The 55,710-nt window shown below is 61.9% G+C and carries 57 protein-coding genes and 1 tRNA gene; 30 read left to right on the top strand and 28 right to left on the bottom strand.

Going from position 1 to position 55,710, the window contains the following annotated elements:
* The first annotated feature begins 160 nt into the window (after positions 1-160).
* A complete protein-coding gene (locus I554_RS0122280; RefSeq protein WP_024574325.1) occupies positions 161-586 on the top strand; it encodes a phasin in 426 nt (141 codons plus the stop codon).
* A 191-nt stretch (positions 587-777) separates the two neighbouring features.
* Positions 778-854, top strand: a tRNA-His gene (locus I554_RS0122275).
* Positions 855-881: 27 nt separating this feature from the next.
* Here I554_RS0122275 and I554_RS0122270 read toward each other — a convergent pair.
* Positions 882-3,293 (bottom strand): EAL domain-containing protein, encoded by a 2,412-nt coding sequence (locus I554_RS0122270; protein WP_024574326.1) that lies wholly within the window; start codon positions 3,291-3,293, stop codon positions 882-884.
* A gap of 263 nt (positions 3,294-3,556) precedes the next feature.
* Entirely contained in the window at positions 3,557-3,832 is a 276-nt protein-coding gene (locus I554_RS0122265) for a metal-sensitive transcriptional regulator (RefSeq protein ID WP_024574327.1), read from the bottom strand.
* Between the two features lie 169 nt (positions 3,833-4,001).
* On the opposite strand from I554_RS0122265, the gene I554_RS0122260 reads away from it, so the two are divergent.
* Entirely contained in the window at positions 4,002-6,329 is a 2,328-nt protein-coding gene (locus tag I554_RS0122260; RefSeq protein WP_275450899.1) for a heavy metal translocating P-type ATPase, read from the top strand.
* A gap of 290 nt (positions 6,330-6,619) precedes the next feature.
* Here the strand turns inward: I554_RS0122260 and I554_RS0122255 are convergent, their stop codons facing one another.
* On the bottom strand, positions 6,620-7,543 hold the full coding sequence (locus I554_RS0122255; protein WP_006022122.1) for a LysR family transcriptional regulator: 924 nt from the start codon (positions 7,541-7,543) through the stop codon (positions 6,620-6,622).
* A gap of 2 nt (positions 7,544-7,545) precedes the next feature.
* Positions 7,546-8,511 carry a thioredoxin-disulfide reductase gene (trxB, locus tag I554_RS0122250; RefSeq protein WP_024574329.1) on the bottom strand — a complete coding sequence of 322 codons (966 nt, stop codon included), beginning with the start codon at positions 8,509-8,511 and terminating at the stop codon, positions 7,546-7,548.
* A gap of 270 nt (positions 8,512-8,781) precedes the next feature.
* Between trxB and I554_RS0122245 the strand changes: the two genes are divergently transcribed.
* Positions 8,782-9,264 carry an Lrp/AsnC family transcriptional regulator gene (locus tag I554_RS0122245; protein WP_024574330.1) on the top strand — a complete coding sequence of 161 codons (483 nt, stop codon included), beginning with the start codon at positions 8,782-8,784 and terminating at the stop codon, positions 9,262-9,264.
* A 145-nt stretch (positions 9,265-9,409) separates the two neighbouring features.
* Positions 9,410-10,168, top strand: coding sequence for a sulfite exporter TauE/SafE family protein (locus I554_RS0122240; protein ID WP_024574331.1), 759 nt, complete (start codon positions 9,410-9,412; stop codon positions 10,166-10,168).
* Positions 10,169-10,197: 29 nt separating this feature from the next.
* On the opposite strand, the gene I554_RS0122235 is transcribed toward I554_RS0122240, so the two are convergent.
* From I554_RS0122235 to I554_RS0122215, 5 genes are all read right to left on the bottom strand, one after another.
* The gene (locus I554_RS0122235) at positions 10,198-10,596 is read right to left on the bottom strand and encodes a DoxX family protein (RefSeq protein ID WP_024574332.1); all 399 of its coding nucleotides are present in this window, start codon (positions 10,594-10,596) and stop codon (positions 10,198-10,200) included.
* Between the two features lie 159 nt (positions 10,597-10,755).
* A complete protein-coding gene (locus tag I554_RS0122230; RefSeq protein ID WP_024574333.1) occupies positions 10,756-11,037 on the bottom strand; it encodes a hypothetical protein in 282 nt (93 codons plus the stop codon).
* 155 nt (positions 11,038-11,192) lie between these two features.
* Positions 11,193-11,669 (bottom strand): transcription elongation factor GreA, encoded by a 477-nt coding sequence (gene greA, locus I554_RS0122225; protein WP_024574334.1) that lies wholly within the window; start codon positions 11,667-11,669, stop codon positions 11,193-11,195.
* A gap of 174 nt (positions 11,670-11,843) precedes the next feature.
* Positions 11,844-15,308, bottom strand: a complete 3,465-nt coding sequence (gene carB, locus I554_RS0122220) for a carbamoyl-phosphate synthase large subunit (RefSeq protein WP_024574335.1) — start codon at positions 15,306-15,308, stop codon at positions 11,844-11,846.
* Between the two features lie 138 nt (positions 15,309-15,446).
* Positions 15,447-16,619 carry an MFS transporter gene (locus tag I554_RS0122215; RefSeq protein WP_024574336.1) on the bottom strand — a complete coding sequence of 391 codons (1,173 nt, stop codon included), beginning with the start codon at positions 16,617-16,619 and terminating at the stop codon, positions 15,447-15,449.
* Between the two features lie 116 nt (positions 16,620-16,735).
* On the opposite strand from I554_RS0122215, the gene I554_RS0122210 reads away from it, so the two are divergent.
* Positions 16,736-17,137 (top strand): helix-turn-helix transcriptional regulator, encoded by a 402-nt coding sequence (locus tag I554_RS0122210; RefSeq protein WP_024574337.1) that lies wholly within the window; start codon positions 16,736-16,738, stop codon positions 17,135-17,137.
* Between the two features lie 9 nt (positions 17,138-17,146).
* Here I554_RS0122210 and I554_RS0122205 read toward each other — a convergent pair whose 3' ends face one another.
* A complete protein-coding gene (locus I554_RS0122205) occupies positions 17,147-17,839 on the bottom strand; it encodes a methyltransferase domain-containing protein (protein ID WP_024574338.1) in 693 nt (230 codons plus the stop codon).
* Positions 17,840-18,048: 209 nt separating this feature from the next.
* On the opposite strand from I554_RS0122205, the gene I554_RS0122200 reads away from it, so the two are divergent.
* Positions 18,049-18,573, top strand: a complete 525-nt coding sequence (locus I554_RS0122200; RefSeq protein ID WP_024574339.1) for a DNA starvation/stationary phase protection protein — start codon at positions 18,049-18,051, stop codon at positions 18,571-18,573.
* Between the two features lie 125 nt (positions 18,574-18,698).
* The gene (locus tag I554_RS0122195; RefSeq protein ID WP_024574340.1) at positions 18,699-20,246 is read left to right on the top strand and encodes a sodium:proton antiporter; all 1,548 of its coding nucleotides are present in this window, start codon (positions 18,699-18,701) and stop codon (positions 20,244-20,246) included.
* 19 nt (positions 20,247-20,265) lie between these two features.
* On the opposite strand, the gene carA is transcribed toward I554_RS0122195, so the two are convergent.
* On the bottom strand, positions 20,266-21,456 hold the full coding sequence (gene carA / locus I554_RS0122190; protein WP_024574341.1) for a glutamine-hydrolyzing carbamoyl-phosphate synthase small subunit: 1,191 nt from the start codon (positions 21,454-21,456) through the stop codon (positions 20,266-20,268).
* Positions 21,457-21,620: 164 nt separating this feature from the next.
* On the opposite strand from carA, the gene I554_RS0122185 reads away from it, so the two are divergent.
* From I554_RS0122185 to I554_RS0122170, 4 genes are all read left to right on the top strand, one after another.
* Positions 21,621-23,213, top strand: coding sequence for an AMP-binding protein (locus tag I554_RS0122185; RefSeq protein WP_024574342.1), 1,593 nt, complete (start codon positions 21,621-21,623; stop codon positions 23,211-23,213).
* A gap of 142 nt (positions 23,214-23,355) precedes the next feature.
* Positions 23,356-24,057, top strand: a complete 702-nt coding sequence (locus tag I554_RS0122180; protein WP_024574343.1) for an alpha/beta fold hydrolase — start codon at positions 23,356-23,358, stop codon at positions 24,055-24,057.
* Positions 24,058-24,129: 72 nt separating this feature from the next.
* The gene (locus I554_RS0122175) at positions 24,130-24,585 is read left to right on the top strand and encodes a GatB/YqeY domain-containing protein (RefSeq protein ID WP_024574344.1); all 456 of its coding nucleotides are present in this window, start codon (positions 24,130-24,132) and stop codon (positions 24,583-24,585) included.
* A gap of 174 nt (positions 24,586-24,759) precedes the next feature.
* The gene (locus tag I554_RS0122170; RefSeq protein ID WP_024574345.1) at positions 24,760-26,370 is read left to right on the top strand and encodes an acyl-CoA synthetase; all 1,611 of its coding nucleotides are present in this window, start codon (positions 24,760-24,762) and stop codon (positions 26,368-26,370) included.
* An 87-nt stretch (positions 26,371-26,457) separates the two neighbouring features.
* Here I554_RS0122170 and I554_RS0122165 read toward each other — a convergent pair whose 3' ends face one another.
* From I554_RS0122165 to I554_RS0122155, 3 genes are read right to left on the bottom strand one after another with little or no spacing between them, the layout of a single operon-like run.
* On the bottom strand, positions 26,458-26,976 hold the full coding sequence (locus I554_RS0122165) for an SRPBCC family protein (protein WP_024574346.1): 519 nt from the start codon (positions 26,974-26,976) through the stop codon (positions 26,458-26,460).
* Positions 26,976-27,437, bottom strand: coding sequence for an SRPBCC family protein (locus tag I554_RS0122160; RefSeq protein WP_024574347.1), 462 nt, complete (start codon positions 27,435-27,437; stop codon positions 26,976-26,978). The genes I554_RS0122165 and I554_RS0122160 overlap by 1 nt, the downstream gene beginning before the upstream one ends.
* The gene (locus I554_RS0122155) at positions 27,430-27,744 is read right to left on the bottom strand and encodes a helix-turn-helix domain-containing protein (RefSeq protein WP_024574348.1); all 315 of its coding nucleotides are present in this window, start codon (positions 27,742-27,744) and stop codon (positions 27,430-27,432) included. The genes I554_RS0122160 and I554_RS0122155 overlap by 8 nt, the downstream gene beginning before the upstream one ends.
* Before the next feature lie 129 nt (positions 27,745-27,873).
* Here I554_RS0122155 and I554_RS0122150 point away from each other — a divergent pair, with 129 nt between their 5' ends.
* Positions 27,874-28,488, top strand: a complete 615-nt coding sequence (locus tag I554_RS0122150; RefSeq protein WP_006022103.1) for a LysE family translocator — start codon at positions 27,874-27,876, stop codon at positions 28,486-28,488.
* Positions 28,489-28,490: 2 nt separating this feature from the next.
* Positions 28,491-29,468 (top strand): DUF3592 domain-containing protein, encoded by a 978-nt coding sequence (locus I554_RS0122145; RefSeq protein WP_024574349.1) that lies wholly within the window; start codon positions 28,491-28,493, stop codon positions 29,466-29,468.
* A gap of 4 nt (positions 29,469-29,472) precedes the next feature.
* On the opposite strand, the gene I554_RS0122140 is transcribed toward I554_RS0122145, so the two are convergent.
* On the bottom strand, positions 29,473-30,285 hold the full coding sequence (locus I554_RS0122140) for an N-formylglutamate amidohydrolase (RefSeq protein WP_024574350.1): 813 nt from the start codon (positions 30,283-30,285) through the stop codon (positions 29,473-29,475).
* A 68-nt stretch (positions 30,286-30,353) separates the two neighbouring features.
* On the opposite strand from I554_RS0122140, the gene I554_RS0122135 reads away from it, so the two are divergent.
* From I554_RS0122135 to I554_RS0122125, 3 genes are read left to right on the top strand one after another with little or no spacing between them, the layout of a single operon-like run.
* Positions 30,354-31,298 carry a transglutaminase family protein gene (locus I554_RS0122135; protein WP_081710846.1) on the top strand — a complete coding sequence of 315 codons (945 nt, stop codon included), beginning with the start codon at positions 30,354-30,356 and terminating at the stop codon, positions 31,296-31,298.
* A complete protein-coding gene (locus I554_RS0122130; RefSeq protein WP_024574352.1) occupies positions 31,292-32,116 on the top strand; it encodes a transglutaminase family protein in 825 nt (274 codons plus the stop codon). The genes I554_RS0122135 and I554_RS0122130 overlap by 7 nt, the downstream gene beginning before the upstream one ends.
* Positions 32,117-32,147: 31 nt before the next feature.
* Positions 32,148-32,546, top strand: a complete 399-nt coding sequence (locus tag I554_RS0122125) for a gamma-glutamylcyclotransferase family protein (RefSeq protein ID WP_024574353.1) — start codon at positions 32,148-32,150, stop codon at positions 32,544-32,546.
* A gap of 2 nt (positions 32,547-32,548) precedes the next feature.
* Here I554_RS0122125 and I554_RS0122120 read toward each other — a convergent pair whose 3' ends face one another.
* Positions 32,549-33,172: a cysteine hydrolase family protein gene (locus I554_RS0122120; protein ID WP_024574354.1), complete on the bottom strand. Its 624-nt coding sequence runs from the start codon at positions 33,170-33,172 to the stop codon at positions 32,549-32,551.
* Between the two features lie 139 nt (positions 33,173-33,311).
* Here I554_RS0122120 and dnaG point away from each other — a divergent pair, with 139 nt between their 5' ends.
* The 6 genes from dnaG to mbfA all read left to right on the top strand — a co-directional run bounded on the left by dnaG (position 33,312) and on the right by mbfA (position 41,699).
* Positions 33,312-35,348, top strand: a complete 2,037-nt coding sequence (gene dnaG, locus I554_RS0122115) for a DNA primase (RefSeq protein WP_024574355.1) — start codon at positions 33,312-33,314, stop codon at positions 35,346-35,348.
* Between the two features lie 242 nt (positions 35,349-35,590).
* Complete coding sequence (gene rpoD / locus I554_RS0122110; protein ID WP_024574356.1) at positions 35,591-37,738, top strand: RNA polymerase sigma factor RpoD; 2,148 nt, start codon at positions 35,591-35,593, stop codon at positions 37,736-37,738.
* A 189-nt stretch (positions 37,739-37,927) separates the two neighbouring features.
* Positions 37,928-38,491 carry a type 1 glutamine amidotransferase domain-containing protein gene (locus I554_RS0122105; protein WP_024574357.1) on the top strand — a complete coding sequence of 188 codons (564 nt, stop codon included), beginning with the start codon at positions 37,928-37,930 and terminating at the stop codon, positions 38,489-38,491.
* Between the two features lie 233 nt (positions 38,492-38,724).
* The gene (locus I554_RS0122095; protein WP_024574358.1) at positions 38,725-39,825 is read left to right on the top strand and encodes a three-Cys-motif partner protein TcmP; all 1,101 of its coding nucleotides are present in this window, start codon (positions 38,725-38,727) and stop codon (positions 39,823-39,825) included.
* A 10-nt stretch (positions 39,826-39,835) separates the two neighbouring features.
* A complete protein-coding gene (locus tag I554_RS26590) occupies positions 39,836-40,609 on the top strand; it encodes a phage Gp37/Gp68 family protein (RefSeq protein ID WP_081710845.1) in 774 nt (257 codons plus the stop codon).
* Between the two features lie 112 nt (positions 40,610-40,721).
* On the top strand, positions 40,722-41,699 hold the full coding sequence (gene mbfA / locus I554_RS0122090; protein ID WP_024574359.1) for an iron exporter MbfA: 978 nt from the start codon (positions 40,722-40,724) through the stop codon (positions 41,697-41,699).
* A 170-nt stretch (positions 41,700-41,869) separates the two neighbouring features.
* Here mbfA and I554_RS0122085 read toward each other — a convergent pair whose 3' ends face one another.
* Positions 41,870-42,724: an SDR family NAD(P)-dependent oxidoreductase gene (locus I554_RS0122085; protein WP_024574360.1), complete on the bottom strand. Its 855-nt coding sequence runs from the start codon at positions 42,722-42,724 to the stop codon at positions 41,870-41,872.
* Between the two features lie 181 nt (positions 42,725-42,905).
* Between I554_RS0122085 and I554_RS0122080 the strand changes: the two genes are divergently transcribed.
* Positions 42,906-43,817 carry a 5'-methylthioadenosine/S-adenosylhomocysteine nucleosidase gene (locus tag I554_RS0122080; RefSeq protein WP_024574361.1) on the top strand — a complete coding sequence of 304 codons (912 nt, stop codon included), beginning with the start codon at positions 42,906-42,908 and terminating at the stop codon, positions 43,815-43,817.
* Between the two features lie 109 nt (positions 43,818-43,926).
* Positions 43,927-44,733, top strand: a complete 807-nt coding sequence (locus I554_RS0122075) for a lytic murein transglycosylase (protein WP_024574362.1) — start codon at positions 43,927-43,929, stop codon at positions 44,731-44,733.
* A 10-nt stretch (positions 44,734-44,743) separates the two neighbouring features.
* Here I554_RS0122075 and I554_RS0122070 read toward each other — a convergent pair whose 3' ends face one another.
* From I554_RS0122070 to I554_RS0122055, 4 genes are all read right to left on the bottom strand, one after another.
* Positions 44,744-45,199 carry a DUF6647 family protein gene (locus tag I554_RS0122070; RefSeq protein WP_024574363.1) on the bottom strand — a complete coding sequence of 152 codons (456 nt, stop codon included), beginning with the start codon at positions 45,197-45,199 and terminating at the stop codon, positions 44,744-44,746.
* 179 nt (positions 45,200-45,378) lie between these two features.
* Complete coding sequence (locus tag I554_RS0122065) at positions 45,379-45,852, bottom strand: SRPBCC family protein (RefSeq protein WP_024574364.1); 474 nt, start codon at positions 45,850-45,852, stop codon at positions 45,379-45,381.
* Entirely contained in the window at positions 45,849-46,193 is a 345-nt protein-coding gene (locus I554_RS0122060) for a metalloregulator ArsR/SmtB family transcription factor (protein WP_024574365.1), read from the bottom strand. The genes I554_RS0122065 and I554_RS0122060 overlap by 4 nt, the downstream gene beginning before the upstream one ends.
* 132 nt (positions 46,194-46,325) lie before the next feature.
* Positions 46,326-46,595, bottom strand: a complete 270-nt coding sequence (locus I554_RS0122055) for a DUF2798 domain-containing protein (protein WP_024574366.1) — start codon at positions 46,593-46,595, stop codon at positions 46,326-46,328.
* Positions 46,596-47,472: 877 nt separating this feature from the next.
* Here I554_RS0122055 and I554_RS0122045 point away from each other — a divergent pair.
* On the top strand, positions 47,473-48,687 hold the full coding sequence (locus tag I554_RS0122045; protein ID WP_024574367.1) for a GGDEF domain-containing protein: 1,215 nt from the start codon (positions 47,473-47,475) through the stop codon (positions 48,685-48,687).
* Positions 48,688-49,060: 373 nt separating this feature from the next.
* Entirely contained in the window at positions 49,061-49,651 is a 591-nt protein-coding gene (locus I554_RS0122035) for a class I SAM-dependent methyltransferase (protein WP_024574368.1), read from the top strand.
* 10 nt (positions 49,652-49,661) lie between these two features.
* On the opposite strand, the gene I554_RS0122030 is transcribed toward I554_RS0122035, so the two are convergent.
* From I554_RS0122030 to I554_RS0122020, 3 genes are all read right to left on the bottom strand, one after another.
* Complete coding sequence (locus tag I554_RS0122030; protein WP_024574369.1) at positions 49,662-49,880, bottom strand: hypothetical protein; 219 nt, start codon at positions 49,878-49,880, stop codon at positions 49,662-49,664.
* 204 nt (positions 49,881-50,084) lie between these two features.
* On the bottom strand, positions 50,085-50,429 hold the full coding sequence (locus I554_RS0122025) for a hypothetical protein (RefSeq protein WP_024574370.1): 345 nt from the start codon (positions 50,427-50,429) through the stop codon (positions 50,085-50,087).
* 194 nt (positions 50,430-50,623) lie between these two features.
* Entirely contained in the window at positions 50,624-50,935 is a 312-nt protein-coding gene (locus I554_RS0122020; protein WP_024574371.1) for a hypothetical protein, read from the bottom strand.
* A 315-nt stretch (positions 50,936-51,250) separates the two neighbouring features.
* Here I554_RS0122020 and I554_RS0122010 point away from each other — a divergent pair, with 315 nt between their 5' ends.
* Both I554_RS0122010 and I554_RS0122005 read left to right on the top strand, forming a co-directional pair.
* Positions 51,251-51,478 carry a hypothetical protein gene (locus tag I554_RS0122010; protein ID WP_024574372.1) on the top strand — a complete coding sequence of 76 codons (228 nt, stop codon included), beginning with the start codon at positions 51,251-51,253 and terminating at the stop codon, positions 51,476-51,478.
* Positions 51,479-51,688: 210 nt separating this feature from the next.
* The gene (locus I554_RS0122005; RefSeq protein ID WP_024574373.1) at positions 51,689-52,372 is read left to right on the top strand and encodes a hypothetical protein; all 684 of its coding nucleotides are present in this window, start codon (positions 51,689-51,691) and stop codon (positions 52,370-52,372) included.
* Positions 52,373-52,387: 15 nt separating this feature from the next.
* On the opposite strand, the gene I554_RS25795 is transcribed toward I554_RS0122005, so the two are convergent.
* The gene (locus I554_RS25795; protein WP_024574374.1) at positions 52,388-52,729 is read right to left on the bottom strand and encodes a PilZ domain-containing protein; all 342 of its coding nucleotides are present in this window, start codon (positions 52,727-52,729) and stop codon (positions 52,388-52,390) included.
* Positions 52,726-53,025 carry a hypothetical protein gene (locus I554_RS0121995; RefSeq protein WP_024574375.1) on the bottom strand — a complete coding sequence of 100 codons (300 nt, stop codon included), beginning with the start codon at positions 53,023-53,025 and terminating at the stop codon, positions 52,726-52,728. The genes I554_RS25795 and I554_RS0121995 overlap by 4 nt, the downstream gene beginning before the upstream one ends.
* A 210-nt stretch (positions 53,026-53,235) precedes the next feature.
* Between I554_RS0121995 and I554_RS0121990 the strand changes: the two genes are divergently transcribed.
* Positions 53,236-54,228, top strand: a complete 993-nt coding sequence (locus I554_RS0121990; RefSeq protein ID WP_024574376.1) for an AraC family transcriptional regulator — start codon at positions 53,236-53,238, stop codon at positions 54,226-54,228.
* A 242-nt stretch (positions 54,229-54,470) separates the two neighbouring features.
* Here the strand turns inward: I554_RS0121990 and I554_RS26585 are convergent, their stop codons facing one another.
* On the bottom strand, positions 54,471-54,929 hold the full coding sequence (locus tag I554_RS26585) for an ASCH domain-containing protein (protein ID WP_081710844.1): 459 nt from the start codon (positions 54,927-54,929) through the stop codon (positions 54,471-54,473).
* Entirely contained in the window at positions 54,926-55,501 is a 576-nt protein-coding gene (locus I554_RS27405) for a hypothetical protein (protein ID WP_152527634.1), read from the bottom strand. Before I554_RS27405 ends, I554_RS26585 begins: the two co-directional genes overlap by 4 nt.
* Positions 55,502-55,710: the final 209 nt, after the last annotated feature.

The following is a 55,710-nucleotide window of genomic DNA, read 5'->3' as shown; positions in this document are numbered from 1 at the left end:
ATCCGGCGCTCGCGCCGGATCAGGCATGCGCCAGCCTTGTTGCAATGCACAAAATCCCCCGTATAGTGCCGAATAGAAACGGACCGCCGCCAGCCTTGACGGGCCCGCGGCCGGTTGCGCCGTTCCGGCGGCTTCACTTCCAGACACAAGGACTGCCTTTATGAGCGCGAACGATCCATTCGCTGTTGTCCCCTTCAAGGTTCCCGAGCAGTTTCGCGCCTTCGCCGAGATGGGCGTTTTCCAGGCCCGTGATGGCTACCAGAAGCTCAAGGACGCAGCCGTTTCCAACAATGGGGCACTCGAGGCGCTGGTTGAGCAGTCCACCAGGAGCGCCGGCGATTTCACCTCTAAGGTGATCGGAATGGCGCAGACCAACACCGAAGCCGCGTTCGCCTTCACCCAGAGCCTGATGGGCGTGAAATCGCTGCCGGAAGCCCTCGAACTGATGAATGCTCACGCCCGCAAGCAGTTCGAGGTTCTCACCGCACAGTCCCAGGACCTTGCGGCCCTGACCCAGAAAGCGGCGGCTGCGGCTGTCGAGCCGATCGCCGCCGGTGCGGCAAAGGCTTTCAAGACCGGCGTCTGATCGCGGAATCTGTTACCGGCAGGGCCTGCGCCACTGAACCGTTTCCGTCGCCGCGGTCACCAATAACGGGCTGTTGGCGACGTGATTTCGGCAGGTCAAAGCGTCTTGCCAAAGCGCGGCGTTGCACCTAGTTTCCCGCGAAATCGCCGCCCTCGGCGGGGCAGCCGACTGGCCGCCGTCCGATTGAAAATGCAGTTGTAGCTCAGCTGGTTAGAGCGCCGGATTGTGGATCCGGAGGTCGGTGGTTCGATCCCACCCAACTGTACCACTTCCAAAGCCCCGAAAATCCGAAGTCTCAGGCCGACTGCGCCAGCAGGACGCGGATTTCCTCGCCTGTTGCAGGCCCGCTTCCGGGATGGGTGAGGGTTGCGAAGGTTCCGATCGCGGCGGGCCGCCCAACGAGATAGCCCTGAACCTCGTTGCACAATTCCGATTGCAGGAACGCCAGCTCCGCCGGTGTTTCGACGCCTTCCGCCAGCACCGGCAGACCGAGACCGCGGCCGAGGCCGAGCACGGCGCGCACGATGGTCGCGGCCTGCTCGTTGGTGTTGACCGACTTGATGAACGAACCGTCGATCTTGATCTTGTCGAACGGGAATGCGCGCAGGTTGGAGAGCGATGAATATCCGGTGCCGAAATCGTCCATCGCGATATGCACGCCCAGCGCCTTGATCCGCCGCAGTGTGGTGAGCGCGCGGTTGAGATCGCGCACCAGCGCGGTCTCGGTGATTTCGAGTTCGAGCCGGCCGGGCGCGAGGCCGGTTTCCAGCAGCACCTCATGCACGAGCTGCACGAAGTTCTCGTTGTAGATCTGAACCGCCGAGACGTTGACGGCAATGGTGAGAGGCTGCGGCCAGCTCGCGGCCTGTTTGCACGCTTCGCGCAGGACCCATTCGCCGATGCCAAGAATCGCGCCAGTTTCCTCTGCGATCGGAATGAATACGGCCGGCGAAATCGAACCGCGGGTCTTGTGATTCCAGCGTAACAGGGCTTCGAAGCCGACCACGGTCCTGCTCTGGATGTCTTCCTGCGGCTGATAGACCAGAGTGAACTCCCCGCGCGACACCGCCTGCCGCAGATCGTGCTCCAGCACACGGCGGTCGTGAACTTCCGCGCCCATTTTCGCTTCGAAGAAGCGGTAGGTGGCACGGCCTTCCATCTTGGCGCGGTAGAGCGCCGTGTCGGCGTGGGTGAGCAGCGTCTCACGGTTGTCCGCATCGTCCGGGCAGATTGCGATGCCGATGCTGCACGAGGTCATGTTCTCGCTGTCGGATTTATCACCGTCGGATCGCAGTGCCTCGATAATGCGCTCGGCCAGCCGTCCGGCCGTGGCGGGGCTGGACAGTCCGGGGACAAGGACCGCGAATTCGTCGCCGCCGAGGCGCGCGACCATGCATGTCTTGTCGAGGATCGCGTTAACCCGTGAGGCGACGGTCTGAAGCACCTTGTCGCCGGCCGCGTGTCCGAACAGATCGTTGACCTCCTTGAACCTGTCGAGGTCGAAGCAGAGCACGGCGCACTTCTGTCCGCCTGCGAGGGTCGCGGCGATTTCATGGTCGAGCCGCGCATGGAAGGTGCCGCGGTTGGGCAGCGAGGTCAGCGCATCGTGATGCGCGAGATAGCGGATATGCTGCTCAGCCTTCTTGCGCGCCTGCAGGTTGCGCACGGCGATGACGTGATGCGCATGCCCGGCGAAGTCGATCGGACGCAGGATCAGTTCGACCGGAATCATCGATCCGTCGGCGTGACGAAGATCGGCCTCCACCGGCTGGTTAGGGGCGGCGAACAGTTTCGCACGCGCGCCGGCATCCGGAATGTACGATTGCAGGTTCGTACCGATGAGCTTGTCCGACGTTGAGCCGACAAGCTGCGCGAAACTGGTGTTGACGGTCACAGCGATATCGCCGTCGCAGACCAGCAGGCCTTCGACCGCGGCATTGGCGAGACCGCGCATGCGCTCGGCTTCAAGCACCGAGCGGCGCTGATCGCGGATGTCCAGCGCGAGGCCGGCCAACGCGAGGATGATGATGGTAAAGCTTGCGACCGCGACGCTGAAGGCGAGCCATGCAGCCGGCAAGGCCTGCTGCGACACCTTGATGGTTGGGTCCGGCATGATCGATGCGGCGCCCATGGCGGTGAAATGATGACTGCAGATCGCAAGGGTCAGGAGCAGCGCGCCGGTGGCTTTCCATCGCTCCGATTGACCATGGAGACCCGCCGGCAGCGCTGCCGCGCCGATCACGGCTCCCAGAAGAATCGAGACCACCACCAGCGTTGGATCCCAGAGGATCGTCCCTTCGATCTCGAACGCTGCCATGCCGAGATAATGCATGGTGGCGATGCCGCCACCGACCACGGCGCCGCCGAGCCACGGTCCCAGCCGCCATTTGGGCTGCATCGACATCGCGAGGCCAACGCCCGTTAGCACGATCGCGGCGATCAGCGACAGTGCTGTCAGGGAGATGTTGTAGCCGTTCGGAATTCCGGGCGAGAACGCCAGCATCGCAATGAAATGCGTGGACCAGATGCCGAAGCCGGTCGAAATGGCGGAGACCGCAAGCCAGACCTTGCGCATGTAACCGGTCGACAGGCGCGCATGTCTGAGCAGATTGATGGCCGCGAGCGACGCGATGGCGCAAATCACAGCCGCGAGCCCCACAAGCCGCAGATCATGGGCGGTGGCGATGCAGTTGTAGACTTTCAACATGGGACAACCTGGAACGCGAGAACACGCAAGCGTCGGCAGGTACGGGGAATTGCGTAAGAAGAGGTAAACTCGCCGGCGCAGGTTTGACGGATGTGGTTGCGCGGGGTGCTATCGGCTATCGTTACGATGTGTACGCACAGCGAACAATCGCGAGAAACCCTGTGCCGCAATCACTTTTCGCATGCGGTCGAAGTATCCCGCAGGAAACCGGGGACTAACGCGCAATAAACCATGTGACGATGAGAAGATGTTTCTCTCGCCGATCAGCGGTCCGCGCGGCTCACCACATCCATCAGTTCGGCGATCTTGCGCCGCTGGTCCGCCTTGTCGCCAGACGTAATCGCATGCTCCACGCAATGGGCGACATGATCGCGCAGGACCTCTTCCTCGACCCGCCGCAGCGCTGCACGGGCGGCTGCGATCTGCGTGACGATGTCGATGCAATAGCGATCATCTTCGACCATTCCCGCGAGACCGCGAACCTGGCCTTCGATCCGTTTCAGCCTTTTCAGGCATGATGACTTGATTTCCTTGCGCATGCCATACTATATACCCCCATAGGGTATATGTTGCAAGTGGAGAATTGGAATCGTGGCGTCATCGGATCATCAGAGCAACGGCAAGGGCAGTTGCTGCGGCGGACATGGCAATCAAGGTTCCGGCGGTCACAGCCACGACAAGCACGCTCACGCGCACCACCATTCCCATGTGGCGGGCCACGGCCACGTTGATGAAGATCAAGCGGGTCAGGCGATCGATCCGGTCTGCGGTATGACCGTCACCATGGCGACCGCGAAGCATCGACTTGCGTACAAGGGGCAGGACCATTTCTTCTGCTCGGCGGGCTGCCGGACCAGGTTCGAAGCCGACCCGGAAAAATATCTCGCGCCGAAATCGTCACAGCCTGAAGAGAAGCTGCCCGAAGGCACCATCTACACCTGTCCGATGCATCCCGATGTGCGACAGGTCGGGCCGGGGAGTTGTCCGATCTGCGGCATGGCGCTCGAGCCCGAAACCGTTTCGCTGGATGATGCGCCCGATCCCGAATTGATCGACATGACGCGCCGCTTCTGGATCGGTCTCGCGCTGACGCTGCCGGTGTTCGTCATCGACATGGCGGCGCATCTCGGCGGCATCCACCTGCTGCCGCTGCAAACCTCGAACTGGCTGTCGTTCGCGCTGGCGACGCCGGTGGTGCTGTGGGCCGGCTGGCCGTTCTTCGAGCGCGGCTGGCAGTCGATCAGGACTCGCAATCTCAACATGTTCACGCTGATCGCGATGGGCACAGGCGTCGCTTACATTTATAGCGTGGTCGCGACGCTGGCGCCGCAGGTGTTTCCGGACGCATTCCGCGATCACCACGGCGCGGTTGCGGTGTACTTCGAAGCGGCCGCCGTCATCACCGTTCTCGTTCTGCTGGGTCAGGTGCTCGAACTGCGCGCCCGGGCGCGCACGTCAGGCGCGATCCGCGCATTGCTCGGACTTGCGCCGAAGACGGCGCGGCGCATCTCGCAGACCGGCGACGAGGACATCGATATCGACGCCATCGCGGTGGGTGATCTGCTCCGGGTGCGGCCGGGCGAAAAAGTCCCGGTCGACGGCACCGTCACCGAGGGATCGTCGCTGGTCGATGAGTCCCTCGTCACCGGCGAGTCGATGCCGGTGAAAAAGGCGATCGGCGCGCAGGTGATCGGCGGCACCGTCAACCAGAGCGGCGGCCTTGTGGTCCGCGCCGACAAGATCGGCCGCGACACCATGCTGGCGCGCATTGTCGATCTGGTGGCGCGGGCGCAGCGCTCGCGTGCGCCGGTCCAGCGGCTCGCCGATCAGGTCGCAGGCTGGTTCGTGCCGGTGGTGATCGCGGCGGCGTTCGCGGCGTTCGCGGCATGGGCGGTGTTCGGTCCCGAGCCCCGATTCACCTATGCGCTGGTTGCCGCGGTGACGGTCCTCATCATCGCGTGTCCCTGCGCGCTTGGTCTTGCGACTCCGATGTCGATTATGGTCGGCGTCGGCCGCGGCGCGCGGTCCGGCATTCTCATCCGCGACGCCGAGGCGCTGGAGCGGATGGAGAAGGTCGACACCCTGGTGATCGACAAGACCGGCACGCTAACCGAAGGCAAGCCGAAGGTGGTCGCGGTGATTCCCGCGAATGGAATTACGCGCGGCGAACTGCTGCGGCTGGCCGCCAGTGTCGAGCGCGCTAGCGAGCATCCGCTGGCCTTCGCGATCCTGAAGGCCGCGAAGGAGGAAGGTCTCGCGCTTTCCGATGTGCAGGGTTTCGACTCGCCTGTGGGCAAGGGCGCGACCGGTACTGTCGATGGCCGCCGCATTGTGATCGGCAATGCCGTGATCATGCAGCAGTCGAGCGTCGACACGAAGGCACTGGAGAAGGACGCACGCGACCAGCGCGAGCGCGGTGCGACCGCAATCTATGTCGCTGTCGATGGCCGCGCTGCGGGCGTCATCGCCATTGCCGATCCGGTCAAGCCGAGCGCGCCTGAGGCGCTCAAGCAACTGCGCGCCAGCGGTCTGCGCATTGTCATGCTGACCGGCGACAATGTGACGACGGCGCAGGCGGTGGCGAAGGCGCTCGGCATCAGCGACGTGGAGGCTGACGTTCTGCCCGAGCGCAAGGGCGATGTGGTAACGCGTCAGCGCCGCGAGGGCCGCGTGGTGGCGATGGCCGGTGACGGCATCAACGACGCTCCCGCGCTTGCCGCGGCCGATGTCGGCATCGCCATGGGCAGCGGCACCGATGTGGCGATCGAAAGCGCGGGCATCACGCTGCTGCGCGGCGATCTGATGGGGCTGGTGGAAGCCCGGCAACTGTCGCGGGCGACGATGCGCAATATCCGCCAGAACCTGGCGTTTGCCTTCCTGTACAACGCAGCCGGCATTCCGGTCGCGGCGGGTGTGCTTTATCCGGTGTTCGGGATTCTGCTGTCGCCGATGATCGGCGCTGCGGCCATGGCGCTGTCGTCGGTCAGCGTGATCGGCAATGCGCTGCGGCTGGCGCGCATGAAGCTTCAATCATAAGAGGCTTCATTCGAAGTTGTTCGGGTCACGCGCGATAGCAAGGGAACATGCGCATGAAAAAAGGCCGGGCTAAAAAGCCCGGCCTGTTTAGTTTTTGGCCACGTGAGGCCGACACAATCACCTTCCAAGAGGGATAACTGAGCGCGCGTTCCGCTGGAGGAGGGGGACAGTGTGCAGAACGCTCATTCAGTGTGGGGAGAGTATGGTCCGCGATTTCCCATGCGGACAACTCCGATCCCGGTATGTCAGTCATGCTCAGGATGCGGGCTCAAACGTCCGTTTGAACAGCATCAGGACGGCCAGCGCTGCGCCTTACTCACGATAAAATCACGGAAAACCTGCACGCGCGCCACGGACTTCAATTCTTCGGGATAGACAAAATACGTATCCAATTGAATCGAGTCGGCCTCGCTGAACAGCTGCACGAGGCGGTTGTTGTCCTCGACCAGATAGTCCGGCAGCGCCGCGATTCCGAGGCCCTGCTGGCAGGCGCGCACCAGCCCGAGGATGTTGTTGACCTTGAACACCGGCTCGCGCGGCCCGGACCCGTTGGTGTTGGCCTCGATCAGCCAGTTCCGGTTTTGCAGGTGCTGCGGCACGTTCTGGTCGCTGAGGACGATGATCCGGTGTGCGTCCAGTTCGTCCAGCGTGCGCGGGGTGCCGTGGCGCTTGACGTATTCCGGCGAGCAATAGGCATGGAAGCCCATCGAGAACAGCTTGCGCTGAATGAGATCCGGCTGGGTCGGCTTGCGGGTGCGGATCGCCACATCGGCCTCGCGCATCGACAGGTCGAGTTCCTCGTCGGTGACGATCAGCGAAATGCGGATGTCCGGATAGAGCGCGGTGAACTCGCCGAGCCGCGGGATCAGCCAGTTGATGCCGACGCCCGGTGTGGTGGTCACCTTGAGGTCGCCGCTCGGCCGCTCGCGGCTGTCGGTGAGCTTCGCGCGCGCGGCCTGCAACTGCATGAACACGTCATGCGCAGTGCGGAACAGCAAGTCGCCCTGTTCGGTGAGAATCAGTCCGCGCGCATGGCGATGAAACAGCGAGACTGCCAGTTCCTGCTCCAGCGCGCTGACCTGGCGCGACACGGCCGACTGCGACAGCCCGAGCTGTTCGCCCGCATGCGTGAAGCTTCCCGCTTCCGCTGCCGCGTGAAAGACCTTGAGCTTGTCCCAATCCATATCGCTTAATCCGTCGCGTGTTCGTGGCATGGTCACTCCGCCGCTGCGCGTTCGGTGGCGCTGTGCGCCAGGAAGCGTTCCGCTTCCAGCGCCGCCATACAGCCGAGGCCCGCAGCCGTCACGGCCTGGCGATAGGTTTCATCCGCGACGTCGCCCGCGGCGAAGACGCCGGGCACCGAGGTCGCGGTGGAATGCGGTGCGATCTCGATATAGCCGGATGGCTTCAGTTTGAGCTGGCCGGCGACGAGCTCGGTCGCCGGAGCATGGCCGATGGCGACGAAGACGCCGTCGGCGGCGTGTTCGGTCACCGCGCCGCTCTTGATGTTTTTCAGCACGACGTGGGTCACCTTGGAGGGATTGTCCTGGCCGCGGATATCCGCGACTTCGCTGTCCCAGATCACCTTGATCTTCGGGTGCTTGAACAGGCGGTCCTGCAAAATGCGCTCCGCGCGCAGGCTGTTGCGGCGGTGAACCAGCGTGACCTGCGAGGCGAAGTTGGTCAGGAACAGCGCTTCCTCGACGGCGGTGTTGCCGCCGCCGACCACGAACACTTCCTTGTTGCGGTAGAAGAAGCCGTCGCAGGTGGCGCAGGCCGAGACGCCGAAGCCCTTGAACTTCTCCTCGAAAGGCAGTCCGAGCCAGCGCGCTTGCGCGCCGGTGGCGAGGATCACCGTATCAGCCAGATAGACGTCGCCGCTGTCGGTGGAGATGCGGAACGGACGCTGGCCCAGTTCGAGCTTGTTGACATGGTCGGTGACGATCTTGGTGCCGACATGTGCCGCCTGCTTCTCCATCTGCTCCATCAGCCAGGGGCCCTGGATGACGTCGGCAAATCCCGGATAGTTCTCGACGTCGGTGGTGATGGTGAGCTGGCCGCCGGGCTGAATGCCCTGGATCAGCACGGGCTCGAGCATGGCGCGTGCGGCGTAAATCGCGGCAGTATAACCCGCCGGTCCCGAACCGATGATGACAACCTTGGCATGAATGGGAGCGGCCATAACCTGACCCTTAGGAGCTTGTTGCATGGATTGACCAGCGAAGAGGCGGGAAATGCCCGCAAAGGCATCGCTGCGCTGTTAAAAGTGCATGTTCCGAATGTAGGCCATCCTACGAGCTATGCAAGATATGCAACCCCTATCATGAAATTTTCCCCAGCTAGCCATGAGATAGCATATTGCGCGAAATAAAATTGCGCGAAGCCGTGCTGCTGGCTAGAACAGGTCTGGAAAAGGGCCGGAAATATCCGGTCCCCAGGGGGTTAGGTGTCCGTGTCAAAGAGCCTCGACGAAATCGACCTGAAAATACTCAATGAGATTCAGGCTGATGGCCGAATCACCAATGTCGAACTGGCCAAACGGGTCGGCATTTCGCCGCCGCCCTGCCTGCGCCGGGTCCGCACCCTGGAGGAGGAGGGCTATATCCGCGGCTACCGCGGACTGCTGGACCCGCCGTCCCTCGGCTTCGACGTCACGGTGTTTGCCTCGGTGCACCTGTCGAGCCAGGCCGACGCGGATCTGCGCGCGTTCGAGGAATTCGTCCGCCATGAGCCGCTGGTGCGCGAATGCTGGATGCTGTCGGGCGAGATCGACTTTATTCTCAAATGCGTCGCGCCGGACATGGCGACCTTCCAGAACTTCGTCTCGCATCTCACCGCCGCGCCCCATGTGCGCAATGTGCGGACCTCGCTGGTGCTGCATAATTCCAAGAATGCGCCGGACGTTCCGCTCGAACTGAAAGTCCCGCAAGGCTGACGCTGCTCGCGGCTTCAGTTTCGATGTCGTCCTGGCGAAGGCCGGGACGACATAGAGGCCATACGAGACCCAGCATTCTCGCGGGCAAAGGTTTCATCTAAAAGCCGCGTGCCGGGCGCTTGCCCAATTGCGTGATGGGACTGACGTGACTTTATTCCAGATCATTGTGCTGGCGCTGGCTGGTTTCGCCGCCGGCACCATCAATGCTGTCGCCGGTGGCGGCACGTTCGTTACATTTGCCGCCCTCGTGGCCTGCGGATTGCCGACGCTCGATGCCAACGCCACCAGCGCGGTGGCCCTGACGCCCAGCAATCTGTCCAGCGTCGCGGCCTATCGCTCCGAAGTCCGCAGCCATTTCCGCGAGATGATTCCATTCGCGATCATCGGACTGATCGGCGGAGCCGCAGGTGCGCTGTTGCTGATCTGGATTGGCGATGGCGGTTTCCGCCCGCTGGTGCCGTGGCTGCTGTTGCTGGCCACTTTGCTGTTCGCCCTCAGCAGCCAGATCCGCAACTTCGTCGAGCCGTGGTCGCGCGGACAGCATGCGGGCGCACGAATTGCCGCCTATGTGCTGATGATGGTGGTGGCGGTCTATGGCGGATTTTTCGGCGCAGGCACCGGCATCATGATGCTGGCGGCACTGGCCATTCTCGAAAGCGGAAATTTCCACAAGGCGAACGCGACCAAGCTTCTTGTCGCGTTCCTGATACAGATCATGTCGGCGGCGCTGCTGATCGCCGGTGGTCTTGTACACTGGCCGCAGGCGCTGGTGACGATCGGCGCATCGGTGTTCGGCGGATATTACGGCGTTGTGGTCGCGCGCCGCGTTCCGGAAAAAATAATCCGCGCCGCGGTGGTGGCCATCGGCGCGGTTTTGACTGTCGTGTTCTTTCTCAGGACATGACCGGAACCATGTCCTGACGGCTTGGGCGATCAGGCCTTGCCGCGTGAGGCGTCGACGCTCCATGGGCCTGCACCGGCGCTCGCCAGATAGAGACAGACGAAGCAGAGCGTGATAGCCGCGGTGCCGCCGTTGATCACAGGATAGAAATTCTTCGGAAAGTGACCGATGAAATATGCGAAGGCCATCTCGCCTGCGAGAATGAAAGCTACCAGCCGGCTAAACAACCCGATGATCAGCAAACCGCCAAGAATCAGTTCGAGCGATCCTGCAGCGCCGTATAATGAGAAGAGTTCGACCTTGGCGAATGGCGAGTCCGGTGGAAACTTGAGAATCTTTGCGACGCCATACTGAAACAGCATAAGGCCGATGATGATGCGCAGCACGCTGAGCAGTTGCGGTCGGTACGGTTCGAGAAATCTGAAGTCCATGGAAGTCCCCCTGTTTAATTCCACACACTTTAGTTATCGCGCCATCCGGCCAAGTGAAAGATGGAGCAGGCCCGACTCAATGACGATTTCGTGGGGCGATCTGGAATAATTCGCAAAGCGCAGTGTTGTGCGTGTGCCCTGGTTTCCGGCTGGAAACCGCTACTTCTTGTCCGGCTCGCTCTGCGGAATGTCAGCGCCGATACAGCGGATGGCCTTGGGCTGACAGGCAAAACCGATATTGGAGCAGGCCGGTCCCTTGCCGTCGGCGCCGCGCGTGCAACTCACGCACTCGTCGGTCCAGCGCGTGCAGTGCGGCTGGTTGACGTAGACCGACAGTTCCTTCGGCTTGCCCGGGGGCGGAATCTCAAGCTCGGCGGCACGCGCGCCGGTGGCAGCCAGTATTGCTGCAATAGCGAGGCTTGAGGTGTAAAATCGTTTCATTCCGCTCGCACCATGTCGTCCCCGCGAAGGCGGGGACCCAGCCTGCTATTCAAGGGGACCGATGTTCTTCGCATTCCGCGAGATTTGGAATCACAAAAGCAAATGGCCGGGAAGTCCCGGCCATTTCCTGAATTGCGCAGTTGCGAGCGTCCCGCTTACTTCCAGTCCACCTTGGTGATCTCGTAAGCCTTCGCGCCGCCGGGAGCGACGACCTCGACGGACGTGCCCTTCTTCTTGCCGATCAGCGCGCGCGCGAGTGGCGACGTGATCGAGATGCGGCCCTTCTTGGCGTCGGCTTCGGTCTCGCCGACGATCTGCCAGACGGCCTTCTTCTCGGTGTCTTCGTCGATCAGGGTCACCGTCGCGCCGAACTTGATGGTGTCGCCGGACAGCTTCGAGACATCGATGATGTCGGCGCGCGCGAGCTTGTCCTCGAGTTCCGCGATGCGGCCCTCGTTATGCGACTGCGCTTCCTTCGCGGCATGATACTCGGCGTTCTCGGACAGGTCGCCATGCGAACGCGCTTCGGCGATCTGCTCGACAATGCGCGGGCGATCCACCGACTGGCGCTGCTTCAGTTCAACTTCCAGGGCGGCGTATCCGCCCTGTGTCATCGGTACCTTCTCAACCATTTCGCCGTCCTTGTATCTCGCGCGTCGGAACTGGCCGGGCGCGCGAAACATGTGATGTGATCCCTTTGGCGCCTTGGGCCGCCGGGCAACGAATGAGAACATGAACGCAGCGAGACGGTTCCCGCCGCTGGTCCCACTTTATACTACGCCGGCCAAGCCGACCGGCTACCAATTTCACAAATCGGGGAAGTAACCCTGCAGGGTGCGGACCTCGAGATCCCCGCCCAGATAGGCCCGGATACCCTGCGCCGCCGCCAGTGCACCCGAAAGAGTGGTGTAATATGGCACTTTATGCAAGAGGGCAGCACGTCGCAACGAGCGGCTGTCGGCCAGCGCCTGCGGCCCCTCGGTGGTATTGAAAACGAGTTGCACCTCGCCATTGGTAATTGCGTCAACAATGTGCGGGCGGCCTTCCAGCACCTTGTTGATCTTTTCCGCCGGTACCCCGTTCTCCACGAGGAAACGCTGGGTGCCCGAGGTTGCGATCACCTTGAAGCCGAGCGAGCTCAGCATTTTCACTGCATCGAGGATGCGCGCCTTGTCGATTTCGCGCACCGACACGAACACGGTTCCCTTGCGCGGCACGCGCGTGCCGCCCCCGAGCTGGCTCTTGGCGAAGGCGACGGCGAACGACGTGTCGATGCCCATGATCTCGCCGGTCGATTTCATTTCCGGCCCGAGCACGGTGTCGACGCCGGGGAAGCGCGCGAACGGGAACACCGATTCCTTGACGCCGACATGGTTGAGCTTGCGCGGCTTCAGCTTGAAGTCGGCGAGTTTCTCGCCGGCCATGATGCGGGCTGCGATCTTGGCGACCGGAATGCCGACCACCTTGGCGACGAACGGCACGGTGCGGGACGCACGCGGATTCACTTCGAGCACGTAGATCTCGCCGTCCTTGATGGCGTACTGGACGTTCATCAGGCCGACGACATCGAGGCCGAGCGCGAGCTCGCGGGTCTGGCGTTCGAGTTCGGCGATCATCGCGGCGTCGAGCGAATGCGGCGGCAGTGAGCAGGCCGAGTCGCCGGAGTGAATGCCGGCTTCCTCGATATGCTCCATGATGCCGACGACGAACGTATCCTTGCCGTCGCACAGGCAGTCGACGTCGACTTCGGTCGCATCGGACAGATAGCGGTCGAACAGCAGCGGGTTCTTGCCGAGCACCGTGTTGATCTGGCCGGTCTTGTCGTTGGGATAGCGCGCCTTGACGTCGGCGGGCACCAGCTCCGGCAGGGTGCCGAGCAGGTAATCGCCGAGCTGGAACTCTTCGCGGATGATCTGCATGGCGCGGCCGCCGAGCACATAGGACGGACGCACGACCAGCGGCAGACCGAGATCGGCGGCCACGAGGCGCGCCTGCTCGACCGAATAGGCGATGCCGTTCTTCGGCTGCTTGAGACGCAGCTTGTCCAGCACGCGCTTGAAGCGGTCGCGGTCTTCGGCGAGATCGATGGCGTCGGGCGAAGTGCCGAGAATCGGCACATCGGCGGCTTGCAGCGCATGCGCGAGCTTCAGCGGGGTCTGGCCGCCGAACTGCACGATCACGCCGTGCAGCGTGCCGTTGCTGCGTTCGGTGTCGATGATCTCCAGCACGTCCTCGGCGGTCAGCGGCTCGAAGTAGAGCCGGTCCGCGGTGTCGTAGTCGGTGGACACCGTTTCCGGATTGCAGTTGACCATGATGGTCTCGTAACCGGCGTCATGCAGCGCGAAGCAGGCGTGACAGCAGCAGTAGTCGAACTCGATTCCCTGACCGATTCTGTTCGGTCCGCCGCCGAGAATGATGACCTTGTTCTTGTCCGACGGCGCGCTTTCGTCCGCGGCGGTGCCGGCAAACGGCGCCTCATAGGTCGAATACATGTAGGCGGTCGGGGATGCGAATTCGGCGGCGCATGTGTCGATGCGTTTGAACACCGGACGCACGTTCAAGGATCGCCGCAGTGACTTTACTTCGGCTTCGGTCTTGCCGGCCAGCACCGCAAGGCGCGCGTCGGAGAAGCCCATGGCCTTCAGCGTGCGCATGCCGTGGGCGTTGCCGGGCAGGCCGTGCGTCTTGACCTTGTCTTCCATCTCCACGATGCCGCGCATTTCGGCGAGGAACCACGGGTCGATCTTGCACGAGGTGAAGATCTCCTCGTTGGTCCAGCCGAGCCGCATCGCCTGCGCGACCTGCAGCAGCCGGTCGGGGGTCGGCGTGCCGAGCGCGGCGCGCACCGCGTTCTTGTCGTCGCTCTGGCCGAGGCCTTCGATTTCGATTTCGTCCAAACCGGTGAGACCGGTTTCCAGTCCGCGCAGCGCCTTCTGCAAGCTCTCCTGGAAGGTGCGGCCGATCGCCATCACCTCGCCGACCGACTTCATCGAGGTGGTCAGCGTGGTGGAGGCGCCGGGGAATTTCTCGAACGCGAAGCGCGGAATCTTGGTGACCACGTAGTCGATGGTCGGCTCGAACGACGCCGGCGTCGCACCGCCGGTGATGTCGTTGGCGATTTCATCGAGCGTGTAGCCGACGGCGAGCTTCGCCGCGACCTTGGCGATCGGGAAGCCGGTGGCCTTGGAGGCCAGCGCGGACGAACGCGACACGCGCGGATTCATTTCAATGACGACCATGCGGCCGTCCGCCGGATTGACACCGAACTGCACGTTCGATCCGCCGGTCTCGACGCCGATCTCGCGCAGCACCGCCAGCGAGGCGTCGCGCATGATCTGGTATTCCTTGTCGGTCAGCGTCAGAGCAGGGGCGACGGTGATGGAGTCGCCGGTGTGCACGCCCATCGGATCGAGGTTCTCGATCGAGCAGACAATGATACAGTTGTCCTTCTTGTCGCGGACAACCTCCATCTCGTACTCTTTCCAGCCGAGCACCGACTCTTCGATCAGCACTTCGTTGGTCGGCGAGGCATCGAGTCCGCGCTCGATGATGTCGAGGAATTCCTCGCGGTTGTAGGCGATGCCGCCGCCGGTGCCGCCCATGGTGAACGACGGGCGGATGATGGCAGGCAGGCCGATCTCGGACAGCGCCATCAGCGCCTGACCGAGCGCATGTTCCTGATAGCGCTTGCGCCGGTCACCCTCGTGCAGCACCCACTGGCGCTCGTGTTCGGCAAGCGCTTCGCCGGAGAGCTTTTCCTTCTCGGCGAGATACTGGTCGCGATACTGCTTCTTCAGGTCGGAGGCGTTGGCGAGCCGCGACTTCGGCGTCTCGAGCCCGATCTTGGTCATCGCCTCGCGGAACAGCTGGCGGTCTTCCGCCTTGTCGATGGCGTCGGCGGTGGCGCCGATCATCTCGACGTCGAATTTTTCCAGCGTGCCCTGACGGCGCAGTGACAGCGCGCAGTTCAGCGCGGTCTGGCCGCCCATGGTCGGCAGCAGCGCGAAGCCGCCGGGAATGACATGGCGTTCCTTCTCGATGATCTTGGCGACGATTTCCGGCGTGATCGGCTCGATATAGGTCGCGTCCGCCAGTTCCGGGTCCGTCATGATGGTGGCCGGATTGGAATTGACGAGGACGATGCGATAGCCCTCTTCGCGGAGCGTTTTCACGGCCTGGGTGCCGGAATAGTCGAATTCGCAGGCCTGGCCGATCACGATGGGGCCAGCGCCGATGATGAGGATCGTCGAAATGTCGGTTCTTTTAGGCATTCAGTCTCACGGCAGGAAATTGGGCACAAAAAAAGGGCGCGCATCCGCGCGTCCCTTGAGCCAAGCGCCAGGTTGCCCTCGCGCGCGCCGTGTCTTTAGACCAGATTCCGGAGCGGTGAAAGGCCTTTAAGGCTGCGATCAACCGGCAATTTTATGCAGTTTCGGGCTTTCCTGCCGTGTGCGCCACAGAGCAAGTGCCAGTGCCGCCAGGAAGCCGCAGGCGGCGACCCACCCCAGGTCCGTCGGTTTGAGGGTGGACAAGACGGCGCCGCCGATGACGCCGCCCAGCCCAATTCCGAGGTACATGGCGGATGCGTTCAGAGACAGGGCGATCATGGGGGCATCCGGCGAGAGGCGGACGAGGGTAACCACCTGCGCCACGTAGAAGGCCCAGCCGGCGAGACCCCACAAGAAGATCAACAGCAGCATCGCATATGCCGCCAGTTCCGGCGGCAGGAATTTCAGCGCCACCGATTGCATCGCGAATACGACGACCAATTGGGCCAGGCCCAGCACCCCGATTGCGGTCGGTCCGAAGCGATCGACCAGTCGTCCTCCCGCCGTGTTGCCGATCGCGGCGGCTACGCCGAATACAAGCAATGCGAAGCTGACCGCAGGCGTGGACAGGCCAATGTCGTGCAACGGGATGGCGATATAGGTGAACACCGTGAAGACGGACGCCGCCCAGATCGTGGTGGTGCCGAGCGTTTGCAACACCGAGGGGTGACGCGCGATAGCGACACGTTGTGCGAAACTGGCTGCTGCACGCGGCAAACTGCGGGGCAGGCCAAACACCAGGCCGGCCAGCGCAATCGCGCCGAGGCCGGCGACCAGCACGAATGTAGCGCGCCAGCCGAAACTGCTGCCGATCATGGTCCCGAGCGGAACGCCCACCACCGTCGCGATGGTCATGCCGGAAATCACGATCGCGACGGCGCGGCCGCGCCGTTCGGGCGTCGCGACGGCAACCGCGACGGCAGTTGCTGTCGGCATGGCGAGGCCGGCGCCTACGGCCATCACCATCCGCGAGATGAGCAGCACTGCAAATCCGTCTGCCGTCGCGGCAGCCAGATTGCCGGCGATGAAAAAACTCAAGGCGAGAATGAGAGTCAGCTTGCGATCGACATTGTTGAACAGCACCGCGAGGATCGGCGAGCCGACCGCGTAGGTGAGGGCATAGGCCGTCACGAGTTGCCCCGTGGCCACCAGCGAGATGTGAACGTCCGATGCGATCACCGGGAGGAGGCCCGCGATCACGAATGCTTCGGTGCCGATCGCGAATGCCGTCAGCGCCAACCAGTACAAGCTCATCACAGGCCTCATTGTTCAAAATTCATTGAACTAATGGGCTCGCAGGGGCTGGATGTCAATTAGTTCAATAACTATTGAACATTGCGCCGAACGCAGAGCGTTGCTACATTTAACGCATGGCGCGCATTCCCTTGCACCCCACGCGGGATCAGATCGAACTGCCTATGTTGTTGGATTGCTTGAGCGATCCGACGCGGCTGGCGATCGTCTACAACCTTGCTAATCATGAAAACCGCGAATCCGACCTGCGCTGCGGCGACTTCAGCGGGTTCGGTGCGAAATCCAATCTCGCCTACCATTTTGCGAGACTTCGGGAGGCGGGGCTCGTTCACACAAAGATCGAGGGCACGGCCCGCTACATGCGTTTGCGGAGGAAGGATATCGAAGCCCGGTTTCCCGGTCTGATCGATTCTATTCTTTCGGCCGTCAAACGTGACGCCGATCGCCTCGAATTGCCCGAATGCGAATTCGTTGCGGTGGAGGATGAAACGCCGAAGCGAACGGCGCGCGGCCGATAGGTAGCGCGCTCAGTTGCGCAACGCCACGAAGGTCATGCGGGCCGGGTTGTAGCCGACATTGGTTTTGGCGCGGACCGGCGAAAAACCTGCAGCCTTCAGCTTCGCAACCATGTCCGCTTCGCCATAGCGCTGCAGTCCGATGCTCTGGCGCAATTGCCAGTAATCGGAGAGGGCGGTGCGCGCGAGGCCCCACAGCGCGTCGGTCAGGAAGCCGTTTTTGGCCGCGAGCTTGAGCAGCGCGATCACGTCGGTGGCGGCGCCCACTTCCGGCCGCAGGATGTCGCCGAGCACGAGCTTGCCGCCAGGCTTCAGGATACGCCGCATCAGGCTGAAGGCACGGTCGAGTTCGGCCGGCGTCATGTACTGCGCGACCGAAATCATCACCGCGAGGTCGACCGAGCGATCCGGCAATTGCTGAAGGTCGTCGAGGGAGCGGACATCGATTTTCGGGTTCGGGCCGAAGCGCGCACTCAGCCGCCCGCGCACGCCGGGCGCGGGTTCGGCGAGAATGAGCTTCCGGCAGGCGGCGGCAACCCCCGCTGCGAACAGTGCTTCCCCGCACGAATAGTCGAGCACGACAGCGTCGGGCGAGGGCACATAGCTGAGAATGTCATTGGCGATCACGCGGAAATGCACATCGCGATGCAGCTTGCTGACATAAATCGTATGCGTTGAATCGTAATAGTCGATCCAGTCGTCCATCGGCCTGTCCGGCAGCATGATCCCGAAAAGTGGAAGCCGGTTTTCGGAAGATCATGCCTCTACGTTAATGGCATCCCTGCGTTGCCGCAGAACCATGCCTCCAAATGAAGGGTTCCTTGTGCAGGAACCGGCGGTTGCAGGATGCGTTAGAAGGTCTGGCGATCCCTGTCCATCGCCTGATCTCTATCTCCTAGCAGGAAGGCCCCGCCGTGAGCAAAACCAGGACCACCGTTTCCCCCGATCTCGATACGCCCACCGACCTCTCGCAGGAGGCTGTCGACAAGATTTCGGCAGCGATCAACCCGCTGGTGGCCGATGCGTTCGCGCTTTACATCAAGACCAAGAATTTCCACTGGCATGTCAGCGGACGCCATTTCCGCGACTATCATCTGCTGTTGGACGAGCAGGCCGAGGCGATCTTCGCATCCATTGATGAGTTGGCCGAGCGCGTCCGCAAGATTGGTGGTACTACGCTGCGCTCCGTCGGCCACCTCGCCAAGCTGACCAGCATCAAGGATAATGACGAAAAATTCGTGCCGCCGCGCGAGATGCTGCGCGAACTGATGGAAGACAACAAAAAATCTGTTGTCGCCATGCGCAAGGCGCGCGAAATCGCCGACAAATACGACGACACGCCGACAGGGAACATCCTCGATAATTTCATCGACGCTGCCGAGCGCCGGACCTGGTTCCTGTTCGAGGCAAGCCGCCAGGAGGGCGGCAACGAAGCCTGATTTCCAAAAACGTCGCGTTCTGGAAAAACGCCCGCCTCGTAGCGGGCGTTTTGTTTCATTCCGATCTGTCTTCGGCCCATGCTAATAAGGTGTCCCGCTTTCGCGGGGCGGGGTGGAGACGTTTCTTGCACGCATTCGAATGGCTGATCGGCCTGTTGATGGGCGCCATGCTGCTGTCGGCACTGGCGCGGCGTCTTGGCGTGCCTTACCCGACCTTTCTGGCGCTCGGCGGCATCGCGATTGCGCTCCTGCCCAGTTCACCCAACTGGACCCTTGAGCCGGATCTGGCGCTGGCGCTGTTCGTCGCGCCGGTGCTGCTCGATGCGGCGTTCGACACGTCCACCCGCGATCTGCGGGACAACTGGCTTCCGGTCGCCATGCTGGTGGTGGCTGCGGTCGGCGTCACCACCGTGGCTGTCGCCGTCGTGGTGCGCTGGCTGGTGCCGGAGATGCCGTGGGCCGCGGCGGTCGCCCTCGGCGCCATCGTTGCGCCGCCGGACGCCGCCGCCGCGACGGCGATCCTGCGCAGTGTCCGGCTGCCTTACCGCATCCAGAAAATTCTCGAGGGCGAAAGCCTGCTCAACGATGCCAGCGCGCTGCTGATCTATCGTATCGCCGTCGGCGCAGCGATGGCGTCATCATTGAGTCTGGAGAGCATCGCCCCGGCGCTCACGCTGTCGCTGATCGGCAGCGTCATCGCCGGCTATGTGCTGGCGCGGGTGATAATGCCGCTGCTGACGCGGATCTCCGACGTGCCAACCGCGATCATCATGCAGTTCGCGACAACGTTTGTTGTCTGGATCATCGCCGAGAAGCTGCAACTGTCGGCCATCCTGACCATCGTGGTCTATGCCATCGTCATCTCACGCAGCGTGCCGATGCTCACCTCGGCGCGAATGCGCGTGCCGTCCTATGCGGTGTGGGAGACGGTCGTCTTTCTTCTCAATGTGATGGCGTTCGTACTGATCGGAATGCAGTTGCGGCCGATCTGGAGCGGGCTGGGCGACGGGTCGGTCCGCCAGCAGTACTGCATCGTCGCCGGCATCGTGCTCGTGACCGTGATCGTGGTGCGGATTATCTGGATGATGTGTTACATCACCGTCGTGCGCGCGAAGCTCCTGCGCTACGGCTACAACCCGGAGCGGAAATCCGGCGTTCCATCGGTCAAGAGCAGCCTGCTGATCTCGTGGTGCGGGATGCGCGGCATCGTCACGCTCGCGGCTGCGTTCGCGCTGCCGGTGGGCTTTCCCTATCGCGATCTGATCCTGCTCACCGCCTTCGGGGTGGTGCTGGGCACGCTCGTCATTCAGGGGCTGACGCTGCGGCCGCTGATCGACTGGTTTGCGCTGGATGATGGCGATCCGGTCGGTCAGGAGATCGGCTGGGCGCGCCGCGCGGCCTTGCATGCGGCGCTGGAAGCGATCGACGGCAACACCTCGCCCGCGGCGGAATTGCTGCGGCTTGAATACCGGCAGTTGCTCGATCAGGCCGAAAGCAATCCGGATGGTCTGATGTCGAGCGAACTGCCTGCCGATCCTGTGCGGTTGCAGGCGATCGATGCCGCGCGACGTGTGCTGTTCGAGATGCGCGATTCCGGTGAAATCGGCGATGACGCGTTTCACCGGCTGGAAGAGGAGTTCGACTGGGCCGAACTCAGCGCGGCGAAGTCGTAAGGGGAAGCGGGCTTGAGACTTAAGCCCGCTTTTTCTCGCGCATCAGATCGGCGAACCGCCGGAACAGATAGTGCGAGTCGCGCGGACCGGGTGACGCCTCTGGGTGGTACTGCACCGAGAACACCGGTTTGTCTTCCAGCGCGATGCCGCAATTCGAGTCGTCGAACAGCGAGATGTGCGTCTGCGTGACGTTGTCCGGGAGCGTAGCCTTGTCCACGGCGAAGCCATGGTTCATCGACGTGATCTCGACCTTGCCGGTGGTGAGGTCCTTCACCGGATGGTTGGCGCCGTGATGGCCCTGATGCATCTTCATGGTCTTGCCGCCGACGGCGAGGCCGAGCATCTGGTGGCCAAGGCAAATGCCGAAGGTCGGCGTTCCGGACTCGATCACCTTCTTGATGACAGGCACGGCGTATTCGCCGGTCGCTGCCGGATCGCCGGGGCCGTTCGACAGGAACACGCCGTCCGGCTTCATCGCCAAAATGTCTTCGGCGGACGTCTTCGCGGTGACAACCGTGACCTTGCAGCCTTCTCCGGCGAGCAGACGCAGGATGTTGCGCTTGATGCCGTAGTCGATGGCGACGACATTGAATTCCGGCTTGTCCTGCTTGCCGAACCCGTTGTTCCACTCCCACGGCGTCTCGTCCCAGTTGAAGCGCTGGGTGCTGGTCACCATCGGCACGAGGTCCATGCCCTCCAGGCCGGGCCACTCGCGCGCTTCTTCCTTGAGGCCGTGCAGATCGAACTTGCCGTCCTTGTTGTGGGCGATCACGGCGTTGGGCATGCCCTTGCTGCGGATCAGCGCGGTCAGCGCGCGCGTGTCGATGCCCGACAGGCCGATGATGCCGCGCGCCTTTAGCCATGCATCGAGATGCCTGGCGGCGCGATAATTCGACGGATCGGTGATGCCCGCGCGCAGGATCACGCCGCGTGCGCCCGGCGTTGCCGCCATGTTCACCGTTTCGATGTCTTCATCGTTGGTGCCGACATTTCCGATATGCGGAAATGTGAAGGTGATGAGCTGCCCGGCATAGGACGGATCGGTGAGGATTTCCTCATAACCGGTCATCGCCGTGTTGAAGCAGACTTCGCCAACCGCCTGGCCTTCCGCACCGAGGCCGAAGCCTTCCAGCACGGTGCCATCGGCGAGCACGAGGAGCGCGGTCGGTTTGAGGTCCGGCCAGGCTGAGGAGTTATCTGATGTGGTCATAAGCCCATCACATAACCCCTGTGCCGCGGCGCGTCAAAGGCGGAACAGGTATGTTTCATCAGGTTTTTTGGGGTTCTCTGGAAAAATTGACAGGTGTCAAGAGAACCCTAATCTGCGCCTCCACGCAGCCGGGAAAGAACTGCGGCAAGGCAGGAGACATATCCATGAGTTCAGCGGGCGTTGCGCCGGAATTGCATCACCTTCATTCGGGCGGAACGATCGGGAATCTGATCGTCAATGCGGTGGGCCGGTATGCCGACCAGCCCGCCATCGCCGACGGCAAGGTGCGGTGGAGCTACCGCGAACTCGGCGACACCATCGGCCGGTTCATCAGCCTGTTCCGCTCCCTCGGGCTCAAGAAGGGCAGCGCGCTCTCCATTCTGGCCAGCAACCGCGCTGAATCATGGGCCGCGATCTGCGCCGCGCTGGTGATGGGCGTGCGCTACACGCCGCTGCATCCGATGGCGGCGGAGGACGACCACGCCTTCATCATCGAGGATGCCGAGATCGATCTTCTGATTGTCGAGGGTGCCAAGTTCGGCCCACGGGGCATGGCGATCAAGAACCGGGTGCCGTCGCTGAAGAATCTCTATTCGATCGGTCCGATGGACGGCGTGCGCGACATCATGCCGGACCTCGCGACGGTTAAAGCCGCGCCGCTGGTCGACGAAAGCTCGTCCCATGAGATCGCGTTTCTGGCCTACACCGGCGGCACCACCGGCCGCTCCAAGGGCGTGATGCTGCCGCATCGCGCCCTGATAACAATGACGCTGCTGCTCTATTCGGACTGGGACTGGCCCGAACAGATCCGTTTCCTTGCCGCGACCCCGATCAGCCACGCCGCCGGTGTCACGCTGTTTCCGGTGATGATGCGCGGCGGCCTGATGCGCCTCGTGCAGGGCTTCGAGCCCGAGGTCTATGCGGGCGTGGTCGCGGCGGAGAAGATCAACTCGACCTTCCTGGTGCCGACGCTGATCTATGCGCTGATCGACAACGAAGACCTGCGCAAGCGTCACGACATGTCGTCGCTGGAAATGATCGTCTATGGCGCCGCGCCGATGTCGCCGGATCGCCTGTTAGAGGGCATGAAGATTTTCGGCAAGGTGTTCGTGCAGCTTTACGGCCAGACCGAAGCGCCGCAATGCATCACCTCGATGCGCAAGATCGACCATGACGAGACCAAGCCGCAGCGGCTCGGCTCCTGCGGCCGCGCCAGCCCGTTCGTGGACGTCAAGCTGTTCGACGCGGAGATGCGCGAGGTCGGCATCAATGAGCCCGGCGAGATCTGCGTGCGCGGTCCGCTGGTGATGGACGGTTACTGGAAGCGCACCGAGGCCAATGCCGAAACCCTGAAAGGCGGCTGGCTGCACACCGGCGATGTCGCGGTGAAGGACGAGGAGGGCTACTTCTATATCGTCGACCGCACCAAGGACATGATCATCTCCGGCGGCTTCAACATCTATCCGCGCGAGGTCGAGGATGCGCTGATGTCGCATCCCGCCGTTGCCTCCGCCGCGGTGATCGGCATTCCCGACGACAAGTGGGGCGAGGCGGTGAAAGGCTTTGTGGTGCTGAAATCCGGCGCCAACAGCGGCGTCGCCGAGTTGCAGGCCCATGTGAAAGACAAGCGCGGCGCGCCGTGGTCGCCGAAGACCATCGATTTCGTCGATGTCATTCCGGTCACGGGGCTCGGCAAGATTGACCGCAAGGCGCTGCGTGCGCCTTACTGGGAAGGCCGCAAGCGCGGCGTGGCGTAGTGGAGAGGATTCGGCCTCGCGATATGTGAGACATACTCAGGCTGTCATGCGCGGGCTTGACCCGCGCATCCATCCTGAGAAAAGCTCTTCAAGTGATGGATTGCCGGGTCAAGCCTGGCAATGACAGAACAGGAAGGTTCGCATGCTCAATTCGCTTCCCGTCGTGCTGGTGCCTGGTCTTGCGTGCTCGCCGCGGATTTACGAGCCGCAGATACCTTCGCTGTGGCGGCAGGGCGCGGTGTTCGTCGCCAACCATGCGCGCGGCGGCGACATGGCGGCGATCGCGCGGCGCATTCTTGCCGAAGCCCCGCTGCGCTTTTCGCTCGCGGGCCATTCGATGGGCGGCTACATCATCTTTGAAATGTTCCGGCAGGCGCCGGAGCGGATTGCGCGGCTCGCTTTCCTGAATACATCGGCGCGGCCCGAAGCGCCGGAAGTCTCCGAAAAGCGGCGGGCGATGATCGCCGAGGTGAAGCAGGGCGGTTACCGCGCCGTGATGGATCGCCTGTTTGCGAACTTCGTGCATCCCGCGCTGGCGCGCGACGAGCAGTTGCACCGCATTGTGCTCGACATGGCAGACGACGTCGGTCCCGATGCCTTCGTCTGGCAGCTTGAGGCGATCACGGGACGTATCGATTCCCGCCCGACCCTGGCGCAGATCAAATGTCCGACGCTGGTCCTGACCAGCGATACCGACAACATGATGCCGCCCGATGCATCAAGCGAGATCGCGAGCGGTATCCCCGGCGCGAAGCTGGTCAACATTCAGGATTGTGGTCATCTGACGCAACTTGAGAAGCCGCAGGCAGTGACGGATGCGCTGCTGGACTGGCTGGAGATGTGACGGCGTTGGTTGTGCGGGCTCGCAAAACGCCCTAAATGAACGGCAATCCGATTTGCCGCGAGGGAGAGACCGATGCTGCGCGATGACATCAACAACGCCGTCAAGGACGCCATGAAGGCGAAGGACGAGCGCAAGCTCTCGACGCTGCGCATGATCAACTCGACGCTGAAGAACTCGGACATAGAGGCGCGCGGGCAGGGCAAGCCGCCGCTCAGCGACGAGGACATCCTCGGCGTGCTGCAGAAGATGATCAAGCAGCGTCAGGAATCGGTCGAGCTTTACGACAAGGGCGGCCGCGCCGAACTCGCGGCGCAGGAGCGCGAGGAGATCGCGGTGATCTCCGCCTATCTGCCCAAGCAGATGTCCGACGACGAGGTGAAGGCTGCGATTGCCGCCATCGTGACCGAGACCGGCGCCGCCAGCATGAAGGACATGGGCAAGGTGATCGCCGCGCTGAAGGCGAAGTACGCCGGCCAGATGGATTTCGGCAAGGCCAGCGGTTTGGTGAAGGCGGCGCTGGCGGGTTAGTTCGGAAGACACCCCACCCGGCTGACCTGCGGTCAACCGCCCTCCCCATCGAGGGGAGGGATTAAGAGATGCGGTGACGTCGTACCCTTTCTTCTCCCTCCCCCCTTGTGGGGAGGGAAGGCGCGAAGCGCCAGGGTGGGGGTGTTAGGATTACGCTTTTTCGAGATGGTTGCCATGCTCCCTCAAGCTGACACCTACGACGATCTCTACAAGAACTTCCGCTGGGACATTCCGGCGCGGTTCAACATCGCAACCGCGTGCTGCGACCGCTATGCGGATGGCTCCGGCCGGCTGGCGCTGATCTATGTGGATGAAGACGGCGGCACGCAGAAGCTGTCGTTCGACGAGATCAGCGCGCTGTCGAAGAGTTTCGCCAATGTGCTGAAATCCGACGGCCTCAAGCCGGGCGACCGCGTCGCCGTGTTCCTGTCGCAATCGGTGGAACTGCCGATCGCCCATCTCGCCGCCTTCCGCTCCGGCATGATTTCCGTACCGCTGTTCACGCTGTTCGGCGAGGATGCGCTGGAATTCCGCCTCGCCAACAGCGGGGCGCGGGCGGTCATCACCGACGAGGGCGGCTGGGAGAAACTCTCCAAAATCCGCGACCGGCTGCCGCATCTGCAGGACATCTATGTCACCAGCGGCGCGGTCCATGCCGGTGCGAAATCGTTCTGGCAGTCCATCGAGGATGCCTCGGAGGATTTCCAGACCGTTGATACCAGCCCCGACGATCCGGCGATCATCATTTATACGTCAGGCACGACAGGGAATCCCAAGGGCGCGCTGCACGCCCATCGCGTGCTGCTCGGCCATCTGCCCAATGTCGAGATGGCACATGATTTCTTTCCGAAGCCCGGCGACCTGATGTGGACGCCGGCGGACTGGGCCTGGATCGGCGGCTTGTTCGATGCGCTGTTCCCGGCCTGGTATCACGGCGTGCCGATGCTCGGCTATCGCGCCAAGAAGTTCGAGCCGCAGGCGGCGATGCAACTGATGGCCGATCACGGCGTGCGCAATGTGTTCCTGCCGCCCACCGCATTGAAGCTGATGCGTCAGGCGAACGTCAGGCATGACGGCGTGAAGCTGCGCAGCATCTTCTCCGGGGGCGAGTCGCTCGGCGCTGAACTGATCGAGTGGGTGCGCGCCACTTTCGGCGTCGATGTGCACGAGATCTACGGCCAGACCGAATGCAATCTGGTCCTTGCCAACAATTCCCATCTGTTTCCGATCAAGCCGGGCTCGATGGGCAAACCGACGCCGGGATTCGATGTGCGCATTGTCAATGAGCAGGGCGAGGAATTGCCGCGCAATGAACGCGGCATTGTCGGGGTGCGGGTTCCCAATCCGGTGACCATGATCGAATATTGGAAGAATCCGGAGGCCACCGCGAAGAAATATGCGAACGGCTTCCTGCTCACCGGCGATCTCGGCGTGCAGGATGACGACGGTTACTTCTGGTACGTCAGCCGCGAGGACGATGTCATCACCAGCGCGGGCTATCGCATCGGTCCTGCGGAGATCGAGCATACCCTGATGAAGCATCCGGCGGTGGCGATGTCCGCCGTGGTCGGGATTCCAGATCCGATCCGCACCGAAGCGATCAAGGCATGGATCGTGCTGCGTCCGGGATTTACCGCAAGCGACGCGCTGGCGAAGGAGATTCAGGATTTCGTCAAGGTGCAGCTCGCCGCCCATGAGTATCCGCGTCACATCCAGTTCACGGACACTTTGCCGATGACGGCCACGGGCAAGGTGCTGCGGCGGGAATTGCGGACGCTGGGTTAGTCGTCATTGCGAGGAGCACTTGCGACGAAGCAATCCACTCTTTGTTATCAAGATGGATTGCTTCGCTTCGCTCGCAATGACGAACGGTTACATCCCCGGCACTTTCACGCCGAGCCGCTTCAGCGCCTCCAGCATTCGCTTCGGCGGCTCCATCTTCACCGCCAGCGGCTTGCCGGTTTCCAGCAAGCTCTTGAGGCTGGAAAGGATCGCCGGCCATCCCGCCCGGCCGCCGGAGAGAATGTCCTCGTCGATTGGCCGGTCATTGGCCTCGGACATCGTCAGGCGGACGGCGTCGCCTGATTGTTCGATCTCATAGGTCACCAGCGTCTCGCCGAGCGCCTCGATCAGGCCGGGCCAGTTGACGTTGAAGGTGATGACCAGCTTGCGCGGCGGATCGTAGGCGACGACTTCGCCGCTGATGTGAACCGATCCGTCCGGCGCGCGAAGCACGAACGCGCCGCCCACCCGGTCCTCGACCTCGACGCCGAAGCCCGAGAAGTAATCCCGGCTGTATTCGGCGGACGTCAGCGCGTCCCACACCTTCTCCGGCGTCGAGGCGATGTAGATCGTGTAGACGAGGGACGGTTTGAACTTGCCGATGTCCATCACGCGCGCTCCGCGCTGCGTGGCATGTCGAAATCCAGCGGCTTGCCGGTCTCCAGAATGCTCTTGAGGCTGGAGAGGACCAGCGGCCAGCCTTCGGAAATGCTGGGCAGTGTCTTGCTGTCCTCGGCGAAATCCTCGTGGGTCACGGTGAGCTTGACTGCGCCGTTGCTGGGCTCAAGCACGAATGTCACGCGCGAGGGACGCTCCTTGATCATCTCCGCATCGAAGACCGAGAGCCAGCTATAGGACAGCCGGCGCGGCGGATCGGATTCGAGCACGAAGCCCTCGTTCACCACCTTGCCGAACCGGTCCATGTGCATCCGCGAGCCGACCTTCCAATCGGAATGCAGGCTGCAGCCGAACCAGTAGCTTTCCGTGAAGGCCGTGTTGGTCAGGGCATGCCAGAGTTCTTCCGGCGTGGTCTTGATGAAGGTCACATAGACGAATTCGGGTTTACGCATCACGCTTCTCCAGTTGACGTTTGAGTTCGCTGAGCGCGGCGAGCTTGCCGCGCTCGAATTTCCTGATCCATCGGTCGCCGATCTCGTGGATCGGAACGGGATTGAGGTAGTGCAGCTTCTCGCGGCCGTGCTTGAGCGTGGTCACGAGATTGGCGTCTTCGAGAATCCCGAGATGCTTGGTCACGGCCTGCCGCGTCATGGCGAGACCATCGCAAAGCTCCAGCAATGTCTGCCCGTTGCGGGCGTGAAGCCGGTCCAGCAATGAGCGCCGCGATGCATCCGCCAGTGCCTTGAAGACCTCGTCCATGGTCAGAATAATAGGCAACCAAACGGTTGCCTGTCAAGCGCCGCCCGAAATCATTTGCGGTGGAATTGAACCGCTTGCATTTGCTCAGCGTCTGATCCTTTGATGCGGTCTCTCGCATCGGGGAATTTCATGTCGCTTCAGGTCTATCTCGCCTACGTCGCCGCCTGTGTCGCGCTCGCGATCCTGCCGGGTCCGATCGTCACCCTCGTCATTGCCAACGGTCTTCGCTACGGCACGCGCGCGGCGCTCACCAACATTGCCGGCGCGCAGGTGGGCCTTGTGATCATCATCGGCATCATCGCCGTGGGCCTCACGTCGCTGATGGCGACGATGGGCTACTGGTTCGAATGGGTGCGGTTCGCAGGCGCGGCCTATCTCGTCTGGCTCGGCATCAAGCTGTTCCGGTCGACCGGCGCGCTGTCGTCGACCGACGCGCCGCCGCCGCCGCGCGGCGGATTCTTCCTTCAGGGATTCCTGGTGCTGCTGAGCAACCCGAAGGTGCTGGTGTTCTTCGGCGCGTTCATTCCGCAATTCGTCGATATGAATCAGGATCACCTGCCGCAGGTGGCGCTGCTCGGCGTCACCTTCACCGTGATCGCGGCGCTGTCCGACGGCGCCTACGCCCTGCTGGCGGGCCGTGCGGGCAAGCTGCTGTCGGCGCGGCGGGTGCGCCTCGTCTCGCGCATTTCCGGCGGCTTCATGATCGGCGGCGGCATCTGGCTCGCCCTGACGCGGGCGAGGTAACGATGCTGCCGGATATTCCGTGGTTCGTTTATGCGATGCTGCTGGCGCCGGTCGGCCTCATCGTATTCGCGGCGATCTACAAATATCTGGAAGTCCGCGCCGCCAGCGACTGGCCAAGCGTGCCGGGCAAGGTGGTGATCTCGAAGCCGGAAACGCGCGACGTCAGGGTCATCGATAGCGACCGCGAGGCGGGGCATTACTACGAGGAGCGCAACTTCGCGAACGTCACCTATGAATATGTGATCGCGGGGCAGGCCTATCGCAACAACCGCGTCACCATCGGCGAGGATCGCGGCAATTTCGAAGTCGCCGAAACCCTCGCGCGCTATCCGGTCGGGACGGCTGTCACCGTCTATTACAATCCAAACAAGCGTAGCGAGGCCGTGCTCGAGCGCGACATGCCCAAGGGTATGTGGGGCTGCATCGGCTGGATGGTGGTGATTGCGGTCGCGCTGGTGTTCGGCTCGGCGATCGGCTTTCACAAACTGACCGATTTCGTCTCGACCAGACTCGCCAACCCCGAAATGTCGGGCATGACCGTGGCTCTGGGCGCGTTCGGCGCGGCGATCGCACTGTTCGCGATCGGGCTGCATCGTCACGCGGCGCTGGCGCGGAAATGGCCGGTGGTGAAGGGCAGGATCAGGACGTCAGGTCTCGATCGCTTCCGTGCCCGCGCGGATGATAGCGGCTCGCGCGGACCGATCATGTTCAGGGCGAACATTTCCTACACCTATCGCTATGAAAACGCCGACTACACCGGTCTCGTGGCCAGCATGAACGGGCAGGTGTCCTCCACCTCCGACTGGGGCGTGCAGCGCTACGTCAGGAAGTATCCGGAAGGCGCCATTGTCGACGTTTACGTCAATCCGCAGAATCCATCCGAGTCGGTGCTGGAGCCGCGCGCCACGGCTGCGTGGTTTCTCTGGGTGGCGGTGGCGGTGATCTGGGCGCTGGCGTACTACGTCGCGACGAAAGGCTAGCGCCTCACTCGGCGGGCATCAGTTTCCTGGCGTGCAGCCCTTCCTCGATCTCGCGCAGGAGACGTGACAGCCGCTCCGCCCATTGATGCTGGCCGGACTGGTCGCTGATCAGATCCTGCCGGATCTCGATGCCGGTATGCATCAGCCCGCGCTTTTCGCCATGCACAGGAATGGTGTAGTCGGTCGCATCGCTCACCGCATAAGGCTCGTTATCGCCGACCACCAGATCGCCCTCAAGGCGTAGCTTGTCGCGCAAGAGATGCGGCAGCCGGTCGTCGCGGTTGTAGAGCGTGCCGATGTGCCAGGGCCGGGCGATGCCGGCATAGACCGGCGTGAACGAATGCAGCGACACCAGAATGGTCGGCAGGCCGCTGGCCTTGCGCGCGTCGAGCGCCTGCGCGATGCGCGTATGGTAGGGCGCGAACACGGCGCGCTGCCGCTCCGCCACCTGCTCGCGGGTGAGCCCGCCGTTGCCCGGAATTTCCGTCGCCTCGCTGATCAGCGGGATCGAGCCCGGGCTGTCGAACGGCCGGTTGCAGTCGATCACGAGGCGCGAATAGCGCTGCGCGATCAGGTGCACGTCCATTTCCTTCGCAAGCCAGGTCGCGACCTCGGCAATGCCGATGTCCCAGGCGATGTGCCGCTCCAGTTCGCCGGCATGCACGCCAAGATCGCCGAGCGCGCGGGGGATCAGGCGGCCATAATGATCGCAGGTGAAGAAGAACGGCGAGCGGCTGCCGGCATTTTCCTCGAGCACGGGGGGAACTTCGTCGTGCTCAAGGAGTCGTAAAGTGTCGGCTGGATCGGGCAGGGCCATTTTGCTTTCGTTGCCTATCACAGCGGCATTCAAGCCCAACAATTAGCCGGAAATGCAGCAAAAACAGCATGTACGATTCGCAGACGAATTCAATCGGCCTGAATGAGACGATGCCCCTGCTGACGATTCATCACAAGACCGAGTATCGCTACGACCGCCCGGTAGCGTTCGGCGAACACCGGATCATGCTGCGTCCGCGCGACGGTCACGATATCCGCGTGCTGTCGGAGCGGCTCGACATCTCGCCACAGCCGTCTTCGCTGCGCCGCATCCATGATGTCTTCGGCAACAGCGTCGCCATCGCCGATTTCGACACCGAGTCGGACCGGCTGGTGTTCGATTCGACCGTCACCGTCGATCACACCCCGCTGGAGAACATCGTTCTGAGCCCCGATGATCAGGCCTATTATTATCCGTTCTTCTACGATCACGACGAACTGACCGACCTCACACCGTCGATGACGCCGCAATACAGCGACCCCGACGGCGCGCTGGCCGCCTGGGCGCGGCAGTTTCTGAGCGCTGGAAGCCGCACCAAAACGATCGATCTTCTGGTCGGCATGACCCATGGTGTCCGGGAGTCGTTCGGGTATCGCAAGCGCCACGAGCAAGGCACCCAGCATCCGCTCGACACCCTCGATACGGGTTCGGGCACCTGCCGCGATTTCGCGCTGTTCATGATCGAGGCGCTGCGACGACTCGGCATCGCGTCGCGCTTCGTCAGCGGCTACATCTTCATTCCGGGCGACGAGGCCCATGGCTATGTCGGTGGCGGCAACACCCATGCCTGGGTGCGGGCCTATCTGCCGGGCGCAGGCTGGATCGAGTTCGACCCCACCAACGGCATTGTCGGCAGCCGCGATCTCATTCGCGTGGCGGTGGCGCGCGACCCGCAACAGGCGATTCCGTTGCACGGCACCTATATGGGGCCGGCCGACGCCCACCTTGGCATGGACGTCACCATTCACGTCCTCTCGGTCGGGGAAGATCTGGAGGAAGCCGCCGCATGCTGATCAGGGTTGGATTCGAGATTTCCTACGGTGCTGTGGCTGAGACGCCGATGGTCGTCATGATGCGGATTCATCCCTCGCGCGCCCGGGATATCGTCGGCGAGGAGACGATCGTCACCGATCCGGATGTGCGGATTCGCTACTATCACGACTCTTTCGGCAACATCTGCGGGCGGCTGACCGCGCCGCCGGGCGGCATCACGTTCCGCGCCGATACGCTGGTGCGCGATACCGGGTTGCCCGACGCGGTCGTGCCTGAAGCGCAGCAGATGCCGGTCGAGCAATTGCCCGACGAGGTTCTGCTTTATCTGATGCCGAGCCGCTATTGCGAGACGGACCGCCTGACGGACTTCGCCTGGGCGCAGTTCGGCAATACACCGCCCGGCTGGGCGCGCGTGCAGGCGATCAATGCATGGGTGCACAACCATGTGCGGTTTGACTACCAGCAGGCGCGGCCGACCAAATCCGCCTTCGATGTCTTTGAAGAGCAGCAGGGCGTCTGCCGCGATTTCGCACACTTGGCTCTGACGCTGTGCCGCTGCATGAACATTCCGGCGCGGTATGCCACCGGCTACATGGGCGACATCGGCATTCCGCCCGATCCGGCGCCGATGGATCTGTCCGGCTGGTACGAGGTCTATCTGTCCGGCAAGTGGTACACGTTCGACGCGCGGCACAACAAGCCGCGCATCGGCCGGATCCTGATGGCCACCGGCCGCGATGCGGCAGACGTTGCAATCTCGACGACCTTCGGGCAGATGGTGTTGAACAAGTTCGTCATCGTGAGTGACGAAGTTATCGAGTCCAAGGCCAGCCAGTGAAGCAAGCGTCGGATAAGGGACCGCAGTTGCGATGACGGAGCGTCTGTTCGTCTACGGCACCTTAAGACGCGGTTCACGGCATCCATGGGCGGTAAAGCTGGCAGCCAAGGCCAGTTTCCTCGGCGAGGCGCGCTACAACGGCCGCCTTTATCGCATCACGCACTATCCGGGCGTCGTTCCGTCCACCCAGCCGGATGAGTGGGTGCATGGAGATGTCTTCGAACTGCGCGATCCGGAGATTCTGACAGCGCTCGACGCTTACGAAGGCTGCGGCCCGGACGATGACGAGCCGACCCAGTATCTGCGCAAGCTTCAGAAAATGACGCTGGCCGACGGCACGTCCGTCGAGGCGTGGATGTATGTCTACAACTGGTCCCTCGAGAACCGGGAGCGGATCAAGTCCGGCCGGTTCGACGAAGTGGAATCGTAGACTTACGCGGCTTTTGCCGCGGCCGTCAGCGCCGCGGTGTCCTTGACGACAATCGCAAAACGATCGGCCAGTTCGGTCAGCGCCACGCGATGCACCACGCTGGCCGGAATCGTGCCGCCGAGCGGATCGGGCAGGTCGCGCGTTGCGGTGGCATTCGCAACGACGGTGGTGCGGTATTTCAGATCGAGCGCGGCGCGGGCGGTGGCGCTGACGCACATATGGGTCATGAAGCCCGCGAGGATCAGTTCGGTGCGGCCGGTGCTCTTCACCAGCGCATCGAGATCGGTGCCCGCGAACGAATTCGGCAGCGTCTTGCGCACCACGACCTCGCCTGCGGCGGGCGTCAGCAGCGGCACGATCGCGGCGGTGGGCCCGTCCTCTGCGAACAGCGGGCGGCCCGACGGCGCGTGCTGCACGATATGGAACACCGGAACGCCGCGCTCGCGTGCCAGCTTCAGCAGTTTGGCGGCCTCGACAATGGCGGCGTCGACACCGTCCAGCGGCAGGTTGCCCTTGCCCGTGTATTCAAGCTGGGCGTCGATGATGACGAGGGCGGATGTATCGAGCGCGCTCGGATGCAGCGGCGCACCGGCGATCTGGAGCAGGGATTTCGGGGCGGGAGCCATATTTTCTTGCTTTCGTTGAGTAATCCGGAACCGGGGCCGGACCATAAGGGCTGTGAATAGCCGGGACAATCCGGCTTTCATTGGGGGATGGACCCAGGAAGCCTATATTGATGGTCGGTTGCAAAGGCTGCCCGATTCCATGCGATTCACGCCCCAATTTCTCGAAGAACTGCGCGCCCGGCTTCCGGTTTCGGAAGTCGTGGGCAAGCGCGTGAAGCTGAAGCGGGCGGGCAAGGAGTACAAGGGACTCTCGCCCTTCAAGCAGGAGAAGACCCCCTCGTTCACGGTGAATGACCAGAAGGGGTTCTACCACTGCTTCGCCTCCGGCAAGCACGGCAACATCTTCGACTTCATCATGGAGACCGAAGGCCTCGGCTTCATCGAGGCGGTGGAGGTCGCGGCCTCGCAGGCCGGCATGCCGCTTCCGGCGGTGACGCCTGACGCCGCGCGTCACGAGCAGCGCCGCAAGACGCTGTACGATGTGATGGACCTCGCCGCGAAATTCTTCGCCGACACGCTGGCCTCGCGCAATGGCGCGAAAGCCCGCGGCTATCTCGGCGACCGCGCCATCTCGCCCGCGACGCAATTGCAGTTTCGTCTTGGCTATGCGCCGGGCGAACGTTTTGCGCTGAAGGAGCATCTCGGAAGGCTCGGTATTCCGGTCGAGGACATGGTCGAGGCGGGGCTTCTGATCGCGGGGGACGACATCCCGGTGCCGTACGATCGTTTCCGCGATCGCGTGATGTTTCCAATCACCGATGCGCGGGGCCGCGTCATCGCCTTCGGCGGCCGCGCGCTCGAAAAGGACGTGCCCGCGAAGTATCTGAACTCGCCGGAAACGCCGCTGTTTCACAAGGGCGACAATCTCTACAATCTCGCCACCGCACGGCAGGCTGTCCATGACGGCGCGCAGCTCATCGTTGCCGAAGGCTATGTCGACGTGATCGCGCTGGTCACCACGGGGTTTCCCGGAGCGGTCGCCCCGCTCGGCACCGCGCTGACCGAGAACCAGCTCGCGCTGCTGTGGAAGATGGCGGACGAGCCGATCCTGTGTTTCGACGGCGACAGCGCCGGCCAGCGCGCGGCATTCCGCGCGGCGGATCTGGCGTTGCCGCATCTCAAGCCGGGAAAAAGTTTGCGTGTCGCGCTGCTGCCGGAAGGACAGGACCCCGACGATCTCGCCCGCTCCGGCGGGCGCGGCGCCATCGAGGAAGTGATCGCGCAGGCCAAGCCGCTGGCGGACATCGTGTGGTCGCGCGAAATCGAAGGCGGCAACTTCGCTACGCCAGAGCGCCGCGCGGCGCTGGAAGCGCGCATTGTTGAACTCACCAACGGCATCCGCGACGAAGTCGTGCGGCGCTATTACAAGCAGGATTTTTCCGAGCGGCTGCGCAATGCGTTCGCGCCGCAAGGAAACTATCAAGGCGGGTATCAGGGCGGCGCCCGCGGCGGCGGTTTCCGGGGCCCGAACCAGGGCGGCTTTGGCGGCGAATCAGGGCGGCGTTTTCAGCCGCGCCCGCCGTTTGCGCCCGGCGGGGCCGGGCGGGGTGACGCCAGAGGTGGACTATCCACAGGTCCGCGCACCATCAACCGTTCGCCTTATCAGGTCGCGAGCCCGCAACTGGCGGGTTCCTCGATCATGCGCGGTCAGCGCAGTTCCATCTCCCGGCGGGAGGCCCTGATCCTGCAATCGCTGCTCAACCACCCCTGGCTGCTGCATGATCATCTGGAGGAAATCACCGCCCTGGAGCTGGCTCATCCCGAGGCCCACAAGCTGCGCGCCGGGATCGTGACGGCTTTTGCGAATTACGGGCCGACCAACGATCTGGAGACCGAACGGACCCGAATCCGGACCTGGCTGACGGCGAACGGATATGATGAGCAGATTCAAAGGGTTGAGCGGGCGCTGACGACCAAGAGCGTCTGGGGGGCGCAGGCCGACGCTGCGGCAGAGGACGTTCTTTCAACGTGGCATCAACTTGTTGTCTTGCATCGCCAATCCCACTCCTTACTTAGAGAACTCAAGGATGCCGAGCAGGCACTGGGGCAGGACAGCAGCGAGTCCAATGAGGCTTGGCTGCGCGATGTGAAAGCCCGGCTTGCTGACGTGGACGGCCTTGACGCGCTGATTGAGGGTTTCGGTGAATCTTCGGGCCGGTTCCAGCGCAGCGTGTGATGAAAATGATGCGGCAGGGCCCCGCCGGGGGTTTTATGTCTGCGCCAAGGCCTTAAAAAGACTCGCCAAACCGGGTTTTTACCCGCAAAAACAGGGTTAATCGTAGCTTAACGGCCTTCGGCCATACCTACATCTTCGGCCCGGGTGGTGCCCTCAAAAGCGCCGCCCTTTCCGCATCGTGCGGGTGTCAGATTCAACGCAGGCCGTGGGCCTACGTCGTGAGCGCGTTTCAGGAGCAGTGAATGGCCATCAAGGCAAAGACAGCAGCGATCAAGGACAAAGACAAGGATCAGAAGGCCGCTGACACTCCTGAGAAAGATGGTGCGGACGCTCCGTCGCCGTTGCTCGATCTGTCCGACGCCGCCGTCAAGAAGATGATCAAGCAGGCCAAGAAGCGCGGCTTCGTAACCTTCGATCAGCTCAACGAAGTGCTCCCGTCCGACACCACCTCGCCCGAACAGATCGAAGACATCATGGCGATGCTCTCCGACATGGGCATCAACGTCTCCGAGTCCGACGACGCCGCCGACGAAGACGAGGAGAAGCAGGAAGAGGCCGACGACGAGACCGATAACGAACTCGTCGAGGTCACCTCCAAGGCCGTCACCGAAACCAAGAAGTCCGAGCCGGGCGAGCGCACCGACGATCCCGTGCGCATGTATCTGCGCGAAATGGGCACCGTCGAACTGCTGTCGCGCGAGGGCGAAATCGCCATCGCCAAGCGCATCGAGGCCGGCCGCGAGGCGATGATCGCAGGCCTGTGCGAAAGCCCGCTGACCTTCCAGGCCATCATCATCTGGCGCGACGAACTCAACGAAGGAAAGATCTTCCTTCGCGACATCATCGATCTTGAAGCGACCTACGCCGGTCCCGACGCCAAGAACAACATGAACCCGGCGATGATCGCGGGTCCGACGGGTCCTGACGGTCAGCCGACCAACGCCATCATCAATGCCGACGGCACCGTGCAGGTGATCGCCGCCGCGCAGGCTGCCGCCGCGCCGGCCGCGCCGCCGTCGCCGACGCCGTTCCGTCCCGCGCCCGCGGGCGATACCGCCGCGAAGGACGCCGGCGAGACTGCCGCCGAAGCGGACATGGACGAGGATGACGAGTTCGAGAACCAGATGTCGCTCGCGGCCATCGAGGCCGAGCTGAAGCCGAAGGTGGTCGAGACCTTCGACAAGATCGCCTCCGAGTACAAGAAGCTGCGCCGCCTGCAGGAGCAGGACATCCAGAACCAGCTCCAGAACGAGACGCTCTCGCCGGCGCAGGAGCGCAAGTACAAGAAGCTGAAGGACGAAATCGTTGTCGAGGTGAAGTCGCTGCGGCTCAATCAGGCGCGCATCGATTCGCTGGTCGAGCAGCTCTACGACATCAACAAGAAGCTGGTGTCGTTTGAGGGCCGTCTGTTCCGTCTCGGCGACAGCCATGGCGTCGGCCGCGAAGACTTCCTGCGCAACTATCAGGGCTCGGAGCTCGATCCGCGCTGGCTCAACCGCGTCTCGAAGCTGGCCGCCAAGGGCTGGAAGAATTTCGTCGCGGTGGAGAAGGACCGCATCAAGGAACTGCGCCAGAGCATTCAGGAGCTGGCGGCGCTGACCGGCCTTGAGATCGGCGAATTCCGCAAGATCGTGCTCGGCGTGCAGAAGGGCGAGCGCGAGGCCCGTCAGGCCAAGAAGGAAATGGTCGAGGCCAACCTGCGCCTCGTGATTTCGATCGCCAAGAAATACACCAACCGCGGCCTGCAGTTCCTCGATCTCATTCAGGAAGGCAACATCGGCCTGATGAAGGCGGTCGACAAGTTCGAATACCGCCGCGGCTACAAGTTCTCGACCTACGCGACGTGGTGGATCCGTCAGGCCATCACCCGCTCGATCGCCGACCAGGCGCGCACCATCCGCATCCCGGTGCACATGATCGAGACGATCAACAAGATCGTGCGCACCTCGCGCCAGATGCTGAACGAGATCGGCCGCGAGCCGACCCCGGAAGAACTCGCCGAAAAGCTCGGCATGCCGCTGGAGAAGGTGCGCAAGGTTCTCAAGATCGCCAAGGAGCCGCTCTCGCTGGAAACCCCGGTGGGCGACGAGGAAGACTCACACCTCGGCGATTTCATCGAGGACAAGAACGCGGTGCTGCCGATCGACGCGGCGATCCAGTCGAACCTGCGCGAGACCACCACGCGCGTGCTCGCCTCGCTCACCCCGCGCGAGGAGCGCGTGCTGCGCATGCGCTTCGGCATCGGCATGAATACGGACCACACGCTGGAAGAAGTCGGCCAGCAGTTCTCGGTGACCCGCGAACGCATCCGTCAGATCGAGGCGAAGGCGCTGCGCAAGCTGAAGCATCCGAGCCGGTCGCGGAAGCTGCGGAGCTTCCTGGATAATTGATCTTTTACCTCGCCCCGCTCTCGCGGGGAGAGGTCGGATCGCGCAGCGATCCGGGTGAGGGGCTTCTTCTCCAGCAATCCATCGAAACAAAACGGCGGGCCGCAAGGTCCGCCGTTTTTGCCGTTCCGCGAAACCATTCGCGCGCCGCGCCGTTGTCACCTTGCAATCCTCACAGCGATGGAGACAGGCATGGCCGGACAACTCGATGGCAAACGCGTTCTCATTCTCTCGACCAACGGTTTCGAGCAATCGGAACTCGAAGTTCCGCGCGACAGGCTGAAAGCCGCGGGCGCACAGGTGGATATCGTCTCGCCGGAAAGCGGCGAAATCAAAGGCTGGGACAAGAAGGACTGGGGCCGCCCGGTCAAGGTGGACAAGCCGCTTTCGGGCGCGAAGGCCGACGATTACGACGCCATCGTGCTGCCCGGCGGGCAGATCAATCCTGATCTGTTGCGCGTCAACAAGGACGCGCTGGCGCTGATCAAGGCGTTTTACGATTCCGGCAAGACGGTCGCCGCCGTGTGCCATGCGCCGTGGCTGCTGATTGAGACCGGCATCGCCAAGGGCCGCAAGATGACGTCTTATAATTCAATCAAGACCGACGTGATCAATGCCGGCGCAAAGTGGGAAGACAGCGAAGTCGTGACCGATCAGGGCGTCATCACCTCGCGCAATCCGGGCGATCTCGAAGCCTTCTCGAAAAAGATCATCGAGGAAATTCGCGAAGGCAAGCACGAGCGCAAGGCGGCCTGACGGCCGCGGGGCCGGAGCGCGTGCCGCGCATGCGCTTCGGCAACTGAGCGCATCTCACGAAGTCGTCCCCGCGAAGGCGGGGACCCAGAATGCAAAACGGCGGGCCGCAAGGTCCGCCGCTTTTTCTTCAAACAGTTGCATAATTAGCTTGTTCATGATATGTTCTTAATAGGAATATTGTCTAAGGTGTTGTTATGCTCCTGCACACGAATCCATCATCAGAAAGTGGGGCAATGGCGCAGGTCAAATTTTTCGACGAGCGATCCGACCAGTCTGAAGTAAAGGCTCGCATCGTACAAAAGTATTTTTACGTTTGGGCGAAAGTCATTATTCCGACCGCTAAACAACGAGAAAAGAAGATTGCGTATATAGATCTGTACGCGGGGCCGGGCCGTTACAAAGATGGTGCAGCTTCAACGCCTCTTATGATTTTAGAGCGCGCGATTGAAGATCCCGATCTAAAGCAAATGCTTGTTACGTTTTTCAATGACGCTAACAAAGACCATACAAATGCTTTGCAGACGGAGATTGATAAGCTGGCAGGAATCGAGACGCTCGCTTTCAAGCCGCATATTACTTGCGGCGAAGTAGACAAGGATGCGGAAAGTTATTTCAACGAGACGCGTCTCATTCCCTCTTTCTCTTTTGTTGATCCGTTCGGTTACAAAGGTCTTTCTCTGAAAATTGTAAACGGCTTTATCAAGGATTGGGGATGCGATTGCGTCTTCTTTTTTAATTACAATAGAATCAATGCGGGCATTTCAAATCCGGCAGTGAAATCGCATATGGATGCGCTTTTCGGCGAGGCGGTCGCCGAAAAACTCCGAAAGATACTTCCAGACATGAGCCCCGAAAAACGGGAGGAAGTAATCTTGGAGGAGCTGGCGCAGGCTATTAAAGCGATGGGCGGAAAATATGTTCTCCCGTTTCGATTTAAAAATGCGAAGGGAACACGCACCTCTCACAGCTTAGTTTTCGTATCGAAACACTTTAAGGGATACGAGATTATGAAAGACATCATGGCAAAGGAAAGCTCTGTCGCGGATCAGGGCGTCCCTTCATTTACTTACTCACCCGCAGACGCGTCAACGCCGCTCCTCTTTTCATTGGCCCGGCCATTTGATGGGCTGAAAGATGAGCTTCCAAAAATGTTTGCGGGTGAAACATTGTCAATGAAAGAAATTTACGAACAGCACAGTGTCGATACGCCATTCATCAAGAAGAACTATAAAGACGCGCTTCTCGCCCTAGAAGTTGAAGGCAGAATAAAGGCTAACCCAGATAAGCGAAAAAAAGATACCTTTGCTGACCACGTCATGGTCACGTTTTCGTAGGGGAAAATAGATGGCCACAAACTCTTCAATTGAATGGACTGAAGCAACTTGGAACCCCGTTGGTGGATGCACAGTAATATCGCCAGGGTGCACGAATTGTTATGCCATGCGTCTAGCAAGCCGCTTAGAGAAAATGGGCCAAACAAAATACGCTGGTACGACTAGGATTAGCGGCGGCAGAGCAAAATGGAACGGCAAGATCGTCCTTGATAGAAAGGCGTTAGAATTGCCGCGGACTTGGAAAAAAGGAAAAGTCATTTTCGTAAATTCGATGTCAGATCTTTTTCACGAGGATGTTCCTTTCGATTTCATTCGTGAAGTTTTTAACACGATGGCCTCTACTCCACAGCATACGTATCAGGTGCTTACAAAAAGAGCTGAAAGAGTTGAGTCTCTATCTTCTAAACTGCCTTGGTCCAATAACGTCTGGCTCGGCGTCAGCGTCGAGAATAAGGAGTTTACTTGGCGTATTGATGCTTTGCGCCGTACTGGCGCAGAAATAAAGTTTTTGAGTTTGGAGCCACTTCTTGGCCCGCTCGATAACTTAAATCTCAAGGATATCGATTGGGCCATTGCGGGAGGCGAAAGTGGACCGGGCGCTCGCGCTATGAACCCAGAATGGGTCAGATCAATCAGAGATCAATGTAACGCAGCCAATGTCGCCTTCCATTTCAAGCAATGGGGTGGCGTAAATAAAAAGAAAACGGGCAGAGTTTTGGATGGCAGAACTTGGGATGAAACACCGCTTCGGAAATGGTTGTCTGAACCTCATCTAACCGTTTGAGGAGATCATCGCTTAACAAGGGCGGCATCATTGATGCCGCTCTTTTCCATTGCCTCCCACTCCAAACCCCGCTAAAACTCACTTTAGAATCATTCTAAATTGAGTTTTGGCCATGTTTCAGGGCTTCGCCGCGCGGCGGCAGTTCAGCGATCTGTCCGAGGCCGAGGTGCTGGCGCTCGCCATCTCGTCGGAAGAGGACGATGCGCGCATCTACGCGACCTATGCCGAACAGTTGCGGTCGCAGTATCCGGCGACGGCGGCGATGTTCGACGAGATGGCGGCGGAGGAAGACGGCCATCGCCAGCTGCTGATCGACCGTTTCAAGAAGCGTTTCGGCCAGGTGATCCCGCTGATCCGGCGCGAGCATGTGGCGGGTTACTATTCGCGCCGGCCGATCTGGCTGGTGGAAAATCTTGGCCTTGAGCGCATCCGCGCCGAGGCCGAGCGGATGGAGGACGACGCGGCGAATTTCTATGTCCGCGCGGCGCAGGCCTCGACCGATCCCGACACGCGCAAGCTGCTCGGCGATCTCGCCGCCGCCGAGCGTCAGCACGAACATCGCGCAGAAGAGCTTCAGGTCACGACGCTGACGGGCGGCGCGCGCGACGAGGAGGACCACAAGGCGCGGCGTCAGTTCGTGCTGACATGGGTGCAGCCGGGCCTCGCGGGCCTGATGGACGGTTCGGTGTCGACGCTGGCGCCGATCTTCGCCACGGCGTTCGCGACGCAATCGACATCGACCACATTCACCGTCGGCCTCGCGGCGTCGGTGGGGGCCGGCATTTCGATGGGATTCACCGAAGCCGCGCATGATGACGGCGTCATCTCCGGGCGCGGATCGCCGCTGAAACGGGGCCTCGCGTCGGGGCTGATGACCACGGTCGGCGGTCTCGGCCACGCGCTGCCCTATCTGATCCCGCAGTTCTGGACCGCGACGGCGATCGCGGGCATCGTCGTGTTCTGCGAGCTGTGGGCCATCGCATGGATTCAGAACCGCTATATGGAAACGCCGTTCCTGCGCGCGGCGTTTCAGGTGGTGCTCGGCGGCGCGCTGGTTCTCGCCGCCGGCATTTTCATCGGCAACGCCTAGTGGTCCGATTCTAACATTCGCATCCCATTTCAGCAGGCATTCTTGCGAATGTTAGAATCGACAGCCCACTAGCAAATATGAACTGCTAGTGGAGTTCTGGATTTGACATTCGCTTTGCAGGCTTGCTGTTGGCAGCGTAGCGAATGTCAAATCCACTCCACGAGCGGCGTTTACTTCACACCGTCCACGAACCGCTTGAACGCCTCCGCATAATCCGGATGCCAGCGCGACAGCGGCGGCCGGTTCTCGGTGATATCGCCGGCGGCCCAGAGGATGCGCTTTTCGTCGAGCGCGCGCGGCACGTCGTTGTCGGGGCAGAGAATGTAGAAATCGCCGCGCGCGAGACTCTCGATCATGAAGTCCACCGTCTGCTCCGCGGTCCACGCGCCCGCGGGCTTTTCCGTGCGCCCGCGCGAGGTGAGGCCGGTGAATACGAAGCCGGGGATCAGCAGATGCGCGCTGATCCGGCAATCCGGCGTGTTGCGCAGTTCGTGCTGCAATGCCTCGGTGAACGCCTTCACGCCGGCTTTCGCGACGTTGTAGGCCGGATCGCCCGGCGGCGTGGTGATGCCCTGCTTCGATCCGGTGTTGATGATCAGCCCCGGCCGCCTGCGCGCGATCATGCCGGGCGCGAACACCTGCGTGCCGTTGACGATGCCCCACAGGTTCACGCCGAGCACGCGCTGCCAGGCATCGAGCGGTCCGAACATCGCGCTGCCCGGCTGGATGCCGGCATTGTTCATCAGCACGTCGGTGCCGCCGAACCGCCCGAGCACGGCGGCTTCAAGTTTTTCGATCTGGTCGCGATGACTGACGTCGACCGCAAGCGACATGATGTTCTCGCTGCCGCCGGGCGCGACATAGGTCAGCAGTTCGGCTGCGCGCGACAGCCTGTCGGCGTCGTGATCGGCGATGCAGACTTTCAGACCGAGCCTGGCGAAATGGTTTGCGGCGGCAAGGCCGATGCCGGAGGCGCCGCCGGTGATGACGGCGACGGCATTCGGAGCGAGGGCGGGATGGGACACGTGGCTTCTCCGGGATTCTGCGGGCACGGGCGAGATGAAACAGCGCGGCTTTTAATTTAGATTCGTTTGTGAGCGCGATTGTGTCGCGCGCCGCATATCGGCGCAGCAAATCTATGTGAAGCGTAGCAGAGTGCGCGCATCTTGGATAATGTCGGATCGTTGTCATCAATGCGGTAGCCCGATGCCTGTCCTGCGCCTGCTTCTGATCTCGCTTCTCGCCCTCATGCCTGTTTCTGCCCGCGCGGCCAGCCGGCCGATCGACACCGCGCCGCGCATCGCGCTGTTCTCCGCCTTCGAGCCGGAATGGAAGGCGCTGCTGGCGATTGTCGAGCAGCCGGTCTCGCACAGGGAAAAGGGCGTCGATTTCGTCACCGGCCGTGTCGAGGGCCACGACGTCGTGCTCGTGCTCTCCGGCGTCTCGATGGTGAACGCCGCGATGACGGCGCAGATGGCGATCGATCGCTTCAATCTGCGCTCCATCCTGTTTTCCGGCATCGCGGGCGGGGTCGATCCCTCGCTCAACATCGGCGACGTCGTGGTGTCGCAGCAATGGGGGCAATATCTTGAAACGGTTCTCGCGCGCGAGACCCCGCAGGGCTTTCAACTGCCGTCGTGGTCGAAGCAGGAATTTCCGAACTACGGGATGATTTTCGCGCGCGGCGTGCGGGTGCCGCGCGATGGCATCGACAAGGCCGAGCGGCAGTTCTGGATTCCGGTGGATGCGAATCTGTTCAAGATCGCGCGTACCTCCACATCAGGCGTCGAACTCAAGCGTTGCATCGAGGCGGCGTGTCTGGTGCATCCGCCCAAGGTGGTGGTGGGCGGCAACGGCGTGTCCGGCACCGCCTTTGTCGACAACGCCGCGTTCCGGACCTGGGCGTTCGACACCTTCAAGGCGCAGGTGCTGGACATGGAAAGCGCCGCGGTCGCCCATGTGGCGACCACCAACGCGGTGCCGTTCCTCGGGTTCCGCTCGCTGTCGGACCTCGCCGGCGGCGGCGCTGGCGAGAACGAGATGCAGACCTTCGAGAAGCTGGCGTCGGAAAATTCCGTCGCGGTGCTGCGGGCGTTTTTGAAGGGGATGCCGAAGTAAGGGTGGACGTCCGCCGGTCGTTAAAAAGCAATCAAACTCAGGCGCGGCGGGCCGGGACAAGTCCGGCCATGATGTGTAGACTCGCGGCCATATTGAAACGGAGTTCATGATGTTCAGACTTCGCCTCGCCGTTATTGCCGCCGCGCTCTCCCTCACAGCACCCGCAAATGCCGCCCGCTGTGGCGGCGATTTTCAGACCTTCGTCGCGGCGATGTCGCAGGAGGCGGCCGCGGCGGGGATTTCGCAGAGCGTTATTTCTCAGGCGTTCGCGGGCGTGACGCAGGACCCGGCAGTGCTGTCGTTCGATCGCCGCCAGCGCGGGACCTTCAACAAGTCGTTCGAGCAATATGTTTCGACCCGTGTGGGACCGGGGCGAATCAACACCGGCAAGGCGATGCTGCAGCGTCATGCCGCGCTGCTGTCGCGCATCCAGCAGCGGTTCGGCGTGCCGCCGGAGATTGTGGTCGCGATCTGGGGTCTGGAGTCGGATTTCGGCAAGGGCGACATCGGCAAGATGCCGGTGATCCGCACGCTCACCACCATGGCGCATGATTGCCGCCGCACCGAACTGTTTCAGGGCGAACTGCTGGCGGCGCTGAAGATCGTCCAGCGCGGCGATCTGCCGCTGCGTGATCTGATCGGTGCCTATGCCGGCGAGCTCGGCCAGACCCAGTTCCTGCCTTCGTCCTACATCAAGTACGGCGTCGACTTCGACGGCAACGGCCATGTCGATCTGCGTCACAGCATTCCGGACGTGCTGGCCTCAACGGCGAACCTGCTCAAGACCGCGGGCTTCCGCGGCGGCGCCGACTATCACGAAGGCTCCGCGAATTTCGAGGCGATGCGCGAGTGGAACAGGGCGACGATCTATCGCAAGACCATCGCCTATTTCGCCGACCGCCTCGCGGGGCGGTGACCGCTGCTGTCTAGAACCCGCAGGATGTGCTGACTTTCAGCGTGAACTGGTCGATCTCGAACGCATGCTCGAGATCCTGCCCGAACAGGCCGAGCCACTTGTCCTGCGCGCGATAGGCAAGTTGTTCGCGCGCCGCCGGGCACTCGTATTTCATGCCGCCGATATTCTGAAGGTGATGCACCATTTCGTGCACCAGCACCGACAGATCCGCCGCCGTGCTGCCGGTCCATGACAAGGGGAGATAGATGGTGCGGCTGCTGTCGTCATAGATGGCGACGGTGTCGCGCGGATCTGACACAGGCGGCATGGCATTGATGTCGTGGCTCCGCTCCACGCGGAAGGCCTGATAGCGGATGGCCATGATCCTGGCCTGGGAGACGAGTTCGACTTTCGGCGGCTCGTTCAGGGGCGGGAGGTTGAAGTTGGCGGAAAGCCAGAGCGCGATGGCGGTCAACAGGGCTGTCATATCCGTGGCTCCTGTCAGGGGTAGCGACGGGCACAGACTATGTCCTGTTTCGGTGCTTCTCTGTGGCACGCTTCACGCGCGCCCGTCATCCTTACGGGGGACCTGCAGTTCCGGATGCGGTAGCTCCAAAAGAAAAAGAGCAGCACGAATGCTGCCCTTTCCTGTTCGGTACGCGGCGCTCACATCGTCTTGGCGTAGGCGACAAGCTGATCGAGCGCCGTGCCCCAGCCCGAGTGGAAACCCATCTCCTCGTGGGTCTTGCGGCCGGCTTCATCCTTGTGAATCGCACAGGCGATATATTTGGAACCGCCCTTGGCCGGCTCCATCAGGACGACGCCGGTGAAAAATCCGTCGTCGCGCGGGCGGAAGCCCGGCAGCAGCGCGTCGGTGAAGACCAGCTTGCGGTGATGCACGACCTCGAGACAGCAGCCGATGTTGTTCATGTCCTGCCCTTCGGGTGAACGCATCACGGTGCGGAAAATGCCGCCGGGGCGCAGGTCGATTTCGCAGTCCACCGTCTTCCACGGGGCGGGCGTGAACCACTGCATCAGGTGCTTGGGTTCGGTCCATGCTTTCCAGACCAGTTCGACGGGCACATCGATGTTGCGTTCGAGGATCAGGTCGAGCTTGGGGTCGATAGGGTACGCTGTCACTTTCGGTTCTCCGTGGCGTTGAGGTGTCTCAGGTAGTCGTCGAGCTGGTCGAGCCTTTTGGTCCAGAGCGTGTGCTGTGTGCCGAGCCAGTCTTGCGCCTCTTCGAGCGGTTTGGGCTTGAGCTGGCAGGTCCGTACCCGGCCGACTTTTTTCGATCTCACGAGGCCGCATTCTTCCAGCACCTTGAGATGCTGAAGAAATGTCGGCAGCGCCATGCTGAACGGCTGCGCGAGATCGCTGACGGTGGCAGGGCCGGATGTCAGTTTTGCCAGCACCGCGCGCCGGGTCGGATCGGCGAGCGCGTGAAACGTGTCGTTGAGGCGATCTTGTTGGTTAGTCATATTACTAACTATAGGGATGTTAAAAGTTAGGTCAATGCCTAAGTGTTGCGGCGCGTGGTCGCAGCCGGAGGCGTGCAGCGTTCGAGGAAATCCGTTGGAAAGAAGGGCGGCGCGAGGGCCGCCCTTCCGCTGTCAGTTCGATGGCGGCGGTGCGACCACCAGCGCCACGATCCGCCGCACCAGCGGCAGCACCGCGAGCAGGGTCGGGAATGCCACCACCCATGAGATCGCCCATGCTGCGGGCCAGGTGGCGAGGAATTCCTGTGTGAAGCCGAGACTCTTTAGCGTCGAAATGGCAGAGACGACGAAGGTCATCAGCACCGACAGCACCAGCGGCATGACGATGGATGCATAGCGCGCGGGCAATTTGCCGCGGCGTTGCGGTCGGGAAAGCGTTTTCATCAGATCACTCTTTGGAAGCGGCCGGCCGATCGCGGAAGACGGCGATGACGGTAAGACAGGCGTCCTGCGGGTCATGGCATCCCTCCGGGCCGGTCGGCCTCAGTTGAATGCGTTGCCTGACGTGAGACGCTTACGGCGCGATGAGCACGCGGCTGTCTTATCGGGATCGGTTGGAGGGTTCAAGTGCCGCCGGGGGGCGGGAAATCTCTCGAAGAAAGAGGTGCCGGGCGCCGATGCGCGGGCCTTCGGTCTGGCGGATGAGTTGACAAGCCGCCTGAACCGGCAGCTCGGGCGAAGCGACTCCGCCCGAGCCACTTCAAATTAATAAAACTACTTCTTCTTGGCCTTCTTGGCCTTCTTCACTGTCTTCTTCGCTGCCTTCTTCGCCTTCTTGGCTTTCTTCGCCATGGCATCCTCATGGGTTCGAGTTGACGTCAACGTCACGAGGCATGCTCGGCGATAGGCCAGTGCACAGCCTCAAATCCGATCCGAACCGATTCGCTGAAATTTGTCGCCTGTTTTTCAACAATGTGCCGACTTGGTGACATCGCCCGCGCTTTTTCCTGTGGATGACAGTCCGGCGTGCAGGGTTAACAACAAGCAAAGCCTTTCGTTTTGCTTTCGCGATTGCCTGTGCGTGCGCCTGATCGGCTTTCGTTTGGGCGCGCGTCCTCGTTCTTCATCAATTCACAACCACGGCGCGGTTTTACCCGATCAGGTCAGACTCCGTTAAGGCCGCCCCTGCAAGGATGCATCCGGCTTCGGGGGAGGCGGATCCTGCACTTGCGGGATGGAGGAGCAGGTTCATGCATCGGGCGGCTATCGATCAGAGAGACAGGGCACAAGACGCGGGTCACCGCGCACCCTGGGCCTGCTCATGCTGAGCGTCCCGACACTCTGGATCGTTTTCATCGTCAACTTCGTCGCCATCGGGACGGTGTGGGTCTACGTCGTCCGCAGCTATCCCAATCTCGATGCCGCGCGGTTCTGGACCGGCGGCGCGCTGGTCGCCGCGCTCGGCGCCGCTGTGGCAATGACCCGCAGCTTCATCGATCCGGAAGCCAAGACACTGCTTCTCATTCCGCTGCTGATCGGCGGCTCGATCCTGATTCTGGCGATCTGTCTGGCCTCGATGGGCATCCGGCGCTTCTACGGCGTTCCGGTGTCGTGGCGTTTCACGTTTGCAATGGTCGGGATCAATTTCTTCGGCCTGGCGTACTTCATCTGGCAGGACAACATGGCGATGCGCATCGTGATCTACTCGGCCTGTCAGGCCGTGCCGATCGCGACAACGCTGCCGCTGTTGTTGTCCCGCAAGAACGGCACCATTCATCCCGGCGCACGGATGTCAGGCTACATCGCGATCCTGATGATCGGGGTGTATGTCGCGCGCTCCATCGCGGCGCTGCTGCATGTCGGCGGCCCCATCTCGCTGATCGACTTCAACCAGTTTCAGGCGGTGCTGATCCTGGGGCTGGTGTTCCTCTCGATGATGTGGAATTTCGGCTTCCTGCTGATGGCGATCGACCGGCTGCGCGCCGAAGTCGCGGATCTGGCGCTGTTCGACGATCTCACCGGCGCCGCCAACCGCCGCCAGCTGCTGGCGCGGCTCGACGAGGAATGCGCACGCTCCGGCCGCAGCGGCGAGGTGTTCGCGCTGCTGATGATCGATCTCGACGGCTTCAAGGATATCAACGACGGCCATGGCCATGCCGCCGGCGACGAGTGCCTGCGGCTGTTCACCCGCGCCGCATGCAGCCGGCTGCGCACCGGCGATCTGCTGGCCCGGATGGGCGGCGACGAATTCTGCGTGGTGCTGCCTGCAACCACGCTGCGCGAGGGGGCGATGGTCGCCCGCCATGTGCTGGAAGCCTGCCAGGGCGAGACGGTGCAGTGGAACGGCGCGCCGCTGGCGCTGTCCGCGTCGATCGGCGTCGCGCAGTGGCGGCCCGAGATCGGCTTGCAGGCCGAGCGTCTCCTGGCCGCGGCCGACCGGGCGCTCTATACCGCCAAGAAGGACGGCAAGAACGGCTACGCGGTGTTCGACGCGACGCCGCTCGAGGCCGAGCCTGCACTGCGCAAGTCGGCCTGATCCGCTCCCAGCCTCTCAAGCATCGTTGATGCCTCACGCGGCATCTTTTCCGGCGCGCCTCATCGCAAGCTGTTAGGCTGATCGCGTCGCCCGCGAAGTGGATCGCCCCTTTGCGGCCGGACGGCAACAGGAGGACGCGATGGCCAAAGGCAAGGACAAGGGCAACAAGGAAAAGAAAAAGCCGAAGGCGGACAAGAACACGCCGAAGGGCGCCGGCTCGAGTTATCAGCAGAGCAAGGGCGGCAAGAAGTAACGCACGCCTGCTCGCGGGAGTATTGAGACAGGGCGAGCGACATCGCGCCGGGCCGGAAGGTCCGGCGTTTTTCTAGACGGCAACTCTGCCGGACAGCCACTCAGTTCAGAGAGGAATGTCATGACGCTGCCGGGATTTTTCGACGGGACCGGAATGCCGGATCCGGGCTGGTGGGAGGCACTGTGGCCTGACCCTGCCCGCGTGCTCGAACGGGTCGGACTTCGGCCCGGAATGGATGTCATCGACCTCTGCTCGGGCGACGGCTGGTTCACCCTGAAAATCGCGCAGCTCGCGCGCCACGTCACCTCGATCGATCTCGATCAGCAACTCCTGGATACGGCGCGCGTGCGCCTCAAAGAGAGCGGTGCGGCGAATTGCAGCTTCATTGCCGGCGATGCCTACGACGTCGCGGCACTGGTCCCGTCGAAGGCCGACTTCGTCTTTCTCGCCAACGCGTTTCACGGCGTGCCGGACCGGACGCGGCTGGCCCGCGCCGTCCGTGACACGCTTGCGCCGGGCGGCCAGTTTGCCATTGTGAACTGGCACGCGCGGCCGCGCGAGGAGACGACCGTTCTGGGTGAGCCGCGCGGACCGGCAACCGAACTCAGGCTGACGCCGCAGCAGACCATTCAGTCCGTCGAAGCCGCCGGGCTGAAACTCGTGAAGATGGTCGAGCTGCCGTCGTATCACTATGGCGCCGTGTTCGCGTAAAGCGGCGGCGTCAATCGAACCAGTCGGCGCGGTCGCCCGAAAACTTGCCGGGTCCGTTGGTCACCGCCTTGAACATCTCGCAGAGTTCGTACTCCAGAAATTCGTTGGCGAGGATCAGCGCGCGGATCGTTGAGCGCATGTCGCCGCCGCAGGCCGCGATGGCTTGATCGGCGGCAGCATCCAGCCGCTCGGATTCCGGCAGCGGGCCGGAGGCGAGTCTGTCCAACATGACGATGGTCCGTATTGATGAGTGGCGCGCATGTTCTCTTTTTGTTCTTTCGCCGTCAAGCAAACAATTTGCTGATTCAACACTTGTGTCGCGGCACAATGAACGCGTGAACACCTGCATCAGCACGCGCGAGACGTCCGCGAAAAAGCGCGCGCAAAAAAGCCCGGAGCAAGCTCCGGGCTTTTCGCATTCATGCGTTCGCCGTTACCAGGGATTGTAGGGATTCATGTCCACCGGATTCGGATCGTTGCGGTGGTTATGCTGATAGGCGCGGGCGCGGTAATAGCCCGGTCCGTAAACCGGCTCCGCGTAAACCGGCCCGCCATACGCATATCCCGGCTCGCTGTAATAGACCGGTCCGCCGCCGTAATAAGCGGGACCGCCATAGTAGTTGTACGAGTTGGCGGCTGCAGCGCCGGCCACAAGCGCACCGGCGGCAATGCCGAGACCGATTGCGGCGGCGTTACGTCCGCCGCGGGCTTCGGCGGCGGGAGCGGATATCACGGCGACGGTGGCGACCGTGGCCAGTGCAACTGCAATCTTTTTCATGACCTCAATCCTTTCGTGACCACGCCATCAACCGGCCAGCCTTGGGAAAGTTCCATGCGCGGCGACGGCAAGATGCCGGAAACAAGATGAACGGCGGTGGAACGAAATCCGCGCAGGCGCGGAGGTTTGTCGCACCAAACTCTCCGCGGGTGCCTGAAATGAAAAAGCCCGGAGGTTCGCTCCGGGCTCTTTCATCAGTAGTAGTGATAGTATCGGGGCCGGTAATAGCGCGGCCCGTAATAGTAACGCGGCCCGCCGTAATAGACATAAGGCCCCGGTCCATAGACATAACGCGGGCCGTAATAGCCGTAGCCCGGTCCGTAGCCATAAGGTCCGTACGCGCCATAGGCGGCTCCGGCTGCGAGTGCACCGGCGGCAAGGCCAAACCCGACGCCCGGTCCCCAGCCCCAGCCTCCGCCGCGATAGTAGCGGGCTTCGGCGGGAGCGGCGGCCAGCGTGGCACCCAGAGTGGCGACTGTCGCAAGAATGACTGCTGCTTTTCTCATGGTTCCGATCCCTTGTTGTCGCAGGTAGTTCAACGCGCGCGCCGGTAATTTGGTTGCCGGAAAAATGCGTGCTCGCGCGGAACAAAACCGCCGCCACCGTTTTGTCTTTTTTTCACGGGGCAACCAAGGGCTCGCTCATGAAGCTCATCGAGAAGATCGCGGAAGACCGCCCGCTGCGCTATGCGTTCGCCGGGCTGGCGGTTCTGCTCATGTTCGGCATGGTGATGAACTAGCGCGCGGCTTCCGCGTTAACGGTCGTCGGGATGTGATGCCGCCGGGACCACGGTCTGCGCGGCGCGTCCGGAGGAGCAACCCATGCCCTATGCACTCTTTGTCGAAGACCACCAGATCAGCCGCGCGCTGCCGACCGAGAACGATGTCTGGCATTACGCCGACGACGCCGGGCTTGTGGTCGATGCGCCGATTCAGGATTCGACCGGCAAGCCCGAGCGCGTGCTTGAGCAGGGCTACAGCATCTGCGAAGCCGAGCCGGAAGAAGCGACGCCGCTGCCGGGGCTGGAAAAGCCGAAACGCGTGGCCTGAAAAAGGGCGTGGCTTGAAATCCGCGTGGCCTGGAGCCTATCGCGGCCGGCGCCGGTTCGCGCACATTCACGAATTCCATGCCCCCAATCCCATGTCTTTAATTTCATGTCTTTCCTCATGCCGTGATGATCGGCGCATGGCGATCCGCCGCGCGGGTGTGTAGGCTGCCCGGGTTTGAAATCCGGGGCGGGCACCCATGATCCTTTTGACATGACGTTTCTGATCGTCGCTCTGTGGAGCATCATCGGCATGGCCGCCGGATCGGTGATCTTCGGCGAACTTGGCCCGCTGTTCGGCTTCCGCCATATGGAAGGCTCATCCGCCATCTTCGGCGTGTTTGTGGGCGCGCCGCTCGGGCTCGTCTGCGGCGGCGTCTTCGGCTATCGCATGTCGAAGGGCTACGGCGAGGACATCGCGAAGCGCAAACGCTTCTTTCTCATCACGCTCGGCGGCATCGCGGCGCTGATAGCGGGCGGCGTCATCTTCGAGATGATCCGCACCAGCGACTATATCGACACGCAGTATCAGGGCGCGCGGTCGCTGAGCGCGCAAATCCGCCTGCCGCCGGGCGTCGCCGCGCCGGATAAGAGCAAAAAGATCGTGATGGAGCTGCGCAGCGACAAGGAAACGCGCAAGTCGTCGCCCTACAGCGAGCCGGACTGGAAACTCACGGACGGCCGCATGCAGGCCTATTCGAGCGTCGAGATTTATCGCGCCACCGACAACCGCACGCTGGCAGTGACCATCGGCGACGGTCCGACGTATCTGTTCAAGCTGAAAGCGCCCGCGCGCCCGAAGATCTATTCCTACGAAGGCGACTGGCAGAAACCCGATGGCGTCGAAGGCGCGGCCAGCGGCGCAGGCGAGGGGATGGAGATCAGGGTGGCGATGTAAGGGGCGATGCGGCGGTCACGACGCAGAGTCGCTCATCGCGAGTGGCCGGCCTGCGGGCTTCGAAGCAGACACCGCGCTCGCCGGCATGTCGGGCAGAAACTCAAACCCCATCTGTCCGCCGTGACTCCAGATCAATCGCGACCGCCGCCGGACCGTTCCGTTCGGTGTCAGAACCAGAAAGCAGTTCTTTGACTCGATCCGCGGATCAAGGGCCCCCGAGATAGACACCTTCGCGCCCGTAGCTGAGATATCCAGAACGAGGCAGGCCGTGGAGCGCGTGCCGTCGCTTGCAACGATCCGCGACTTGAAGGCGTGGCGAAACGCCACCCGGGGTTTTGCTCTCTGTTCCTTGCTCATCGTGTCCACCACATCATCTGTTCGGGTGTCAGCCGCGACGACAGATGCAGCGCGATGAATCGCGCAAGCACGACCTTGCACCAGAAGGCGCGATGTTCATCCAACGCGCGATCCTGCATGTCCGCGGAAATGTTGGCGTATGCCGGTTCGATATCGTCCAGAGCCTCGCGCAGGGTGTTGCTGGCCCGGGTCATGGCGACCGTAAGCCGCCGGTCGAGCGACTCGATCCGGTGAAGCGGGTCGTCGGCGTGAAGCGAGCTGCGGTGGGCGGGTGTTTCCGGGAGATGTGTTGTCAATGCGGGGCTTCTTCGGGCTGGCGGAGCAACAGGTGCGATTTGTTCGAGCGATTGGCGAATGCTAACTTGGCCTGTGTTTTAGGCGTGATTCGCGAATGGTGCTTTAATCCCGTCAGTGAAAGTGCTGCTCATGTCGCGTGCGCTTTATGAGTGGTGAGTGCATTTTTTGAGTAGTTGTCCACCTCTGTTGCCTCGAACGAGAGCCTCCAAATGTCCATCGCTGGACAGATCAGTCTCCTTCAAAAATTTCCCGTTGTGTCGACGCGCAATCCGGAGGAGATGGCGCATACTCTGAAAACGGTTTACGGAGCCGTTCGCTTCGATCTGATCACGAAAACGAACTTCGAGGCGCGCGCAAATTTCGTTCAGTTGCCGACGGTTTCGCTGGGCTTCTGTGCCTATGGCTCCGAAGTCGCGGTCGATTTTCCGGAAGCTGAATATGCCAGGCAGCAGATTTCACTGAGAGGCACGGCGCTGACATCGATCGGCGGCAAGGCTGTCGAGACGGACGGCGGAAAATCCTGCATCACATCGCCCGGGCAATCGGCGACGCTTGTGTTCGGCGAAGGTTATGAACAACTCGTCCTGCGCATCAGCAAACAGGGCATGATTCAGAAACTGCGGGCCATTCTTGGTGCGGAGCCGGCCGGAGCGCTTCGGTTCGAGGAAACGTCGGCGCGAGCGTCGCCCGATACACAAAACCTGCTGAGCGCCGTGTCCTTTCTGGCGCAGCAACTGGACTCCACCTCGGCGGAATTGTCGCCTCTTGTGCAGCATGAACTCGAACAGGTCGTTGTGGTCGCGTTCCTGTGTGCGAACCGCCATACGTTCAGTCATTTGCTCGAGCGCGGGGCAAAGGATGCCGCCCCGTGGACCGTTCGTCAGGTTGAAGCCTATATCGAGGCCAACTGGGATCAGCCTGTCCGCATCGAGGATCTGTCTGCGATGACGGGTGTCGGAGCGCGCGCGATTTTTGCCGCCTTCAGCCGGAGCCGCGGCTATACGCCGATGGCGTTTGCGAAATCGGTGCGGCTGAAGCACGCGCGCGCCCAACTCTCGCGTCCCGACGAGCATACATCGGTGACGGCTGTCGCATTCAGGTGCGGCTTCTCGAACCTCGGTCATTTCGCGCGGGACTACGGCAAGGCCTTTGGCGAGCGCCCCTCCGAGACGCTTCTCCGGTCGCGGCGGTCGCAACAGTAATCCGCGGCACGGGAGCATGCGGGATCTGCCGCGCCGCCGACACGCGCACGCTGGCGATAACCATCGGCGGCGGCCTGACCTGGCTGTTCAACCTGAAAATCCCCGCGCGCCCGAAGGTCTATTCCTACGAGGGGCGACTGGCAGAAGTCCGACGGCGTCGAAGGCGCTGCGAGTGGAGTGGAGTGGAGATCAAGGTGGCGATGTGAGGGGTAAACTAACAGAGTACTAGTAAAAGTTGCGACCTATAACTTCCTTTTATTGACCTGCGTGTGTTGCCTAGAAGATAGCCGCATTTTTCTCTTTGCTCCGTTTAGACGAAAATAAAATTGAGGCGGATGAAAATCCGTTACTAGCTCGCGGATTTCAGCCAACGAGAGCGAATTTTTCATCACCATTACGTCTCTAAGAACTATGGCATGGGCAAATTCTCGATCTTCGAAATATGAATCAAACTCATCCTTAGAAAGACCTGTTCGACTTCCCCAAGTTTTCCATATCGATGCTGGTGTTGCGGAGTCGATCCGCGCAATGCTGGCGTACCCTTTTATCGCTCCCGCGGGCGTCGTTGCGTAAATCCAAATCCGCGTTCCTGGGTTAACGTTTGGTCGCCGCCGCCTCAATTCAACGGTTTTAAGTCCGTCAAACACTTGATTGGCGTACTTTGGTTTCAACGAGATAAGTATGTCAGTGCCCTTGGTCATTTTGAGAAGCCAGCATCCACAATTGCTTTTAAATGAGGCGCTGAGACAGGGGTAGCTGAAATGAAATTTGTTCGTGTATCACAACCGATTTCACGAAGCTTTTTCAGCTTTACGGGGGTTTGCAACGGGACAAGGTTGTCGAAGGTTGTCGCCAATACTCGCTGTGCGCTTGTAATAGCGCCAATATCTTCGACGACGGCCCCGCGTCCTAGCTTCTCGGGTATGTTGCCAACCGGCACAGTTGTGACATCCACGATTCGACCCAGCGCTACGATAGCTCCACGGCCACCCTTCTTTCCGTTTTCATAAAATGCGATTACGGCTCCCCGAATCATAGCACGCGCGGCGTTGGTAGTGTTGAAGTAAGTGCGGCGACTCATGAAGGTTGCTTCGGGGACATCCAGCAACGAGTATTGCTGGTCTGTTCCCAAGAGGTCAGCAGCGTAGCTACGACTTATTGGGACAATCACAGCTTTGCGATTCGAGAATGCGAATATTGTCGGCGATAGAAATGTTTCCAATTCTGATGGAGAGATTGCTGGCTCTTCACCACGCGAGTTGATCATCTTCACTTTTGTCGAGTCGTATGTTGGGCAGGCTTGTTGCAATTTTATACCCGTCTGATCTGCCCCCTTTGAAGTGGTCCTCCCTGAAGTATGATTTTCGGATGGAGGATAAGATCAATGGCAAGGAAGAGGCATACGGCTGAAGAGATCGTTGCGAAGCTGCGGCAGGTTGATGTGCTGATGGCACAGGGCCGGCAGGTAGCAGACGCAGTCCG

This window comes from Afipia sp. OHSU_II-C1 (assembly GCF_000497575.1).
In the GTDB taxonomy this organism is placed as follows: domain Bacteria; phylum Pseudomonadota; class Alphaproteobacteria; order Rhizobiales; family Xanthobacteraceae; genus Afipia.
This window is presented reverse-complemented; position numbering and strand designations above follow the sequence as displayed.

Excerpts from the sequence above, each read along its gene's own strand:
- I554_RS0122280 (WP_024574325.1), top strand. The coding sequence starts at position 161 with ATGAGCGCGAACGATCCATTCGCTGTTGTCCCCTTCAAGGTTCCCGAG.
- I554_RS0122270 (WP_024574326.1), bottom strand. The coding sequence starts at position 3,293 with ATGTTGAAAGTCTACAACTGCATCGCCACCGCCCATGATCTGCGGCTT.
- I554_RS0122265 (WP_024574327.1), bottom strand. The coding sequence starts at position 3,832 with ATGCGCAAGGAAATCAAGTCATCATGCCTGAAAAGGCTGAAACGGATC.
- I554_RS0122255 (WP_006022122.1), bottom strand. The coding sequence starts at position 7,543 with ATGCCACGAACACGCGACGGATTAAGCGATATGGATTGGGACAAGCTC.
- trxB (WP_024574329.1), bottom strand. The coding sequence starts at position 8,511 with ATGGCCGCTCCCATTCATGCCAAGGTTGTCATCATCGGTTCGGGACCG.
- I554_RS0122235 (WP_024574332.1), bottom strand. The coding sequence starts at position 10,596 with ATGGACTTCAGATTTCTCGAACCGTACCGACCGCAACTGCTCAGCGTG.
- I554_RS0122230 (WP_024574333.1), bottom strand. The coding sequence starts at position 11,037 with ATGAAACGATTTTACACCTCAAGCCTCGCTATTGCAGCAATACTGGCT.
- greA (WP_024574334.1), bottom strand. The coding sequence starts at position 11,669 with ATGGTTGAGAAGGTACCGATGACACAGGGCGGATACGCCGCCCTGGAA.
- carB (WP_024574335.1), bottom strand. The coding sequence starts at position 15,308 with ATGCCTAAAAGAACCGACATTTCGACGATCCTCATCATCGGCGCTGGC.
- I554_RS0122215 (WP_024574336.1), bottom strand. The coding sequence starts at position 16,619 with ATGAGCTTGTACTGGTTGGCGCTGACGGCATTCGCGATCGGCACCGAA.
- I554_RS0122210 (WP_024574337.1), top strand. The coding sequence starts at position 16,736 with ATGGCGCGCATTCCCTTGCACCCCACGCGGGATCAGATCGAACTGCCT.
- I554_RS0122205 (WP_024574338.1), bottom strand. The coding sequence starts at position 17,839 with ATGGACGACTGGATCGACTATTACGATTCAACGCATACGATTTATGTC.
- carA (WP_024574341.1), bottom strand. The coding sequence starts at position 21,456 with ATGACCACATCAGATAACTCCTCAGCCTGGCCGGACCTCAAACCGACC.
- I554_RS0122185 (WP_024574342.1), top strand. The coding sequence starts at position 21,621 with ATGAGTTCAGCGGGCGTTGCGCCGGAATTGCATCACCTTCATTCGGGC.
- I554_RS0122180 (WP_024574343.1), top strand. The coding sequence starts at position 23,356 with ATGCTCAATTCGCTTCCCGTCGTGCTGGTGCCTGGTCTTGCGTGCTCG.
- I554_RS0122175 (WP_024574344.1), top strand. The coding sequence starts at position 24,130 with ATGCTGCGCGATGACATCAACAACGCCGTCAAGGACGCCATGAAGGCG.
- I554_RS0122170 (WP_024574345.1), top strand. The coding sequence starts at position 24,760 with ATGCTCCCTCAAGCTGACACCTACGACGATCTCTACAAGAACTTCCGC.
- I554_RS0122165 (WP_024574346.1), bottom strand. The coding sequence starts at position 26,976 with ATGGACATCGGCAAGTTCAAACCGTCCCTCGTCTACACGATCTACATC.
- I554_RS0122160 (WP_024574347.1), bottom strand. The coding sequence starts at position 27,437 with ATGCGTAAACCCGAATTCGTCTATGTGACCTTCATCAAGACCACGCCG.
- I554_RS0122155 (WP_024574348.1), bottom strand. The coding sequence starts at position 27,744 with ATGGACGAGGTCTTCAAGGCACTGGCGGATGCATCGCGGCGCTCATTG.
- I554_RS0122150 (WP_006022103.1), top strand. The coding sequence starts at position 27,874 with ATGTCGCTTCAGGTCTATCTCGCCTACGTCGCCGCCTGTGTCGCGCTC.
- I554_RS0122145 (WP_024574349.1), top strand. The coding sequence starts at position 28,491 with ATGCTGCCGGATATTCCGTGGTTCGTTTATGCGATGCTGCTGGCGCCG.
- I554_RS0122140 (WP_024574350.1), bottom strand. The coding sequence starts at position 30,285 with ATGGCCCTGCCCGATCCAGCCGACACTTTACGACTCCTTGAGCACGAC.
- I554_RS0122135 (WP_081710846.1), top strand. The coding sequence starts at position 30,354 with ATGTACGATTCGCAGACGAATTCAATCGGCCTGAATGAGACGATGCCC.
- I554_RS0122130 (WP_024574352.1), top strand. The coding sequence starts at position 31,292 with ATGCTGATCAGGGTTGGATTCGAGATTTCCTACGGTGCTGTGGCTGAG.
- I554_RS0122125 (WP_024574353.1), top strand. The coding sequence starts at position 32,148 with ATGACGGAGCGTCTGTTCGTCTACGGCACCTTAAGACGCGGTTCACGG.
- I554_RS0122120 (WP_024574354.1), bottom strand. The coding sequence starts at position 33,172 with ATGGCTCCCGCCCCGAAATCCCTGCTCCAGATCGCCGGTGCGCCGCTG.
- dnaG (WP_024574355.1), top strand. The coding sequence starts at position 33,312 with ATGCGATTCACGCCCCAATTTCTCGAAGAACTGCGCGCCCGGCTTCCG.
- rpoD (WP_024574356.1), top strand. The coding sequence starts at position 35,591 with ATGGCCATCAAGGCAAAGACAGCAGCGATCAAGGACAAAGACAAGGAT.
- I554_RS0122105 (WP_024574357.1), top strand. The coding sequence starts at position 37,928 with ATGGCCGGACAACTCGATGGCAAACGCGTTCTCATTCTCTCGACCAAC.
- I554_RS0122095 (WP_024574358.1), top strand. The coding sequence starts at position 38,725 with ATGGCGCAGGTCAAATTTTTCGACGAGCGATCCGACCAGTCTGAAGTA.
- I554_RS26590 (WP_081710845.1), top strand. The coding sequence starts at position 39,836 with ATGGCCACAAACTCTTCAATTGAATGGACTGAAGCAACTTGGAACCCC.
- mbfA (WP_024574359.1), top strand. The coding sequence starts at position 40,722 with ATGTTTCAGGGCTTCGCCGCGCGGCGGCAGTTCAGCGATCTGTCCGAG.
- I554_RS0122080 (WP_024574361.1), top strand. The coding sequence starts at position 42,906 with ATGCCTGTCCTGCGCCTGCTTCTGATCTCGCTTCTCGCCCTCATGCCT.
- I554_RS0122075 (WP_024574362.1), top strand. The coding sequence starts at position 43,927 with ATGTTCAGACTTCGCCTCGCCGTTATTGCCGCCGCGCTCTCCCTCACA.
- I554_RS0122070 (WP_024574363.1), bottom strand. The coding sequence starts at position 45,199 with ATGACAGCCCTGTTGACCGCCATCGCGCTCTGGCTTTCCGCCAACTTC.
- I554_RS0122060 (WP_024574365.1), bottom strand. The coding sequence starts at position 46,193 with ATGACTAACCAACAAGATCGCCTCAACGACACGTTTCACGCGCTCGCC.
- I554_RS0122055 (WP_024574366.1), bottom strand. The coding sequence starts at position 46,595 with ATGAAAACGCTTTCCCGACCGCAACGCCGCGGCAAATTGCCCGCGCGC.
- I554_RS0122045 (WP_024574367.1), top strand. The coding sequence starts at position 47,473 with ATGCTGAGCGTCCCGACACTCTGGATCGTTTTCATCGTCAACTTCGTC.
- I554_RS0122035 (WP_024574368.1), top strand. The coding sequence starts at position 49,061 with ATGACGCTGCCGGGATTTTTCGACGGGACCGGAATGCCGGATCCGGGC.
- I554_RS0122030 (WP_024574369.1), bottom strand. The coding sequence starts at position 49,880 with ATGTTGGACAGACTCGCCTCCGGCCCGCTGCCGGAATCCGAGCGGCTG.
- I554_RS0122025 (WP_024574370.1), bottom strand. The coding sequence starts at position 50,429 with ATGAAAAAGATTGCAGTTGCACTGGCCACGGTCGCCACCGTCGCCGTG.
- I554_RS0122020 (WP_024574371.1), bottom strand. The coding sequence starts at position 50,935 with ATGAGAAAAGCAGCAGTCATTCTTGCGACAGTCGCCACTCTGGGTGCC.
- I554_RS0122010 (WP_024574372.1), top strand. The coding sequence starts at position 51,251 with ATGCCCTATGCACTCTTTGTCGAAGACCACCAGATCAGCCGCGCGCTG.
- I554_RS0122005 (WP_024574373.1), top strand. The coding sequence starts at position 51,689 with ATGACGTTTCTGATCGTCGCTCTGTGGAGCATCATCGGCATGGCCGCC.
- I554_RS25795 (WP_024574374.1), bottom strand. The coding sequence starts at position 52,729 with ATGAGCAAGGAACAGAGAGCAAAACCCCGGGTGGCGTTTCGCCACGCC.
- I554_RS0121990 (WP_024574376.1), top strand. The coding sequence starts at position 53,236 with ATGTCCATCGCTGGACAGATCAGTCTCCTTCAAAAATTTCCCGTTGTG.
- I554_RS26585 (WP_081710844.1), bottom strand. The coding sequence starts at position 54,929 with ATGACCAAGGGCACTGACATACTTATCTCGTTGAAACCAAAGTACGCC.